The 41,616-nt window shown below is 30.4% G+C and carries 42 protein-coding genes and 2 tRNA genes (1 of these 44 cut by a window edge); 28 read left to right on the top strand and 16 right to left on the bottom strand.

Annotation, left to right across the window (positions count from 1 at the left end; all coding sequences use genetic code 11):
* The first annotated feature begins 365 nt into the window (after positions 1-365).
* The 6 genes from thrS to V8G69_RS14335 all read left to right on the top strand — a co-directional run bounded on the left by thrS (position 366) and on the right by V8G69_RS14335 (position 5,030).
* Positions 366-2,300, top strand: coding sequence for a threonine--tRNA ligase (gene thrS / locus V8G69_RS14360; RefSeq protein WP_394882764.1), 1,935 nt, complete (start codon positions 366-368; stop codon positions 2,298-2,300).
* A 28-nt stretch (positions 2,301-2,328) separates the two neighbouring features.
* Complete coding sequence (gene infC, locus V8G69_RS14355) at positions 2,329-2,877, top strand: translation initiation factor IF-3 (protein ID WP_394882771.1); 549 nt, start codon at positions 2,329-2,331, stop codon at positions 2,875-2,877.
* A 62-nt stretch (positions 2,878-2,939) separates the two neighbouring features.
* Entirely contained in the window at positions 2,940-3,137 is a 198-nt protein-coding gene (gene rpmI, locus V8G69_RS14350) for a 50S ribosomal protein L35 (RefSeq protein ID WP_394882762.1), read from the top strand.
* A gap of 93 nt (positions 3,138-3,230) precedes the next feature.
* Positions 3,231-3,575, top strand: coding sequence for a 50S ribosomal protein L20 (gene rplT, locus V8G69_RS14345; protein ID WP_394882761.1), 345 nt, complete (start codon positions 3,231-3,233; stop codon positions 3,573-3,575).
* A 140-nt stretch (positions 3,576-3,715) separates the two neighbouring features.
* A complete protein-coding gene (locus V8G69_RS14340) occupies positions 3,716-4,537 on the top strand; it encodes a Cof-type HAD-IIB family hydrolase (RefSeq protein WP_394882760.1) in 822 nt (273 codons plus the stop codon).
* A 67-nt stretch (positions 4,538-4,604) separates the two neighbouring features.
* Positions 4,605-5,030 carry a hypothetical protein gene (locus tag V8G69_RS14335; protein ID WP_394882759.1) on the top strand — a complete coding sequence of 142 codons (426 nt, stop codon included), beginning with the start codon at positions 4,605-4,607 and terminating at the stop codon, positions 5,028-5,030.
* A gap of 7 nt (positions 5,031-5,037) precedes the next feature.
* Here the strand turns inward: V8G69_RS14335 and V8G69_RS14330 are convergent, their stop codons facing one another.
* The 6 genes from V8G69_RS14330 to tgt form a co-directional block, all read right to left on the bottom strand.
* On the bottom strand, positions 5,038-6,222 hold the full coding sequence (locus V8G69_RS14330; RefSeq protein ID WP_394882769.1) for an asparagine synthetase B: 1,185 nt from the start codon (positions 6,220-6,222) through the stop codon (positions 5,038-5,040).
* 134 nt (positions 6,223-6,356) lie between these two features.
* The gene (gene dnaB / locus V8G69_RS14325; RefSeq protein ID WP_394882758.1) at positions 6,357-7,901 is read right to left on the bottom strand and encodes a replicative DNA helicase; all 1,545 of its coding nucleotides are present in this window, start codon (positions 7,899-7,901) and stop codon (positions 6,357-6,359) included.
* A gap of 169 nt (positions 7,902-8,070) precedes the next feature.
* Complete coding sequence (locus V8G69_RS14320; RefSeq protein ID WP_394882757.1) at positions 8,071-9,024, bottom strand: acetyl-CoA carboxylase carboxyltransferase subunit alpha; 954 nt, start codon at positions 9,022-9,024, stop codon at positions 8,071-8,073.
* A gap of 62 nt (positions 9,025-9,086) precedes the next feature.
* Entirely contained in the window at positions 9,087-9,983 is an 897-nt protein-coding gene (locus tag V8G69_RS14315) for a DMT family transporter (protein WP_394882756.1), read from the bottom strand.
* Positions 9,970-11,046, bottom strand: a complete 1,077-nt coding sequence (locus tag V8G69_RS14310) for an LptF/LptG family permease (protein ID WP_394882754.1) — start codon at positions 11,044-11,046, stop codon at positions 9,970-9,972. The genes V8G69_RS14315 and V8G69_RS14310 overlap by 14 nt, the downstream gene beginning before the upstream one ends.
* 2 nt (positions 11,047-11,048) lie before the next feature.
* Positions 11,049-12,179 (bottom strand): tRNA guanosine(34) transglycosylase Tgt, encoded by a 1,131-nt coding sequence (tgt, locus tag V8G69_RS14305; protein ID WP_394882752.1) that lies wholly within the window; start codon positions 12,177-12,179, stop codon positions 11,049-11,051.
* 330 nt (positions 12,180-12,509) lie between these two features.
* On the opposite strand from tgt, the gene V8G69_RS14300 reads away from it, so the two are divergent.
* A complete protein-coding gene (locus V8G69_RS14300) occupies positions 12,510-13,127 on the top strand; it encodes an outer membrane beta-barrel protein (RefSeq protein ID WP_394882750.1) in 618 nt (205 codons plus the stop codon).
* Positions 13,128-13,186: 59 nt separating this feature from the next.
* Here the strand turns inward: V8G69_RS14300 and V8G69_RS14295 are convergent, their stop codons facing one another.
* A complete protein-coding gene (locus V8G69_RS14295; RefSeq protein ID WP_394882749.1) occupies positions 13,187-14,188 on the bottom strand; it encodes an FKBP-type peptidyl-prolyl cis-trans isomerase in 1,002 nt (333 codons plus the stop codon).
* Positions 14,189-14,268: 80 nt separating this feature from the next.
* Here V8G69_RS14295 and V8G69_RS14290 point away from each other — a divergent pair, with 80 nt between their 5' ends.
* Positions 14,269-14,640, top strand: a complete 372-nt coding sequence (locus V8G69_RS14290; RefSeq protein WP_394882748.1) for an RNA-binding S4 domain-containing protein — start codon at positions 14,269-14,271, stop codon at positions 14,638-14,640.
* Between the two features lie 117 nt (positions 14,641-14,757).
* A complete protein-coding gene (locus V8G69_RS14285) occupies positions 14,758-15,261 on the top strand; it encodes a phosphoribosyltransferase domain-containing protein (RefSeq protein ID WP_394882747.1) in 504 nt (167 codons plus the stop codon).
* Here V8G69_RS14285 and V8G69_RS14280 read toward each other — a convergent pair.
* Complete coding sequence (locus tag V8G69_RS14280; protein ID WP_394882746.1) at positions 15,253-15,774, bottom strand: shikimate kinase; 522 nt, start codon at positions 15,772-15,774, stop codon at positions 15,253-15,255. The genes V8G69_RS14285 and V8G69_RS14280 overlap by 9 nt on opposite strands.
* A gap of 125 nt (positions 15,775-15,899) precedes the next feature.
* On the opposite strand from V8G69_RS14280, the gene V8G69_RS14275 reads away from it, so the two are divergent.
* The 7 genes from V8G69_RS14275 to V8G69_RS14245 all read left to right on the top strand — a co-directional run bounded on the left by V8G69_RS14275 (position 15,900) and on the right by V8G69_RS14245 (position 20,601).
* Positions 15,900-15,972 (top strand) — tRNA-Lys (locus V8G69_RS14275).
* Between the two features lie 56 nt (positions 15,973-16,028).
* Positions 16,029-16,113, top strand: a tRNA-Leu gene (locus V8G69_RS14270).
* 78 nt (positions 16,114-16,191) lie between these two features.
* Positions 16,192-17,094 carry a MerR family transcriptional regulator gene (locus V8G69_RS14265; protein ID WP_394882745.1) on the top strand — a complete coding sequence of 301 codons (903 nt, stop codon included), beginning with the start codon at positions 16,192-16,194 and terminating at the stop codon, positions 17,092-17,094.
* A gap of 55 nt (positions 17,095-17,149) precedes the next feature.
* Positions 17,150-18,610 (top strand): phytoene desaturase family protein, encoded by a 1,461-nt coding sequence (locus V8G69_RS14260; protein ID WP_394882744.1) that lies wholly within the window; start codon positions 17,150-17,152, stop codon positions 18,608-18,610.
* A 2-nt stretch (positions 18,611-18,612) separates the two neighbouring features.
* Positions 18,613-19,452, top strand: coding sequence for a phytoene/squalene synthase family protein (locus V8G69_RS14255; RefSeq protein WP_394882743.1), 840 nt, complete (start codon positions 18,613-18,615; stop codon positions 19,450-19,452).
* 9 nt (positions 19,453-19,461) lie between these two features.
* The gene (locus tag V8G69_RS14250) at positions 19,462-19,911 is read left to right on the top strand and encodes a sterol desaturase family protein (protein ID WP_394882742.1); all 450 of its coding nucleotides are present in this window, start codon (positions 19,462-19,464) and stop codon (positions 19,909-19,911) included.
* A gap of 3 nt (positions 19,912-19,914) precedes the next feature.
* On the top strand, positions 19,915-20,601 hold the full coding sequence (locus V8G69_RS14245) for a lycopene cyclase domain-containing protein (RefSeq protein WP_394882740.1): 687 nt from the start codon (positions 19,915-19,917) through the stop codon (positions 20,599-20,601).
* Between the two features lies 1 nt (position 20,602).
* Here the strand turns inward: V8G69_RS14245 and V8G69_RS14240 are convergent, their stop codons facing one another.
* The 6 genes from V8G69_RS14240 to V8G69_RS14215 all read right to left on the bottom strand — a co-directional run bounded on the left by V8G69_RS14240 (position 20,603) and on the right by V8G69_RS14215 (position 23,913).
* Positions 20,603-21,163 (bottom strand): TlpA family protein disulfide reductase, encoded by a 561-nt coding sequence (locus V8G69_RS14240; protein ID WP_394882739.1) that lies wholly within the window; start codon positions 21,161-21,163, stop codon positions 20,603-20,605.
* 100 nt (positions 21,164-21,263) lie between these two features.
* Entirely contained in the window at positions 21,264-21,689 is a 426-nt protein-coding gene (locus V8G69_RS14235) for a DUF5606 domain-containing protein (protein WP_394882738.1), read from the bottom strand.
* 53 nt (positions 21,690-21,742) lie between these two features.
* A complete protein-coding gene (gene def / locus V8G69_RS14230) occupies positions 21,743-22,333 on the bottom strand; it encodes a peptide deformylase (protein WP_394882736.1) in 591 nt (196 codons plus the stop codon).
* A 116-nt stretch (positions 22,334-22,449) separates the two neighbouring features.
* Positions 22,450-23,031, bottom strand: a complete 582-nt coding sequence (locus V8G69_RS14225) for a T9SS type A sorting domain-containing protein (protein ID WP_394882734.1) — start codon at positions 23,029-23,031, stop codon at positions 22,450-22,452.
* A 69-nt stretch (positions 23,032-23,100) separates the two neighbouring features.
* Positions 23,101-23,511, bottom strand: a complete 411-nt coding sequence (gene ruvX / locus V8G69_RS14220) for a Holliday junction resolvase RuvX (RefSeq protein ID WP_394882733.1) — start codon at positions 23,509-23,511, stop codon at positions 23,101-23,103.
* An 87-nt stretch (positions 23,512-23,598) separates the two neighbouring features.
* Positions 23,599-23,913, bottom strand: coding sequence for a hypothetical protein (locus tag V8G69_RS14215; protein ID WP_394882732.1), 315 nt, complete (start codon positions 23,911-23,913; stop codon positions 23,599-23,601).
* 327 nt (positions 23,914-24,240) lie between these two features.
* Between V8G69_RS14215 and V8G69_RS14210 the strand changes: the two genes are divergently transcribed.
* The 3 genes from V8G69_RS14210 to V8G69_RS14200 are packed head-to-tail and all read left to right on the top strand — an operon-like array spanning position 24,241 to position 26,947.
* Positions 24,241-25,056: a 2,3,4,5-tetrahydropyridine-2,6-dicarboxylate N-succinyltransferase gene (locus tag V8G69_RS14210; protein WP_394882731.1), complete on the top strand. Its 816-nt coding sequence runs from the start codon at positions 24,241-24,243 to the stop codon at positions 25,054-25,056.
* 41 nt (positions 25,057-25,097) lie between these two features.
* Entirely contained in the window at positions 25,098-26,192 is a 1,095-nt protein-coding gene (locus V8G69_RS14205; RefSeq protein ID WP_394882730.1) for a UDP-N-acetylglucosamine 2-epimerase, read from the top strand.
* Entirely contained in the window at positions 26,189-26,947 is a 759-nt protein-coding gene (locus V8G69_RS14200) for a glycosyltransferase family 2 protein (RefSeq protein WP_394882729.1), read from the top strand. The genes V8G69_RS14205 and V8G69_RS14200 overlap by 4 nt, the downstream gene beginning before the upstream one ends.
* 1 nt (position 26,948) lies before the next feature.
* Here V8G69_RS14200 and V8G69_RS14195 read toward each other — a convergent pair whose 3' ends face one another.
* Entirely contained in the window at positions 26,949-27,713 is a 765-nt protein-coding gene (locus V8G69_RS14195) for a lipopolysaccharide kinase InaA family protein (RefSeq protein WP_394882728.1), read from the bottom strand.
* A gap of 89 nt (positions 27,714-27,802) precedes the next feature.
* Here V8G69_RS14195 and V8G69_RS14190 point away from each other — a divergent pair, with 89 nt between their 5' ends.
* From V8G69_RS14190 to V8G69_RS14170, 5 genes are all read left to right on the top strand, one after another.
* Positions 27,803-28,363, top strand: coding sequence for an L-threonylcarbamoyladenylate synthase (locus V8G69_RS14190; protein WP_394882727.1), 561 nt, complete (start codon positions 27,803-27,805; stop codon positions 28,361-28,363).
* A 73-nt stretch (positions 28,364-28,436) separates the two neighbouring features.
* Positions 28,437-29,861 (top strand): CCA tRNA nucleotidyltransferase, encoded by a 1,425-nt coding sequence (locus V8G69_RS14185; protein WP_394882726.1) that lies wholly within the window; start codon positions 28,437-28,439, stop codon positions 29,859-29,861.
* Positions 29,858-30,310: a GNAT family N-acetyltransferase gene (locus tag V8G69_RS14180; RefSeq protein ID WP_394882725.1), complete on the top strand. Its 453-nt coding sequence runs from the start codon at positions 29,858-29,860 to the stop codon at positions 30,308-30,310. Before V8G69_RS14185 ends, V8G69_RS14180 begins: the two co-directional genes overlap by 4 nt.
* A 1-nt stretch (position 30,311) precedes the next feature.
* Positions 30,312-31,328, top strand: coding sequence for a COX15/CtaA family protein (locus V8G69_RS14175; RefSeq protein WP_394882724.1), 1,017 nt, complete (start codon positions 30,312-30,314; stop codon positions 31,326-31,328).
* A gap of 36 nt (positions 31,329-31,364) precedes the next feature.
* Positions 31,365-31,877 (top strand): hypothetical protein, encoded by a 513-nt coding sequence (locus tag V8G69_RS14170; protein WP_394882723.1) that lies wholly within the window; start codon positions 31,365-31,367, stop codon positions 31,875-31,877.
* Between the two features lie 9 nt (positions 31,878-31,886).
* On the opposite strand, the gene V8G69_RS14165 is transcribed toward V8G69_RS14170, so the two are convergent.
* Complete coding sequence (locus tag V8G69_RS14165) at positions 31,887-32,945, bottom strand: hypothetical protein (protein WP_394882722.1); 1,059 nt, start codon at positions 32,943-32,945, stop codon at positions 31,887-31,889.
* A gap of 121 nt (positions 32,946-33,066) precedes the next feature.
* Between V8G69_RS14165 and V8G69_RS14160 the strand changes: the two genes are divergently transcribed.
* The 4 genes from V8G69_RS14160 to V8G69_RS14145 all read left to right on the top strand — a co-directional run.
* On the top strand, positions 33,067-33,963 hold the full coding sequence (locus tag V8G69_RS14160) for an ABC transporter ATP-binding protein (RefSeq protein ID WP_394882721.1): 897 nt from the start codon (positions 33,067-33,069) through the stop codon (positions 33,961-33,963).
* 5 nt (positions 33,964-33,968) lie between these two features.
* Positions 33,969-34,799, top strand: a complete 831-nt coding sequence (locus V8G69_RS14155) for an ABC transporter permease (RefSeq protein ID WP_394882720.1) — start codon at positions 33,969-33,971, stop codon at positions 34,797-34,799.
* Positions 34,800-34,826: 27 nt separating this feature from the next.
* Complete coding sequence (locus V8G69_RS14150; RefSeq protein WP_394882719.1) at positions 34,827-37,532, top strand: T9SS type B sorting domain-containing protein; 2,706 nt, start codon at positions 34,827-34,829, stop codon at positions 37,530-37,532.
* Positions 37,533-37,693: 161 nt separating this feature from the next.
* On the top strand, positions 37,694-41,616 hold the 5' portion of the coding sequence (locus tag V8G69_RS14145; protein WP_394882718.1) for a choice-of-anchor L domain-containing protein. 904 nt of this gene lie beyond the right edge of the window; 3,923 of the gene's 4,827 nt are visible here — the first part of the coding sequence; its start codon is at positions 37,694-37,696; the stop codon falls past the right edge of the window.

Raw genomic sequence — 41,616 nt, 5'->3', positions numbered from 1 at the left:
CAATGGCTTTTTCCGTCTTTTTTTTGCCTTTTTTCTTAACACCTTTTTATCCACTGATTATGAATATTTTACGGAGAAAAAAATTAGAGAAAGTATGATTAAAAACTTTTCAATTGCTTTAATTCTAAAACTAAATATGCGTTAGGGATGGCAATGGCATCCTTTTGCATTGCAAAAGATATAATGAACAGCCCGACCTTGAGTAACAAGGTAACGCCCAAAAACATTTTTATCAACTTCTTTATTTTTTATAAATGCGTAATTAAATAAAAACTCAATTGTATAAAGAAAAAATTATACCTATATATATATTGTATGTCTATATATATACTATTATCTTTGCACCCTGAATTTAATTTATTTTAATGATACATATAACATTGCCCGATGGAAGTGTAAAGCAGTTTGAAAAAAACGTTACACCTATGGATGTTGCTAAAAGCATTAGCGAAGGATTTGCCAGAAACGTGATTTCGGCAAATTTTAATGGTATAACTATTGAGACTGTTACACCTTTGACTACGGATGGTTCATTGGTTTTATATACATGGAATAATGATGAAGGGAAAAAAGCATTCTGGCATTCATCGGCGCACGTATTAGCTCAAGCTTTAGAAGAATTATACCCTGGCATTAAGCTAACTATAGGACCAGCTATTGAAAATGGGTTTTATTACGACGTAGATTTTGGTGAAAAATCAATTTCAGAAAAAGATTTTAAAGCCATTGAGGATAAGATGATTGAAATTGCTCGGGGAAAACATGAGTTTAAAATGCGATCTGTTTCAAAAAAAGAAGCGTTAGCATTATATAAGGACAATGAGTTCAAAACAGAATTGATTGAAAATTTAGAAGACGGAACCATAACCTTTTGTGACCATTCTACTTTTACCGATTTATGCCGTGGAGGACATATACCAGATACTGGCATAATAAAAGCAGCCAAAATATTATCAGTTGCTGGAGCATACTGGAGAGGAAACGAAAAAAACCCTCAACTTACACGTGTTTATGCTATTTCATTTCCTAAACAAAAAGAGCTTACAGAATATTTAGAGCTATTAGAGGAAGCAAAAAAGCGTGACCATAGAAAATTAGGTAAAGAACTTGAGCTATTTACTTTTTCTAAAAAAGTGGGGCAAGGGTTACCACTATGGTTGCCTAAAGGTGCTGCTTTACGTGAACGCTTAGAAGATTTTTTAAAGAAAGCACAAAAAAAAGCTGGTTACGAAATGGTGGTGACACCACATATTGGTCAGAAAGAATTATATGTTACTTCTGGGCATTATGCAAAATATGGAGCTGATAGTTTTCAGCCAATAAAAACTCCAAAAGAAGATGAAGAGTTTTTATTAAAACCCATGAACTGTCCGCACCATTGCGAAATTTATAATAATAGCCAATGGTCTTATAAAGATTTACCAAAACGTTATGCTGAATTTGGAACTGTATATAGATATGAACAAAGTGGTGAATTACATGGTTTAACTCGTGTACGTGGATTTACTCAAGATGATGCTCATTTATTCTGTATGCCAGAACAACTTGATGAAGAATTTAAAAATGTTATTGATTTAGTTTTATACGTTTTTGGAGCATTAGGTTTTGAAAAATTCACAGCACAAGTATCAATTAGAGATCCTAAAAATCCAGATAAATATATAGGAAGCATAGAGAACTGGGAAAAAGCCGAGCAAGCCATTATTAATGCTGCAACAGACAAAGGACTGGATTTTGTAATAGAAGAAGGTGAAGCCGCTTTTTATGGTCCAAAATTAGATTTTATGGTGAAAGATGCTTTGGGAAGAAGATGGCAGCTTGGCACAATTCAAGTAGATTATAACCTTCCTGAACGATTCGATTTAACTTACAAAGGTAGTGATAACGAACTACACAGACCTGTTATGATTCATCGTGCACCTTTTGGAAGTATGGAGCGTTTTGTTGCTTTATTATTAGAACATACTGGTGGTAATTTTCCTTTATGGCTCATGCCAAAACAAGCTATTATATTGTCTATTAGTGAGAAATATGAAAAATACGCTGAAAAAGTTTTAAATTTGCTAGAAAATAACGAAATTCGCGCCCTCGTTGATAACAGAAATGAAACTATAGGTAAGAAAATTCGGGAAGCCGAAATGCAAAAATACCCTTTCATGATTATCATTGGAGAGAATGAAGAACATGAATACAAAATATCAGTTCGTCAACACGGTGGAGAAGATTTAGGAATGATTTCAATTGAAACCTTTTCAGAAATTATAAAAACAGAAATAAACAAAACGCTAAAATCGTTTTAAAAATAAGTTTAATTTAAAAAATAAAGCCATAGCAATTAGAAGAAGAAATGAACCCAACAAAAGGGTTTCGCAAGAGGATAAACATAAAATAAACTCTAGAATTACAGCACCTAACGTTCGTTTGGTAGGAGAAAATGTAGAAATAGGTGTATATAGTACTAGAGATGCTTTAAAAATAGCAGACGAGCTTGGATTAGATCTTGTAGAGATTTCTCCAAATGCTGATCCTCCTGTATGTAAGGTTATGGATTATAAGAAGTTTCTTTACGAACAAAAGAAACGTGATAAAGTAATTAAAGCCAAAGCTACTAAAGTCATTATTAAAGAAATTCGTTTTGGACCTCAAACAGATGATCATGATTACGAATTTAAAAAGAAACATGCTGAGAAGTTTTTAAAAGAAGGTGCAAAGTTAAAAGCCTTTGTGTTTTTTAAAGGACGATCCATCATATTTAAAGAGCAAGGACAAATATTATTATTAAAACTTGCCCAAGATTTAGAAGAGTTTGGAAAGGTTGAGCAAATGCCTAAATTAGAAGGTAAACGTATGACCATGTTCTTAGCTCCAAAAAAATAAAAAGCCCTGAATAGTTCAGGATTAAAGATAATTAAGCGAAATAATTAAAACTAGGAGAAAAGATGCCTAAAATGAAAACAAAATCTAGTGCCAAAAAACGCTTTAAGTTAACTGGTACTGGTAAGATTAAAAGAAAGCACGCCTTTAAAAGTCACATCTTAACAAAGAAGTCTAAAAAGCGTAAGCTAGCGTTAACACACAGTACTTTGGTTGACCAAAGTGATGTTAACAGCATTAAAGAACAATTACGTTTAAAGTAATAAGTTCTGGTTAAAACAAATTAATAACCCTGGAGTTAGGCTCAGTGAAAGAGGTTTTTTAAAGCCCGCCTACTACAAAAAAAATTAAAAATTATGCCAAGATCAGTAAATTCTGTTGCAAAAAGAGCCAGAAGAAAAAAGGTTCTTAAACAAGCAAAAGGCTTTTTCGGACGTCGTAAAAACGTTTGGACAGTAGCAAAAAATGCGGTTGATAAAGCGATGTTATATTCGTACAGAGACCGTAGAAACAAAAAAAGAACATTCCGTGCTTTATGGATTGCCCGTATTAACGCGGGAGCTAGACAATACGGATTGTCATATTCTCAATTTATGGGAAAATTAAAAGCTAATGATATTGAATTAAACCGTAAGGTTTTAGCAGATTTAGCTATGAATAACCCTGAGGCTTTTAAAGCCGTAATAGAGAAAGTAAAATAAGGCGTTTCGCCTATTGTAAAACATATTATTCGCTTAATAAAAATCCGGTTCTAAAGAATCGGATTTTTTTGTTATAAATAACTTTCACAAAACATCTATTAAAATAAGAAACATTATTTTTGCCTCTTAAAAAATTATCTATGGATTTATCCAAAATAAAATTAGTCATCACCGATATGGATGGCACATTACTCAATTCAAATCATGAAGTAAGTAGTTTATTTTTTGAATTATTTAAACAAATAAAAAAGCATAATATTCGATTTGTAGCTGCTAGCGGAAGGCCTTATTATAGCATCATAGATAAATTAAGTACCATTAAAGATGATATTATTATTGTAGCTGAAAATGGTGGTATAGTGGCAGAAAAAGAAACTATCCTATTAAAAATACCAATCAATAAGAATAATCTTTATAAGATTGAAAAATTAATTATTACCAATTCACATATTCACCCAATTTATTGTACAAAATCAAAAGCCTATTTTAAAAGTGCTTCAAATGGACACATAAAACTGTTATCTGAATATTATCCAAATTTTGTTGTGATTAATTCCATAGAAGAAATCAAAGAAGACATTATTAAAATAGCATTGTATCATCATGAAGATTCTGAAAAATATATATTTCCTCTTTTTAACGAACTGGTCTCAGAATATAAAATTATAGTTTCTGGAAAACATTGGGTAGATATTTCTGATGATTCTGCAAACAAAGGAAATGCTTTAAAACTTTTGCAAAATTATTATAACATTACAGAAGATGAAACTATTGCTTTTGGAGATTATAATAATGATATCGAAATGTTAAAACTTGCTTCTTTTAGTTTTGCCATGGAAAATGCCGTGCAGCATGTAAAAGATATTGCTAGTTATAAAACTAAAAGTAATGACGATAATGGTGTAGAATACATTTTAGAAAAAATTATACAAGCAAAAGAAACACTAACATTAAAAAATTAAATTTTTAATCTGTAAACGCAACCATTGGTATAATTTCGTATCTAATTATAAAAAAGCTAATATGACTATGAAATTTTTAACCGCTACTATTTTTATTTTTTTATTAACCAGTTGCTCACTAAGCAGTGATAATAATGTGCCTCAGTTTGTTAGGGCTGAATGGCATTTAAAAAATGTAAGTGGAGGAATTGATGGTGTTAATAATAATTTTGATTTGAGCACCATAATTTGGGCGTTCAATGACTCATTAGGGACACTTAATATTACAAATAACAATACAGATACAACAAAAGAAGATGGATTTGATACTGGTAACTATACATTTTCACTTATAAATAATAGTAATGATTCCTTTATTGTAATAAACCAAAATGAATTTGGAAGCTTAACCATTTCAAATAATCTGTTGGTTATAAATCAAAATGAAAAAAGTACAGGAGCTGGTGCTGATGGATATATTTACACATTTCAACTTGTAGAAATTACTGAATAGTATTTCTTTAAGTTTTCTGTTTCTTTTTTCTTGCCGCTGGAAACAATACATTATTTAATATAAGTCTGTAACCCGGAGAAGTAGGGTGCAATTCTAATTCTGTTTTAGAATCTCCTACTCTATGCTGATAATCCTCAGGGTCATGTCCACCATAAAAAGTAAAGAACCCTTTTCCCTTAATTCCATGAATGTATTTAGCCTCTCCATTGGTTTTATTTTCGCCCATAATCAAAACATTGGGCTTTATTTCATCACTATTAAAAGCCGTAGTTTGTCCCATAAAACCTTTAATTAATGCCGTGTGATTTTGACATAACATGGTTGGAATAGGATCCCATTTTGCAGAAAATTCCATTAGCGAAAAATAATCAATGGTTCTTGAAATCATCCGGTGCTGGGTCATATCAATTGATGAAAACTCATAAACATTTGGATTTTTTTCTAATTTAAAATTTGTAAATGCGAAGGTTTTACTATAATCTATCTTACTTTGATAATTGGCTTCACTCCCATCGCCGTCAAACATGGGCTCACAAATATCAACTCCTTCAGCCGATAAAGCAATGTCAAAACTATCTGCAGCACTACACATAGCAAACATAAATCCTCCTCCAATAACATAATCCCTAATTTTTAATGCCACATCAAGTTTTTCTTGAGATACCTTGCTATAACCTAATTTTTCAGCTAAAGCTTCTGCATCTTTTTTCTCTTGAATATACCAAGCCGCTGCCTTGTAAGCTCCGTAAAATTTTCCATATTGACCTGTGAAATCTTCGTGATGCAAGTGTAACCAGTCAAAAGCCAACAAACCATCATTTAAAACTTCTTCATCATAAACCGTTTCATAAGGAATTTCTGCATAAGTTAAAACCATAGTAACGGCATCGTCCCAAGGTTGTTTACCATGAGGTGTATAAACTGCAATTTTAGGTGCTTTTTCTAAAACAACAGCTTCCATGTTTTGACTTGGGCTATTAATTTCCTCTAAAATACTTTCTGTTTTCGAATCTGAAATAATCTCAAATGAAACACCTCTAATTTGACATTCACGTTCAACTCCTTCAACATCTGGCAATAAAAAAGAACCACCTCTATAATTTAAAAGCCATTTAACTTTAAGTTGTTTTTCTAATGCCCAATAAGTAATACCATAAGCTTTTAAATGATTTATTTGGCTTTCAGCATCCATTGGAATAAGAATATAAGATGCGAAGGAATTAATCGAAAAAAAAAATAGTAATATAAAAACAATGGTCTTTCTCATAGACCGAAAGATACTTAAAAATTAATGTTGAACGAAATGGTTTAAGGAAATATTAAGTATTAAAAAGGCACATCATTATCTTCATCCTCATTAAATGAACTACCAAATGCTTCATTTGGACTGGCTTTAAAATTATCTGATTTAAAGGTATCATCATTTGCAGCAGCATTCATTTTACTATGGAATTCAAAAGGAGAATCAAAATCATCCAAATTATCAAACTTACCTAAATGACCAACAAATTTTAACCTAATGTTGTCAAGTCCACCATTTCTATGTTTAGCAACAATAAATTCTGCTTGTCCTTCGGTTGGTGAACGCTCATCATCATCCCACTCTTCAATTTTATAATACTCTGGACGGTAAATAAACGATACAATATCGGCATCTTGCTCAATTGCTCCAGATTCACGAAGGTCACTTAATAAAGGTCGCTTACTGCCTCCACGAGTTTCAACGGCCCTTGATAACTGGGATAAAGCAATAACTGGCACACTTAATTCTTTTGCTAAAGCTTTCAGGTTTCTGGAAATAGTTGAGATTTCTTGTTCTCTATTTCCTCCTTTTTGACTTCCACCAGCAGTCATTAACTGCAAATAATCAATAATAATTAATTTAATACCGTGTTGCGAAGATAAACGACGTGCTTTGGCTCTTAAATCAAATATTGAAAGCGAAGGTGTGTCATCAATATATAATGGTGCTTTTTCAAGTCCTTTAACTTTAACATTTAATTGTTCCCATTCATGTTTTTCGAGACGACCTGTACGCAATTTTTCAGAAGAAAGCCCTGTTTCACTAGAAATTAAACGAGTTATTAATTGAACTGATGCCATCTCTAATGAAAAGAAAGCTACGGGAATATTATGATTTACTGCAATATTTCTTGCCATAGAAAGCGTTAAAGCCGTTTTTCCCATACCTGGTCTTGCAGCCACAATAATTAAATCACTTTCCTGCCAACCAGATGTCAACTTATCCAGCTTATCAAACCCTGATGGAATACCACTTAATCCTTCTTTATTAGAAATTTCTTCAATTTTCTTTTTTGCTTGGATTACTAAGCTTTGAGCTGTTTCACTGGATTTTTTTATATTTCCTTGTGTTACTTCATATAGTTTTGCTTCGGCTTCGTCTAATAAATCAAAAACATCTTTTGTTTCATCATAGGAGTTTTCAATAATTTCACTTGATATTTTAATCAAACTACGTTGAATATATTTCTGCAAAATAATACGTGCATGGAACTCAATATGTGCTGAAGAGGATACTTTTTGCGTTAAAGAAATGAGGTAAAAATCACCTCCCGCCAACTCCAATTTTGAATTTTTCTTTAATTGTGTTGAAACGGTTAATAAGTCAACTGGCTCACTACTTTCAAATAGCTGAAAAATAGCTTCAAAAATATGCTGATGTGCTTCTTTATAGAACGCTTCTGGACTTAAAATGTCAATAACTTCATCAACACCTTTTTTATCAATCATCATTGCTCCTAACACAACTTCTTCTAAATCAAGTGCTTGAGGTGGTATTTTCCCTTTCTCAAGACTTATTAATGTGCTTCTATCTACTTTATATCCTTTTATTTGATTAGGTTGTTCCATAACTGCTAAAGTAATTAAAATGATGATGGTTTTAAAGTGAAAACAATGTATGATTATGAACTGTTCGTTAACATTCTAACTGTTAATAACTTAAAAAAATTGTCAATAACCATAAAAAAAATCTGAAGTTATAAGCTTCAGATTTTACTATGTTATGATTTTAAAAGGATTAGCCTTTAAATACTCCCATATTTAAATATTTATCCATTCTTTTTTCCACTAATTCTTTTGGTGATAAGTTTTTAAGTAACTCATAAGACTTAGATATTGCATCACTTACAATCGTAAAAGTTTGTTCTCTGTCTCTATGTGCACCACCAAGAGGTTCTTTGACAATTTCGTCAACCATCTTAAGTTTTTTCATGTCTTTTGCAGTAAGCTTTAAAGCTTCAGCTGCTTGTTCCTTAAATTCCCAGCTGCGCCAAAGAATAGATGAACATGATTCAGGAGAGATAACGCTGTACCATGTGTTTTCCAACATTAAAACAATATCTCCAACACCAATTCCTAATGCACCTCCAGAAGCACCTTCACCAATGATTACAGTAATAATCGGCACTTTTAAACGGGTCATTTCAAGAATGTTTCTCGCAATAGCTTCTCCTTGTCCTCTTTCTTCAGCTTCTAACCCAGGATATGCTCCAGGTGTATCTAATATAGTAACTACAGGAATACCAAATTTTTCAGCAGATTTCATTAGCCTAAGTGCTTTTCTATATCCTTCTGGATTAGCCATACCAAAATTTCGGTATTGTCTTGTTTTGGTATTGTAACCTTTTTGTTGGCCAATAAACATATAACTTTGGTCGCCAATTTTACCCAATCCACCAATCATGGCTTTGTCATCTTTAAAGCCTCTATCTCCATGAAGTTCTAAAAATGTTTCCCCGCAAATCGCTCTTATATAATCTAATGTATAAGGACGATTTGGGTGACGAGACAATTGTACTCGTTGCCAAGGAGTTAAATTTTTATAAATATCGGTTTGGGTCTGAATTAATTTTTTTTCAATTTGCGAGCAGGTTTGAGTAACATCTACTTCACTTTCTTCTCCAATTATTCTACATTTTTGTAACTGGTCTTCAAGCTCTTTTATAGGCAATTCAAATTCTAAATATTCCATAAGAATTTCTAGTTATATTTTTGTTAGCATACAAATATAAAAACTTTAATCATGATAAACCTCTAAGAACGCTTCCTTTTTAATAGTCTTTTCTTTTTCAATAATCCGTTTAGCATAACTGTCGTAATAATAATAAATGCCCCATAATAAAAGTTTATACTCATTCTTTCTTTTTCAGGAAATAAAATTATAGCTAATATAATGCCATAAACAGGCTCTAAATTATAGCTTAAAACAACAGTATAAGGGCTAATCACTTTCATAACATGAACAGCTGCAATAAAAGCATAGGCTGAACACACAGAAGCCAATATGAATAGATACCCAAAATCGGCAACACTTAATTTAAAGAATTCAATAGAAAAACCTCCTCGAAATAAAATTATAAAAAGTGATATAAATGCAACTCCGCTTATAAATTCATAAAACGAAATGACAGTTGCTGAATGTCTTTGTAAAAACTTACCATTAAGAACAGCAAATAGAGAAGAAAAAAAAGCAGAGGAAATACCCAGAATGATGCCTTTTATATAATGGATTTCACTTTGAGTAATTAAAAATATTCCTATTACAACCAGTATTCCAAAAATAATTTCATACCAAATCACTTTACGTTTAAAAACAATAGGTTCTATAATAGAAGCAAAAAAAGCACCTGTTGAAAACATAGCTAAGGCAATGGAAACATTGGCAACTTCAATGGCTCCAAAAAATGTGATCCAATGTATTGCTATTATAACTCCGGCTATGAAAAGTTTAATTACAGATTTTGGTGAAATACGAATATCGACTTTAGCTACTTTTATATAAATAAAAATTAAAATAGAAGCCATAAACATTCTAAACCAAACTAGTGGAATGGCTGAAATAGAAATCAATTCACCTAAAATAGCAGTAAATCCAGCAATAAAAACTAAAAAATGAAGATGTAGATAGTTTTTAAGTTTAGCGTTTTGCATTTTGTAACAAGTATACTGCTAAAATACCAAAAATGACATTTGGGAACCACACAGCAATAACTGGTGGGAAATTGGATTGTTCTGCCATAACCCCAAAAATTTTATCGAAAAACACAAAAATCATAGCAATACAAATTCCTACGGCAAGATTTACTCCCATTCCTCCTCTTCGTTTAATGGAAGAAACTGCCACAGCAATAATTGTTAATATAAATACTGAAACTGGTAAACTCCATTTTCTGTATAAAACCAATTGGTATCGACCAATGTTTGAAGATCCTCTCATTTCTTCCTTTTCAATGAATTTTGACAATTCATTGTAAGGCAATATTTCTGCGATATAAATTACAGGCGTTAAATCTTCAACATCAAAAGCAAAAAGTGTGTCCTTTCTCTTTTCGAATTCTAACTCATCATTAATTGGCCCAACGGTTCTTTTTACATAATCTACCAATCTATAAATGGTGTCTTCCTCTATATACTTAATGCTTTTGGCACTAATTTTATAGGTTAATTTATTGTTTTCTATATGTTCTAAAGTAAAATTGATTCCTTGTTTCTGATTTAAATCAAAGCTACTTACATAAATAAATTCTTTATCATTAATCTGTCTGAATACATTTCTATCCTGAGTGGTTTTTCTGTCTGGATGCAAATATTTATAGTCAAATTCATTAAACCCCTTACTAGCAATTGGTGCAAGGTACATACCTAAAAACAATGCTAAACCACCAATAATAGCAGCACCAATCATATAAGGTCTCAAAAATCTTGAAAAAGAAACTCCTGAACTTAAAAAAGCTATAACCTCTGTATTGTTAGCTAGTTTTGAGGTAAACCATATTACGGATAAGAATAAGAATAACGGGAATAATAAATGAGCAAAGTAAACCGTAAAGTCCAAATAATAAATAACTATTTCTTTAAATGGCACTTCATTTTCAAGAAGTTTTCCAATTTTTTCAGCAAGATTTACTGTAATCCCTATAGGAATAAACAGCAATAACATCATGAAAAATGTAAACAGATAACGCTTTAATATGTACCAATCTAAAATTTTCAAATCTATAAACGATTATTCATTTGGTTAACCATTGTATTTTTCCAAGTATTGAAATCTCCTGCTAATATATGTTTTCTTGCTTCTCTAACCAACCATAAATAGAAACCTAAATTATGAATTGTTGCAATTTGCATTCCTAATAATTCATTTACAGAAAATAGATGACGTAAATATGCTTTTGTATATTCTGTATCAACAAAAGTTATTCCCATTTCATCAACTGGAGAAAAATCATCTTTCCACTTCTGGTTTTTTATATTCAATGTACCATTTACCGTAAACAACATGCCATTTCTTGCATTTCTTGTTGGCATCACACAATCAAACATATCTATACCTAACGCAATGTTCTCTAAAATATTAATTGGTGTACCAACACCCATTAAATATCTCGGTTTATCTTCTGGCAAAATATTACACACAATATCTGTCATAGCATACATTTCTTCAGCTGGTTCCCCTACTGATAAACCTCCAATTGCATTTCCTAATGCACCTGCATTTGCAATATATTCAGCAGATTGAACACGTAAATCTTTATATGTACTTCCTTGAACTATAGGAAAAAACGCTTGGTCATGACTATACTTTAAAGGTGTTTTTTCTAAATGACTGATGCATCTATCCAACCATCTATGTGTCATATGCATCGATCTTTTAGCATAATTATAATCACAAGGATATGGCGTGCATTCATCAAAAGCCATAATAATATCTGCTCCTATACTACGTTGAATTTCCATCACATTTTCTGGAGTAAACGTATGGTAGCTTCCATCTATATGAGATTTAAACTTAACACCTTCTTCCTTTATTTTTCTATTAGCAGAAAGTGAATATACTTGATAACCTCCAGAATCGGTTAAAATATTTCTATCCCAATTCATGAATTTATGAAGTCCGCCAGCCTTTTCTAATATATCTGTTTGGGGTCTTAAGTATAAATGGTATGTGTTGCCTAGAATAATATCTGGATTAATATCGTTTTTAAGCTCACGCTGATGAACTCCTTTTACAGATGCTACCGTACCAACAGGCATAAAAATTGGTGTTTCAATTACACCATGATCTGTTGTTATTTTTCCAGCTCTTGCTTTACTTTGACTGTCTTTGCCTTTTAATTCAAATTCCATATTCATAAAATCATCAGGCGGCAAAGATAATTAACTAAAAATTATATCGATTGCTATTGGCAAAAAATAAAATTACCACAAGGATTAAATTATAAATCAATAATTTCAAAAGCCGAATTTAATATAAAAAGAAAATAATATTTGTTTGGCAACGTTTTTGATTAAGTATAAATCAAATTCAATCACTATATAATTGTATACATTTTTATGTGCAAAAATTCATAGTTATCAAATTATATAATAAATAAAAAAAATCATATAACAGATAAACATTGAATACTATATATTTTTGAATGAGAAAAACTCAAATCTAATTTAAAAACAAATATTATGAGAAATTTAAAAAATGGATTTAGTGCGAATAAAAAAATATTTTTTCTCGCATTATTTTTTGTAACTATTTCTGCTGCAACTTTTGCACAATCAGCTAGTGGTTTTGGTATTAAAGCTGGTTTAAATTATAATGCTAACGGAGATTATTTTGAGTCTATTGGTTCAAATGCAAAACATCCTGACAGAAATGTTGGTTACCATTTTGGTCTTTTTGGGAAAATTGGTAACCAAATATATTTTAAACCTGAACTTATCTACACAAGAACTAAAAGTGATTATGATTCTGACACCTTTAATATGCAAAAGCTTGATGCGCCAATGTTAGTCGGCATTAAAGTATTGGGACCTGTTAGTGTTTTTGCTGGTCCAGCATTTCAGTATATTTTAGATACTGAGTTTGATGGCATTTCTATAAATGATGTTGAAAACGATTTTACTGTTGGCTTTAATTTCGGAATAGGCTTAAACCTTAAAAAAATTGGGGTTGATTTAAGGTATGAAAGAGGTTTTAGTAAAAATGAAGCAACCTTTGTTGGTAGTATTGGTTCTGGCGTACCAAGTAGAATAGATACTAGACCAGATCAATTAATATTGGGCTTATCGCTTATACTCTAGTATAAAACGTTTGGAATAAAAAAAATCCCGCAATTGCGGGATTTTTTTATCTTATTTTTTTATTCTTTATCTAAATAATCTGGTATTCCATCACCATCTGTATCTGTAAATGTTATTGTTGTTCCTGTGTAAGTACCATCAGACTCCTTTTTAATTTTGATTAAAACTTCATTGTCTGCTAAAGGCAAATTTTCTACATCTTCTTTGGTTGCATTATCTTTATAAGTTTTAATGACAATCTCATCGGCAGTTAAAATACCATCGCCGTCATCATCAATATCTACATAATTAGGAATATTATCAGAATCTGTATTATCATCTTCTAATGTAAATCCTCCATCATTATTTAAATCTTCCATAAACGAAGGAATTCCATCACTGTCGTCATCATTTTGAGACATCTGAAACAATTCAATTTTAAATATTAAAGGAGAATATGAATTGATATTAATTGTTGCTGAAGAGAAATAACCTAATCCTGATGGTAAAAACATGACTCCTAAACCATAATTATAAAAATCAATGGTGCCATCTCCAACATCATTGAACCCTTCGGCTGTGCTAAAGTAAGGTAATGCTTTACTCCAACCTGGAACTAACGATAATAAATCAAAAGTCACAGGATTAGCAGTATTGTCAAATATAGTTTCATTAAGCAATCTTCCTTCGTAATTAACTCTAACTTTATCAGAAAATTTTGGCGAATCTCCTCCTCCTTGATTTAATTTCAAAATATAAAATTCATAATCTGTTTCAGCAAAAACAACAGATTTAGTTTCTACAGCGTCTTTTAACAACGTATGTCCATCTGGAACTGTTTCACCTTCAGAAAGTTCAGATATTACCAAATCATTTAAACTAGGGTTTGGATTAGACGCTCCAAAATCACTTGAATTATAATAGTGCGTCTCTAAATAACCGACTATTGAATCATTATCTATAATTTGTTGTTCAGCTCTATCTCTCACCTCAATAGTTGGGGTGGAGTTACTGTCTTTTTTACAAGACAAGAATCCAATTGTTAAACACAAAATAAATAGAGCTATTTTTCTTATTCTCATTATTGCTTATTTTTGAGGCGCAAGATACAATTTTAATATAATTTTGCACAACAACATTAACGTAGTTTTACGAAAATAATATGCGTATAGATAAGTATTTATGGTGCATTAGATATTACAAAACAAGAACTTTAGCAACAACTGCTTGCAGAAAGGGACATGTAAGAGTAAATAAAGAAATTGCAAAGCCTAGTAGAGATGTTTATCCACAAGATGAAATTGAATTAAGAAAGGACCAGATTAACTATCAACTTATAGTTAATGCCATACCAGAAAATAGAATTGGTGCTAAACTTGTAGATATTTATAGAATAGATAAAACTCCAAAAGAACAATTTGAAGCTCAAGAGCTTTTAAAATTATCGAAGGATTATTATAGAAAAAAAGGTGTTGGCAGACCAACTAAAAAAGATAGAAGAGATATCGATAATTTTACCGATGAAACATCCTAGATTTATATTTAGTCGCGCAAAAAAATATTTATAAGGATGTTCTATCTGGCCTTTGAAAAAAATAAGATATACAGATAAAAATGAGTAATTTTATACTTTAATTAAACAAACTTAGTTATGACCGTTGAAAAAAATATTATACTGACTCATAATCAAATCAACCATAAAATAAGACGTATTGCTTTTCAGATTTACGAAAACAATGTAAATGAAAAAGAAATTATTTTGGCTGGTATAGACAAAAACGGATTCATATTTGCCAAGAAACTTAAAACGGTGCTCCAAAAAATTTCAGATATCAATCCTATTCTTTGTAAAGTAAGCATCAATAAAAAAAATCCATTAGAGGAAATAAAAACATCAATTCCTGCAAATGAATATGAAAACAAATCGTTGATACTAGTTGATGATGTTCTAAATTCCGGAACCACTTTAATTTATGGGGTTAAGCACTTTTTAAACGTGCCCTTAAAGCAATTTAAAACTGCTGTTTTAGTGAATAGAAACCATAAAAAATATCCTGTAAAAGCAGATTTCAAAGGTATTTCATTGTCGACCTCATTACATGAGCATGTTCAAATTATATTAGAAGGAAAGACTTTTGAAGCTTATTTAGATTAGTGTTGCATATAATTCATCAACAATTTCATTTTTAGTTTTGTTATCTGTTGAAATTTTATATTGTGCTTGATCATAAAATACTGATCGTTCAAATAAATGCTTTCCTATAAATTCCGCTAATTCTTCATTATTTTTAAGATGTGAAATTAATGGTCGCTTATTTTTTTCATTCTTCAGCCTTTCAATAAGAGAAGAAATAGATGCTTTCAAATAAATGCTTTTCACATTATTTGATTTTAAAATAGTCTCCATATTATTTCCATAACATGGAGTACCTCCACCTAATGATAATATAGTATTATTTTTCTGTGCAATTATTTCATCTAAATATAAAGATTCAACCTTTCTAAAATAAATTTCACCTTTACTTTCAAATATGCTTTTAACAGGCATTTTTTCTTTAAATTCTATAAATTCATCCAAATCAATGAAATCATAGCCTATTTTTTTAGCTAAAAGTCTACCCAAACTAGACTTTCCAGAAGCCATATAACCTATTAAAATTACAATCATAAATTCGCTATAAATTGATTATTAAAAACATACACAAAAGCTTCGCAAAAAAACAAAAAATTCTTCAAAAAAAGTATGGTTTTATAAATTAAACATTTTATATTTGCACCCTCAATAGAGAAAAAGACCTGGTAGCTCAGTTGGTAGAGCATCTCCCTTTTAAGGAGAGGGTCCTGGGTTCGAGCCCCAGCCCGGTCACAGAAAAAAAGTTAAGCATAAATGCTTAACTTTTTTTATTTTTATTTAATTCATTTGCGCACGTGGCGGAATTGGTAGACGCGCTAGCTTGAGGGGCTAGTATTCGCTTAGAATGTGGAAGTTCGAGTCTTCTCGTGCGCACAATTTTATATTTTTTTTCATTTCTCTTTTTATACTTAAATATTTCATATAGTTTTGTTTAAACTTTTTTAATTAAAAATGAACAATATTAAAGTAGAGTTTAGTATTAAAGATTTAGAAAATCTAAGTGGAATAAAAGCACACACTATAAGAATTTGGGAAAAACGCTATAATCTATTTCAGCCCAAAAGAACAGAAACTAATATAAGATATTATACAACAGAGAGCCTTCAAAAGATATTGAATGTAGCTTTTTTAAATAATAACGGATATAAAATTTCTAAGATTTCTTCTTTAACAAATGAAGAAATTTCTAAACTCGTTAATGAAATCACTTCAAAAGAATTGCAAGTTGAGAATCATGCAATAAATTCATTAAAACTTTCAATGCTAACTTTTAATGAGCATTTATTTCATAAGACTTACAATGAGTTAATAGAATTGAAAACGTTTAAAGAAATATTTTACAACACTTTTTTACCACTTCTGCATCACATTGGTATCCTTTGGCAAACAGAAACCATCACACCTGCTCATGAGCATTTCGTTTCTACTCTTATAAAACAAAAATTATTATTAAACATAGAGAAAAACAATGTAGTTGAACAAAACAAACGCGAAAAAATCTTTGTGCTTTTCCTTCCAGAAAACGAAATTCACGAAATAGGTTTAATGCTCATAAATTATGAGCTTAAAAGCAAAGGTTATCAAACTATTTTTTTAGGGCAAAGCATACCCACAGAAAGCTTAAAAGACCCTTTAAGTCTTTATGATGATATTACATTCATTTCATACTTTACAATTAAACCTGAAAGAGAGGACATTGATAATTATTTACAAGTTTTTAAACAAACTATTTTACACAATAACACCAATGAATTATGGATTCTTGGAAACATGGCAAAAAGCCTAGAATTAAACAAATTACCTAAAGGTATTTCTGCTTTCAATACAATTAAAGATTTAGTTAAAAATTTGTAAATCTTTATTAGAATTGTTTTTTTGTTTAACTTTTTTATATATTTGTTAAACAAAAATGAAAATAACAATTATAGGTTCCGGATTTTCATCATTAGCTGCTTCGTGTTATTTAGCTAAAGCAGGCTATGATGTTACAGTTTTTGAAAAGAATAAAACAATTGGCGGTCGTGCAAGACAACTAATAAAAAATGGTTTTACATTTGATATTGGTCCAACATGGTATTGGATGCCAGATGTTTTTGAACGTTTCTTTTCAGATTTTGGAAAATCTCCTTCTGACTATTACACTTTAGAAAAATTGAATCCTGCTTACAGTGTGTATTTTGATGTTGAAGACTACATCACTATTGAAGATACTTTGGGTAAAATTATTCTGGCATTTGAAAAAGAAGAAAAAGGCTCTTCTATAAAGCTTAAAAAATTTATTGATTCAGCAAAAAGTAATTATGACATTGCTATTAAAGACTTAGTATACAATCCTGGAGTATCACCATTAGAATTAGTTACCCCGAAAACCATTAAAAAGTTAAAACAATTTTTTAGTACCATAAAAAAGGATGTTAGAAAAGAGTTTAAAAATGAAAGACTAGTTAAAATTCTAGAATTTCCCGTACTGTTTTTAGGCGCAAAACCTAGTAATACGCCCTCATTTTATAGCTTTATGAATTTTGCCGATTTTGGTTTAGGAACATTCCATCCAAAAAAAGGCATGTATCAAGTTATTCTTGCATTAGAATCCTTAGCTAAAGAACTTGGGGTAAAAATTAAAACTGAATGCCCTATTGAAAAAATAATTATTGAAAATGGTCACGCAAAAGGTATTATTTCTAACAAAAAAACTTACTTAAGCGACATTGTTTTAAGTGGCGCTGATTATCATCATACAGAAACATTATTAGATAAATCTTACAGACAGTATTCTGAAACGTATTGGAATAAAAAAACATTTGCACCTTCTTCTCTACTCTTTTATGTTGGGTTTGACAAAAAAGTTTCAAACGTAAATCATCACACCCTTTTCTTTGATGTAGATTTTGATATTCATGCTGAAGCCATTTATGACAACCCAAAATGGCCAGAAAATCCGCTATTTTATGCAAGCTTTCCAAGTAAAACTGATAAAAATTGTGCTCCAGAAGGACAAGAAGCTGGTATTTTTTTAATTCCCCTTGCTCCAGATTTAGAAGACACCAACGAATTAAGAGAAACATATTTTGATAAAATAATGACTCGCTTTGAAATATTAACATCTCAAAAAGTAAAAAATAACATTATTTTCAAAGAATCATTTTGTGTGAATGATTTTATAAAAGATTACAATTCTTATAAAGGCAATGCCTATGGAATGGCAAATACCTTGTTGCAAACAGCTTTTTTGAGACCAAAATTAAAAAGTAAAAAGGTTAAGAATCTGTTTTTTACTGGTCAGTTAACAGTGCCAGGTCCTGGAGTGCCACCATCTTTAATATCAGGAAAATTAGTTTCAGAATTAATAATTAAACACCACCGTTTGTAATTATGAAAGCTCTATTTGATACCGTTTCATACCAATGCAGTAAGATTGTCACAAAATCATACAGTACGTCTTTTTCATTAGCAACTAAAATGCTTGCTAAATCAATAAGAGATGATATATATAATATTTATGGTTTTGTTAGACTAGCTGATGAAATTGTGGATTCATTCCATGATTATGATAAAGAAACACTTTTCAATGATTTCGCGAAAGATTTAGAAAATGCTTTAAACAGCAAAATTAGCTTAAATCCTATTTTAAATTCTTTCCAATATAAGTATCATAAATATGGGATTGACAAAGAGTTTGTTGATGCTTTTATGGCAAGTATGCGATTAGATTTATACAAATCAACATATATTACAGAAGAAGAATTTAAAACCTACATTTATGGCTCTGCAGATGTTGTTGGATTAATGTGTTTAAAAGTTTTTGTAAAGGGTAATACATTAAAATTCAACAAACTAAAAGACTCTGCAATGTCTTTGGGTTCTGCGTTTCAAAAAGTAAATTTTTTAAGAGATTTAAAAGCAGATCATGAAGGCTTAAATAGGAGTTATTTTCCAAATATTGATTTAAACAATCTTGACGAAAATTCAAAACAAGAAATCATAAATGATATTGAACAAGATTTTGCAAAAGGACTTCAAGGCATTAAAATGCTTCCTATTGAAGCTAAATTTGGCGTTTTTATGGCTTACCGGTATTACCATCAATTATTAAAAAAATTAAAAAAAACACCCGCTTTAAAGTTAAAAAATACTAGAATACGAGTGGCAAATCACAAAAAAATAGAGCTTTTAATGCGTAGTTACGTAAAATACCAACTAAATTTAATATAAGTTTATCATATGAAAATAGTGTTTTGGATACTTATTTATGTTGCTGTGTTTTGCTTTATGGAATTTATGGCTTGGTTTACACATAAATACATTATGCATGGACTTCTATGGAATTTACACAAAGATCATCATAAAAAAGACCATAATAGTTGGTTTGAACGCAACGATGCTTTTTTTATCTTTTATGCTATAGTTAGCATAATTTGTTTTTATTTGTGGAGTTATGAAGATGTGTGGTTTTGTTTACCAATTGGTTTAGGAATCATGACTTACGGAGCTGCTTATTTTCTTGTTCATGACATATTTATTCACCAACGTTTTAAACTATTTAGAAATGCCAATGGTTGGTATGCTAAAGGTGTAAGAAGAGCTCATAAAATTCATCATAAACACTTAGGAAAAGAAGATGGTGAATGTTTTGGAATGTTATTGGTTCCTTTTAAATACTTCAAATCTTAATAGATGAAATATTTATATCTATTACTAGACATAGGATCATTATCCATTCCTTTATTATTTAATTTCCATCCAAAATTAAAGTTCTATAAGTATTGGAAGAGTTTACTTATAGGAATCATAATAAGCACTCTTATTTTTATTCCCTGGGATATCTTTTTTACTTTAAATGAAATCTGGGGCTTTAATTCGGATTATTATCTAGGGATAAAAATATTAAGCTTACCTATTGAGGAATGGCTATTTTTTGTGTGCATTCCATATGCATGTGTTTTTACACATTATTCGCTGTTATTTTACTTTCCTAATTTAACGTTATCTGAAAGAATTTCAAAAACAACTAGCCATATACTTTTAATATCATTTTTTTTGCTTTCAGTTTTTAATTATAACAAATGGTACACTTTGGTAAATTTTGCGTTAGCATTCTTTATACTTGCTTTAGTTATAAACAAAACACCAAAATTATTAAAAACATACTTTTTAACTTTTTTAGTTATGCTTATTCCGTTTTTTATTGTGAACGGAATATTAACTGGTAGCTTTATTAAAGATGAAGTTGTTTGGTATAATAATTTAGAGAATTTAAATATTAGATTTTTTACTATTCCTATTGAAGATATAGCTTATGCATTTACATTAATCCTTCTAAATTTATTTATTATGAAGCATTTAGAGATTAAAAAGAAATAATCTATTTCAACAGTTCATCAATAGCTTTTTGTACTTTTTCACTATTCCAGTTTGCAGCACCACTTTCATCAATTATAATATTACCTTTCTTATCAATTAAAAAAGTTCTTGGAATTGATGGCACTTCAAATAAATTTGAATCTCTATTTATTGGTCTATACACTTTAAAGGTATACTTGTTTTTATCTAGAAACTTATTAATTTCACTGTACGGATCTGAAGTAACAAATAAAAAAACAACCTTATCTTCATAATCATTGTACAATTTTTGGATACTTGGCATTTCTGCAATACAAGGCGGACACCATGTTGCCCAAAAATTTATAAAGACTACTTTTCCTTTAACGGTTTCAAAATCAAAAACCTGTCCTTGTTCGTCTTTTAATTTCCAATCATAACTTGATAGCTTAGTTAACTTTTCTTTGTTCTCAATAGATGGACTAATTAATGCGAAACCCTTATTTAAAAAAACCTGGATAGGTTTTCTAGTTTGAAGGATAACAAGAATGGCTATGACAAATAAAAAAATTAGGTTACTAATTTGAGATTTTAAAAACTTCATGAAGTTAATAGTAAAACATATTTATAGTAATGTAAATCTAATAAGAAAACATAAAAAAACCTCCTGCTTAAGGAGGTTTCTTTTATTATAATATATGTATTTATTCTTCTTCGTCAGATTTATTTTCAATATCAGTTTCTAATAAATCTAATAATTTATGTGATTGGAGAAGATTATACCATTGAATTACCTTCTTAATATCACTCGCGTAAACTCTATCTTCATCATAATCTGGTAAAATATCAAAGAAATATTCTTCAAGTTTATCCTTACTATCTTTGGTGCTTACACTGGTTTGCTGACCATTTTCCTTCTGCTTTATATTCAAAAAGACTTGTTTTAAAGGAACCTCCTCTGTTAAAGTATAAATGGCAATTTCACTTAACACACTTACATTTTGTTGCACATTAACCGATAAACGTTTCCCATCAATTAACGATTCTGCAATAAAGCCTGCACGTGTTTGTGCAACAAGTTTAAATAGTCCTGGTTTTCCAGCAATCGCTATTATTTTTTCTAAGCTCATAAATTATTTTTAAAAACGGCAAATATCAATGCTTTGAACATGTTTTACAAGTATTATCGCTTCTTTTTTTGATCTGGGAAACGCATTCTGTAATCCACACTTATTTTACCTTTTGAAATATTACTTAATCTGGCTTTTAACAATCGCCTTTTTAAAGCTGATAGTTTATCCGTAAATAAAATTCCATCAATATGATCATACTCATGTTGAATAACTCGAGCTATTAACCCATCAAACTCTTCAATATGTGCAATAAAGTTTTCATCAACATATTCAATAGTTAGCTTTGGTTGTCTAAAAACATCTTCTCTTATGTCTGGAATACTTAAACATCCTTCATTAAAAGGCCATTCATCACCTTCTTCTTTAATGATTTTTGCATTTATAAAAACTCGCTTAAAACCATCTAAAGTTTTCTTTTCTTCGGCAGTTAAATCATCATCTTCCGAAAAAGGAGTTGTATCTATTACAAACAAACGAATAGGAAGTCCTATTTGAGGTGCTGCTAAACCAACGCCATAAGCATTGTACATAGTCTCAAACATGTCTTCAATAAGTTTATCAAGATTTGGATAATCTTTTGTAATTGATGCTCCCATTTTTTTTAAAACTGGGTCACCATAAGCTACTATTGGTAAAATCATTCTTCTTTTTTGATATTTTTATGCAAAAATACAATACTTAGCATTTATTGCTATTAATTATGCATAAAAAAAACTCCTTTAAAAAAAGGAGTTTTTTTATAATCTAATATAAGTTATTATTTCAGCACAACTATTTTTCTGGTAGTAGAACCACTTTCGTTAGAAATCTTTAGCATATAAATACCATTAGCTAAATTAGCTGAAGCAATTTCAGTTTTATCTTGATTAGCTACAACGCTATGATATACTTGTTTTCCTGTTACACTATAAATATTAATATCTGCCTTAATTGGTAAACCAAAAGATAGTTTAAAATTAGCTCCCGCTGTTAAAGGATTTGGATAAACCTTTAAAGATTCATTTAAAAATGCAAACTCGTCAACCGGTAAAGTACCTCCAGAGTAAGAACATGATGAATCAAAACCACTAGTAACAGTAAAATCTTGACCAACTATTGCAGGCCCACTTGTAAGATCATATCGTGAAACTGTTTCAGAACAAAACACTCGAGTAAATGTAGTACTAGTATTAACTACAATATTCATAGGCCTATCACTACAGAATGATGTGGATGGTGGATAAGAAAAATATATCTGTGTTCCACCAGCAGATGTGGTTCCTGCTTCGGGGCAAGCTTCAGCATTCATTTTGCTAAAACTAAAGATTGAAAAAATAATTAATAAGTAAATTTGTTTCATATTTAAAATAGTTTGGATTTAACGCATTAAAAATAATCATTTTTTCACACAATTAAAGCATTTCATCGATTATTTTGAGTATAAATAACTTTGTAGGATAAGCGTTGCACTAATTTCATCAATAAGAGCTTTATTTTTTCGTTGTTTTTTATTCAATCCACTATCAATCATTGTCTTAAATGCCATTTTAGAAGTAAAGCGTTCGTCTACACGTTTAATCTCAATGTCTGGAAAAAGTTTTTCGAGTTTTTTTATAAATGGAGAAATAAAAGCTTCACTTTCTGAAGGAGTATTATCCATTTGCTTTGGCTCTCCTATCAAAAATAATTCTACTTTTTCTTTTGTTGTATAGTCTTTTAAAAAAGGAATGAGTTCGCTTGTAGCAACAGTTGTTAAACCAGACGCAATTATTTGCAATTCGTCGGTCACTGCTATTCCAGTTCTTTTTAAACCATAGTCAATTGCTAATAAACGTGCCATAAATAAATTTTAAACAAAAATAGACAATAAAAAAAAAGGCTGTCTTTTTTGACAACCTTTTTAACCTAATAGATATGAGCTTAAAAATTAAGCTACTGTTTCTTTATATATTTTTGGGAATAGCAAGTTTATATTTTGAACGTTTCTTAAGCGGTTAAAATAAATTCTAATATCACTAGCGCTTTTAGCAATAACTTCATTTGTAGTATTTGATTCTTTATTTTCGATTACTGAAGTTTCAGTTTTTTGAATGTTATTAGAAAATTTCAAAGTGATTTCAGAAGAAATTGTATTTACATTTAATTCATTAACAGTTACAACTTTTACCTCTCTATTTTGTGATTGAGCATTAGCTACTGAGAAAGTAAGTAATAAAATTAATAATGTGTAAATTGTTTTCATTTGATTTGGGTTATTTTGATGAGTCAAATATATATACACATAAACCCTGACACACAATAAATTAGTTGTAACCGTCTAGATTTTCGATGATTAGAGATAGCACATATTTTCATCGATGAATAGATTAAATGCTTTGTTTTTCTGCTTAAATACGCATGAAATGCATTTTATCGATAAAAATTTTTATTTGAAAGGATAAAGCGAGTGAAATATTTCAAAAAAAGCATTCACTTTTATGCATTTCAACAGAAATTCAATTTATAATATGCAGTTAAACTTTTTATTTAAAACATAGATGTTATCTTTGCTAAAAATTGAATTTAACGAATGACACAATTACAACAAATCATAGAAAAAGCTTGGGACAATAGAGAGCTTATAAAAGAAAATGAAACAATTTCAGCCATTAGAGAAGTTATATCTTTATTAGATTCTGGTAAACTTAGAGTTGCAGAACCAATACCCAATGGTTGGCAGGTGAACGAATGGGTGAAAAAAGCTGTTGTTTTATATTTCCCAATACAAACGATGGAAACCATAGAAGTTGGTCCATTTGAGTTTCATGATAAAATTCCATTAAAGAGAGGATATGCTGAAAAAGGCATTCGTGTTGTACCACATGCAGTTGCTCGTCATGGCGCATATATTTCAAAAGGAACCATTTTAATGCCAAGTTATGTAAACATTGGTGCTTATGTTGATGAAGGCACTATGGTAGATACTTGGGCAACTGTTGGTAGTTGTGCGCAGATTGGTAAAAATGTACATTTATCTGGTGGTGTTGGTATTGGTGGAGTTTTAGAACCCTTGCAAGCTGCACCAGTTATTATTGAAGACAATGCTTTTATTGGTTCACGTTGTATTGTTGTTGAAGGTGTACGCGTTGAAACAGAAGCAGTTTTAGGTGCTAATGTAGTTTTAACCATGAGTACTAAAATAATTGATGTTACTGGCGAAACTCCTATTGAATATAAAGGTAGAGTACCTGCACGTTCTGTTGTAATTCCAGGAAGTTATACTAAAAAATTCCCTGCTGGAGAATATCAAGTACCTTGTGCTTTAATCATTGGAAAAAGAAAAGAAAGTACCGATAAGAAAACATCTTTAAACAATGCGCTTAGAAAAAATGATGTAGCAGTTTAATTTTATTTAATAATAAAACTGTAGATATATTTGATGTATTGATGCACTATAAATTTTTAATTTACATATCATACAGTTATGCGCTTCCAATTGGTAATCCTTTGGAAAAAGAGATTAACAAGCGGGGATATTCTGTTTATTGGTTTAGCGATTTAGAAGAAGGCGCTAAAGCCCTTAAAAATAAAGAGAATGTTTTTTATAATATTAGAGATGTTATAGATTATAATCCAGATATTATTCTAACTGCTACTGATAGTGTTCCTGATTTTTTCAGAGGATTAAAAGTGCAAGTGTTTCATGGCTTTAATGCTGAGAAAAGACCTGAAGGCAAACATGGCTTTGCACATTTCAGGATAAGGGGTTTCTTTGATTTATATTGTACCCAAGGTCCCAACACCACGAAAGGGTTTTTGGAGCAACAAAAAAAACATCCTCATTTTGGAGTTATTGAAACGGGTTGGAGTAAAGTAGACCCATTATTCCCGGTAGAAAATAAAGCTAAAAAAAATGATAAACCTACTATATTCATAGCATCAACATTTACCCAAAGGTTGAGTTTGGCTTATAATGAAGACGTTTATAATGAAATTAAGCGTCTTTCAGAAACTGGAGAATTCAAGTTCTTAATGGTTTTGCATCCTAAATTACCTATAGAAATTATTGAAAAATGGAAGGCATTGAATAATGATAATTTTACTTTTTATAATACAACGGATTTAATTCCATTGTTTAAAAAGGCTGACATTATGTTTTCTGATACTACTTCTGCAATACAAGAATTCTTGCTTCAAAAAAAGCCTGTCGTAACATTCGGTCACACTTTCAATCACAATTATTTAATTAACATAACAAAAGCTTCATTAATAGAAGAATCCTTAAATAATGCTTTAACATATCCTGAAGACTTAATAAATAATATCTCTTCATATATTAATGAATTAAACCCCTATTTTGACGGTAAATCTAGTGAGCGTATTATAACGGCTACAATAGATTTTCTACATAAAGACAAAAGTTATTTAAAAAACAAACCTCTCAATTTTATCAGAAAATATAAAATAAGAAAACGATTAAATTATTTCACCCTTAGAAGTTTTAATAGCCCCTATACTATAAACTTAAAAAATAATACATGATTAAACTTTCTGCCGTTATTATAACCTACAACGAAGAAGAACATCTGGAAAAATGCTTGAGTTCTTTAGTTGATGTAGCTGACGAAATTATTGTTGTTGATTCTTTTTCAACAGATAAGACTCGTGAAATTTGCGAATCTTTTAACGTAACATTTCACCAGCATGCTTTTGAAGGCTATATTGAACAAAAAAATTATGCATTCTCTTTAGCAAACTATGATTATATTTTATCGCTTGATGGAGACGAGGCACTTTCAGATACTTTAAAATCAAGTATCATAAAAGTTAAAGCTAATTGGGAATTTGATGGCTATTACTGCAACAGGCTAAATAATTATTGCGGGCAATGGATAAAACATTCCGATTGGTATCCTGATAGAAAATTAAGGCTCATTAAAAAAGGAAGCGGCGAATGGAAAGGTATAAATCCACACGATACCTATACTTTAAAAAAAGGAATTAAATTAGGAAAACTAAAAGGAGATTTATTACACTGGATTTACAGGGATTATTCAGACCATAATTTAAAAGTGGAACAATTTTCTACAATTGCATCTGAAGCTTATTATAAGCTGGGGAAAAAATCATCTATCTGGAAAATAATTTTCAGACCTGCTTGGGCTTTCTTTAAAGCTTATTTTTTAAGATTAGGGTTTTTAGATGGTTTAAATGGTTTAATTATTTGTACACAAACCTACAATGTAACTTTTTTAAAATATGTTAAGCTTTACAGGCTTTGGAAAATAAAAAATTAGTTTATTGTTTTCCTAAAACCTTTTCCTTTAATCTTTTTTTTCGATGAAATTTCTCTTGAAAAGCTTCAGTTTCTTTCCACATTAAATCGAATATTTTATTATAATTTTCTCCAGAACATTTAGCATATTCGTCACTCATAACTTCAACCATAGATTTATGGATAGTAAGTTTTGAAAAGTTTTTAATTCTTGTTTCAAAATCCAATGGTTTAAAACACATTCTATTTAAATCAACTAAATAAAAATTGTAGCTATCGCCATTCTTTTTTATTAAAGTATTTCCTGGAGAATGGTCCAAAAAAAGAATGTTTTTTTTGTGCAAACTATATGTAAACCTTGTAAAAGCTCTTAAAATATTATCATAATCAGGAATATTAAAATCCTTTGTTAGCTCTCTGTATGTAAAATCACAATCTAAATTTTCACTAACATAAAAGCTTTTTTTAAAGAAAAATGCCGTTGTATATTCAAAATAAGCAATAGGTTCTGGTGTACCTACTCCTAACTCTGTTAACATATTTGCATATTCAAAGGATCTTTGCGCTTTGCTTTTCCTAAAAAACTTATAGACTATTTGATTTGCAAAATGGGGCACTTTAAAAGATTTAATATTTAGCTCCCTGTCATTAACCTTAATAATTTTAATTTTATTTCTCTTTCCAATTCCTCCTTCATAGCTATCAAAATTGTTAATAACCTTAGTTAGTGAATTTTTAAGATCACTAGTAAGATTACCATTAAATACTTTAACCTCTTTTTCCTTCATAAATCATCAAAATCTTAATATATTAACTCAAATCAATTTTAAAATTTTCTATCTTATATTTGTGCACTTGCAAATATAAGCTTCAAAAAATGAATGAAGAAATAAATAAAGCACTACAAACCTTAAAAGAAGGTGGACTTATCCTTTATCCAACCGATACTGTTTGGGGAATTGGTTGTGATGCAACAAATAGTGAGGCCGTCGAAAAAGTTTTTAAGTTAAAACAGCGAAACGATAGTAAAGCATTAATTTGCTTAGTTGCTGATGATAGGATGCTTAAAAAATATGTAAAAAAAATACCTGATGTAGCTTTTGATATTTTTGACGTTTCCGAAGATCCTATAACCATCATTTATGATGATGCACAAAATTTAGCCAAAAACCTTATCGCTGAAGATAAAAGCATTGCCATAAGAATTCCTAATGACGATTTCTGTTTTCAATTGCTTCGACGTTTTAACAGTGCGATAGTTTCTACTTCTGCCAATATTAGCGGAATGCCTACACCAAAATCATTTAAAGAAATATCTCAAGAGGTTTTAAAAGGTGTAGACTATGTTGTAAATTTGCACCACGAAAAAATTTGTAGCAAGCCATCATCTATTATAAAATTAAGTAATGATGGCGTTGTTAAAATTATAAGAGCTTAAAATCTCAAATAACAGGCAGCAAATTCAATACAAAGTAATAGGTATTTTGAATTTGATCATTTGAAATTAATTAATGAACTACAAAAACGCTTTACAACACAATATCTTTAAGATAATATCCCAATCTGCTAAAGAGTTAAATTTAGACAGCTATGTTATTGGTGGTTTTGTTCGCGATTATTTATTGCAGCGTGGACTTACAAAAGATATTGATATTGTTGCCATTGGAGATGGAATTCAACTTGCCTTACAAGTTGCAAGAAACCTTCCAAGTAAACCTAAAGTACAGGTTTTCAAAACCTATGGCACAGCAATGTTGATTTATGATGACATTGAAATTGAATTTGTCGGAGCCAGAAAAGAATCTTATACCGAAAACAGCCGAAATCCAATCGTTGAGAATGGCTCTTTAGAAGACGACCAAAAAAGAAGGGATTTCACAATAAATGCTTTGGCATTAAATTTAAGAGAAGAATGTTTTGGTGATTTGCTAGACCCCTTTAATGGTATTCAAGACTTAAAGGACAAAATTATACGAACACCTTTAAATCCAGATATTACGTATAGCGACGATCCGTTACGTATGATGCGTGCCATTCGCTTTTCAACACAACTTGATTTTAAAATTGAACAAGCTTCATTAAAAGCCATTTCAAAAAATAAGCACCGCATTCAAATAATAACAAACGAACGTATTGTTGTTGAACTCAATAAAATTTTAGAAAGTAAAAAACCATCCTTTGGTTTTACTTTACTAGAAGAGACAGGTTTGTTAGACTATATTTTACCAGAACTAACCGCTTTAAAAGGTATTGATGAAGTTGAAGGTCAGCGGCACAAAGATAATTTTTATCATACGCTTGAGGTAGTAGACAATATTTCAGAAAAAACCAATAATTTATGGTTGCGTTGGGCAGCTTTATTACACGATATTGGGAAAGCGCCAACTAAAAAATTCAGTAAAAAAGTTGGTTGGACGTTTCATGGACATGAGTTTGAAGGTTCGAAAATGGTGTATCATTTATTCAAACGGTTAAAAATGCCATTAAATGACAAAATGAAGTTTGTTCAAAAAATGGTACTCATGAGCTCAAGACCTATAGTTTTGGCCAATGATGAAGTTACAGATTCTGCTGTTCGTAGGTTGGTTTTTGATGCCGGCGAATTTGTTGATGATTTAATGACACTTTGTGAAGCTGATATTACAACCAAAAATCCTAAAAAATTCAATTTGTATCATAATAACTTCAAGATTGTTCGCGAGAAAATTGTTGAAGTTGAAGAGCGTGACCATATTCGTAATTTTCAGCCGCCAATTTCGGGTGAAGAAATTATGGAGACTTTCAATTTAAAACCATCAAAAGAGATTGGTATTATTAAAGAGGCTATTAAAGAAGCCATTCTTGAAGGAGATATTCCTAATGAATATGAGGCTGCACACCAGCTCATGTTAAATGAAGGCAAACGTTTAGGTTTAATAGTTGATAATCAGAAATGATACATTTAGTTAGAACAAATTCTGAAGATTCAGATTTTATAAATCTCGTTAAAGACTTAGATGCTTTTTTAAAAATTACTGACGGAGATGAACATGAATTTTACAATCAGTACAACAATATAGATGTTATAAAACATACTGTTGTGGCTTATTTTAATGGAGAACCAGCTGGTTGTGGCGCTTTTAAAATGTTTGAAAAAGATTGTGTAGAAATAAAACGCATGTTTACCAATGCCAACTTCAGAGGAAAAGGTGTTGCTTCAAAAATATTGAAGGAGCTGGAAGTTTGGGCTAAAGAGTTAAATTACAAATCCTGTATTTTAGAAACAGGAATCCGTCAAACTGAAGCTGTAGCTTTTTATAAAAAAAGCAACTACACATTAATTCCAAATTACGGTCAATACACAAACGTTTCAAACAGTTTATGCTTTAAAAAAATGCTTTCATAACATGAAAAAAGATAACAAAAAAGTCATTTATTGGTTATTAACAGGTTGCTTACTTATTTTCATAATGGTAGTTGTAGGTGGAATAACCAGACTAACACATTCTGGATTATCCATTTCAAATTACAAATTAATTTCTGGAGTTATCCCACCAATGAATGATATTGAATGGCAAGAAGCTTTTGATTTGTATAAGCAATATCCAGAATATCAAAAATTGAATAATCATTTTAATCTTCAGGATTTTAAAGATATTTATTTCTGGGAATGGTTGCACAGACTTATAGGTCGTTTTATTGGTTTGGTTTTCTTTTTTCCTTTTTTATACTTTTTAGCTACAAAACAACTCACAAAACCAACTATTAAAAAGGCTATTATACTACTTGGTCTTGGTGCTTTCCAAGGGTTTATGGGTTGGTATATGGTAAAAAGCGGTTTGGTTGATAATCCAGACGTAAGTCATTACAGGTTAGCTGCTCATTTAATAACAGCCTTTGTAACTTTTGCATATACTTTTTGGGTAGCATTAGATTTAATGTTTCCTAATAAAAAAGAAATTAATATTGCTTTTAGGAATTTTATAAGATTTGCTCTAGTCGTTTTACTACTTCAAATAATCTATGGTGCTTTTGTTGCCGGTTTAGATGCTGGATTTATACATAATCATTGGCCAATGATGAGTGAAGGTAAATTTATGCATGAAACCGTATTTATTGAGCAACATCCTTGGTATAAAAACTTTTTAGAAGGAAAAAGTGGGGTGCAGTTTGCGCACAGAATGTTGGCTTATTTAGTAGTTATTGTGATTGTTGCAATTTGGCAAAAGTCAAAAAAATTACATTTAACAAGTATGCAATCAAAAGGGATAAATGCCTTGTTGATTATGGTTGCTGTTCAATTCTTATTAGGGGTTTTTACCATTTTATTACAGGTTCCTGTTTGGCTTGGTGTAGCTCATCAAGTTGGTGCATTTGTTTTATTAAGCGGCATGATATTTACTTTACATCGCTTTAGTAAATAGTTGAAAACCGTTACCTTTGCAAAATAATTAATTACTATGATTTACAGGTTTAGAGTTATTCTTGACAATGATACAGACGAAGATGTGTTTCGTGATTTGGAAATTCAAGAAACAGATACTTTAGAAGATTTACACAATGCTATTACTCAATCATTCGGGTTTGATGGAACTGAAATGGCTTCATTTTATATAAGTGATGATATGTGGAACCAAGGTGAAGAAATTTCATTATTCGATTTAAGTGATGATAGTTCTGCTCAATTAATGAGCGATACATTAATAAATAGTATTGTTTATGAAATGCAACCTAAATTAATCTATGTATACGATTTCTTTAATTTATGGACTTTTTATGTGGAATTGGCTGAAATTATTGAGGAAATTGACGGAGCAACCTATCCTAATTTAATGTTTTCAAAAGGACAAATTCCCGATGTAGCCCCAGAAAAGTTTTTTGAATCAGAAGATATTGATGATTTTGACGAGTTTGAAAACGATTTAGATATTGATGATTATGATAATTTAGATTTTGACGAAAACTGGAATTAAAGTTTTCTTTTAAATTTCTGAAGGATTTACATTTTCATAATTTCTCAATACATAAGCTAACGCATTTTTTATAATATCTCCCATAGATTTACAACGCTTAAATTTAACATCAAGCGTATATTCATATATTTTTGACTTTAAAGAATCTACATTATCTTTAGGTGAAATGGTGTCATGCGTCATACATTTTAGCAAGTTTTCAATTCGTGTATGATAACTTTTGAAACGCTTCGCAATAATCGAGCGCTCTTCAATCTTATATTGGTCAATCGATAATTTTTGAAAACTATCGGTTACCAATTTAACCATTGTGAAATTTTCTTTAAAAAACTGAGGTCTATAAATATTTATTTTTCCTTCATACGATTGCTGATCAAAATCTATAGCTCTAATTTTATAAACAACTTGGTCAAAATCATGAGTTGGAACAATAACATAGTTATAAGAGCGCATATCTCCTAAAAGCCGAATCATACAACGTTCGTTAAACTTTACAAACTCTTTGGCTATTTGAGATTTTTCATATTTAGAACATTTAGGCAACATGTTTTTAATGAATTCATCACCCGGAATTCCAGAAATATGCTCTTCAATTAAGGTGTCTTTATAAACAAGAAAATTTAAATTATAAGGAGACAACATATGCTCTAGTTCTAACCCATAAACCCGTGAAGCATCGGCCTTTTTTATATAGAAATACGTGAAATTATCATTTAAAATATTTCTGACTTTTATACGAAATGGTTTAGAATTTCCAAAAGTACAGTAATCAATAGCATCTACATTGAGAAACGGAATAGAGCTTTCATTACCATCAGAATGCAAAATGGAATAGACTTTTTTCAAGCTTAAATCTATCTCTTCACGCTCGTATTCACTATAATAAACCCGAATCCAAAGTGTGTCATTTTCAAATTTATCATAAACAGTAATGGATCCTTGAAACCTCAGCAAATCGTCATAAAATATTGGAAGTTTTATATTTCGGTTATATTCAGAAAGATAATCATGCAACTCATCACTCACAGGATAAGATGGTTTCTTTTTCGAAATTTTTAAATCTTCCATTGTTAAACTATTGAAATTTAAAACTTAATTTTATAAAGTTTATGTAACAAATTTACACAACTATCGTCATATTTTTTAACTAACCTGTTGAATTTAGTTCAACGCCAAAAAATAAAATATCTTGGAGTCAATCCTTACAATTAACAATCTAACAAAAAAATTTGGTTATTTAACCGCTATTAAAGATTTATCCTTTACTATAAATAAAGGAAATGTTTACGGCATTTTAGGACCAAACGGAAGTGGAAAATCTACAACTTTAGGAGTTGTACTTAATGTAGTTAACAAAACATCTGGCGCTTTCCATTGGTTTGATGGCAATACCTCAACACATAATGCCCTAAAAAAAGTTGGTGCTATTATAGAGCGCCCTAACTTTTATCCGTATATGACTGCATACCAAAATTTAAAATTGGTTTGCAAGATTAAAGAAGTTGATTACAGTAAAATAGAGGAAAAGCTTAAACTGGTTGAGTTAATTGACAGAAAAGATAGTAAGTTCAGCACTTTTTCTTTAGGTATGAAACAACGTTTGGCCATTGCCTCTGCCCTACTAAACGATCCTGAAATTTTGATTTTAGATGAACCAACAAATGGTTTAGACCCTAAAGGAATTCATCAAATAAGAGAAATCATAAAAGAAATCGCCAGTACTGGAACAACCATTTTGTTAGCATCTCATTTATTAGATGAAGTTGAAAAAGTTTGTACCCATGTAGTAGTTTTAAGAAAAGGCGAAAAGCTATATTCTGGAAGAGTTGATGAAATGATTACCAGTTTTGGTTTCTTCGAATTAAAATGTGATAAACAAGATGAACTTGTTGAGTTTTTAAAATCCCATAGTTCTTTTGGAACAATAAAAGTTAAGGATAATTTAATTACTGCCTTTTTAAATGAACCTTTAGAATCTGCATCTTTTAACAAATTATTGTTTGAAAAGGGCTTTACATTATCACATTTAGTACAGCGCAAAGAAAGTTTAGAAGAACAATTCTTAACACTAACCAACAATCAATAAATAACATGTACAGATTATTAAATATAGAATTCCAAAAATTAATGCACAGTAGAGCAAGTAAGGTTTTAATAATAACTTATTTCGTTTTGCTAACTTCTATTGCTCTTATTGCAGCTATAAAATTTGATATTGGTCCCATTAAATTTCATTTAGCAGAAATGGGTATTTTTAATTTCCCATATATATGGCATTTCAACGCGTATATCGCAGCTATTTTCAAGCTGTTTTTAGCCATTGTTATTGTTTCTATGATGGCTAATGAATACAGCAATAAAACCTTAAAACAAAACCTAATTGACGGCTTAAGTAAAAAAGAGTTTATCTTATCGAAGTTTTATACAGTCATAGTTTTTTCATTGGTTTCAACAATATTTCTGTTTGTTGTTTCTTTAATTCTTGGATTAATATTTTCAAATTATACTGAATTAACTATTGTATTCTCAGATTTAGAATTCCTTTTGGCATTTTTCGTCAAATTAGTAGGATTCTTTTCTTTTTGTCTTTTCTTAGGGATTTTAGTAAAACGTTCTGCTTTTGCTTTAGGATTTCTTTTTGTTTGGCAATTTATTGAAGGTATTATTTTTGGCATTTTACGTTGGAAAACTGATGCTGAATTTGCAACAAGTATCATGCGCTATATGCCATTAAATTCCATGTCTAACTTAATAAAGCAACCTTTCTCACGACTAAGTGCCGTTCAATCAGTTGCAAATCAAGTTGGTGAAAAATTTGATTTTGATTATGCTGTTCACTGGTATGAAATTGTAATTGTTTTAGCATGGACTGCTATATTTATCTTTTTATCGTTCAGATTGTTAAAAATGCGTGATTTATAATATCTTTTGATAGCTTTGCTATCGAGGATGAATAAAATTGCACTAATAATATTTCTTTTTTTTGGCATAAATAGCTATAGCCAAAGTGAGGCAGCTAACTGGTATTTTGGTTATGGTGGTGGTATTCGCTTTAATCAGATTTCAAACACTGTTTCCTCTGTTAATGATGGCCAGTTATTTACCAATGAAGGTTGTGCTTCAATTTCTGACGATACTGGTAATTTGTTATTTTATACAGATGGAACTTCTGTTTGGAACAAAAACCATGTAATTATGCAAAATGGTTCTGGCTTATTTGGTGATTCCTCAAGTACGCAATCTGCTATTATTGTTCCAAAACCGAATGACATAAACATCTATTATATTTTCACTGTTGATAATTGGTTAGATGGTGTAAATCATGGTTTAAATTATTCCGTAGTGGATATGTCTCTTAACTCTGGCTTAGGAAGTATTACTAATAAAAATATTAATTTATTACTAGAAAGCTCTGAAAAAATAACAGCTGTTTTAAAAGATTGTATCACTAAGTCTATCTGGGTTGTTACATTCTCATCAGAAGATGGTAGTTCAAGTTCTTTTAACACATATCATGCTTTTGAAGTTAATGATTTAGGAGTTAATCCAGTTTCTGAAAAAACAACTTTTAATCTACTTGTAACAGATGCCAGAGGGTATTTAAAATTGTCTCCCGATGGCACAAAAATGGCTTCTGCTAATGTACAAGACGGATTGTTTTTATATGATTTTGATACATCAACAGGTAAAGTTAGTAATGAAATAAAATTAACAATTCAAGGCGCTAGTCGTTATCCATATGGATTGGAATTCTCTCCAAATAGTCAACTTTTATATGTGCATGCTTCAAATAATTTTTTCAGTCAAGGAAATAACGACGATCAAATTGCATCAAATCATACCTCATCATTAATACAATATAATTTGTTAGACCCAAATATTCAAAATTCTGCAGTTGTAATTGATAACAGAAATTTATATAGAGGCGGATTACAATTAGGCCCAAACGGTAAAATTTACAGAGCTTTAAGCTCTACTTACAATGTTGGGTTATCATATTTAGGTATTATTAATAATCCTGATAATTTAGGTTTAGGCTGTAATTATGTTCATAATGGCATTAATATTTCTCCAAATTTATCAGCTCAAGGTTTACCTCCTTTTATAGCTTCTTTTTTTAACACACAAATAGATATTATTAAAAATGGAGAGAGCAGCACTAACTTAGAACTTTGTGATGGGGATATTTATAATCTTACATCTGAATATATTTTAGGAGCAACCTATATATGGAAACGAGATGGAAACCCATTGGCTGAAACATCCTATAATTTAGAAGTTTCCAGTAGTGGTCATTATGAAGTTTACATAGATCCAAATAATGGAGATTGTGCTATTGAAGGACAAGCTTATGTTACTTTTAACGAAAACCCTCAAGCTTATGATTCTACTATGCTTCAATGTGATGAAGATGGAATAAAAGATGGATTTACTATTTTCAACTTAAATGAAGCCAATAATAGTTTAACTGGTGGCATTCAAAATTTATCTACAAAATTTTATACTGATAGTGCAAGATTAAATGAAATAACTATTTCAGATTCATATAATAATATTAATAATCCTCAAACTATTTATGTGGAAGTAATTAATGATAGAACTGGTTGTTCAACCGACACTGAACTTGTTTTGAGTGTTAGTGTAACAGATTCAAATGACGCGCAATTAATTGCCTGTGATGATGATGGTATTGAAGATGGATTTCATGAATTTAATCTTAGAAATGCAGATTCTGATATTGTTAATGGCCTTCCTTCAGGCTTAGTAATTAGCTATTATGAAACTTATGAAAATGCATTAATTGAACAAGGCAACTTAGGAACATCATTTACCAACACAACTCCTTACAACCAAACCATTTTTGCTCGTGTAGAAAATGCGAATAACTGTTATGGTATAAGTGAATTACTCCTAACAGTAAATAAATTACCAGATATTATAAATAATGACACTACTTATTATTGCCTAAATACATATCCACAGTCTATAACCATAAACGCAGGGATAATTAATGATTCACCAAATAATTACTTATATGCATGGTCAACCGGGGAAACAACTTTTTCCATTCAAGTAAATGAACCTAAAACATACTCGGTAATAGTCACCAATTCAAACAATTGTTCAAAAGAAAGAACAATTATTATAGAAGCCGCTAACATTGCAACTATTGAATCTATTGATGTTTTAGATGCTACCAAAAATAACATTGTTACAGTTATAGTTTCAGGCGAAGGTATTTATGAATTTTCTTTGGTTGATTCCAACAATTTGCCTTACAGACCTTATCAAACCAACAATGTTTTTGAAAATGTAGCTCCAGGTTTTTACAGTGTTTATGTTAAAGATATTGAAAACAATTGTGGAAGTGTTAATAGTTTATTTTCAGTAATTGGTTTCCCTAAATACTTCACCCCAAACAATGATGGTGTAAACGACACTTGGCAAGTATATGGCGTTTCAGATGTCTTTCAGCCAAATTCTAAAATATTTATTTTTGATCGCTTTGGAAAATTGTTAAAACAATTATTGCCTTCTGATATTGGTTGGGATGGCACATTCAATGGTAAAGTACTTCCAACAGATGATTATTGGTTTTCTGTCACCTTACAAGATGGAAGAGTTTTTAAAAGTCATTTTACCTTAAAAAGGTAAAATATAACGTTCAGAAAACAAGTAAAAAATGCATTTTGTCTGATTTATTTTGCATTTCATCTAAAATTTATCTATTTTTCACCCAAAAAAGAGTTCAGAACTTTAAGTTGTTTTAACCCAAATAAAACTAAGTGAAAAGATGCCTACATAATTTTAGCTTTTTGCTTCTACTTTTTTGTAGTTGTAGTGTTGTATACTCTCAAAAAATAACTGTTGATACTTCCGTTCCTTTAAACCAACTTATTCTAGATAACCTTTTTGATGGTTGTGTCGAAATTTCAAATATAAGCTCAACTGTAAACGGTAACTCTTATGGATTTCCCAGTTATGCATATTTTAATAAATCAAGCTCCAACTTTCCTTTCCAAGATGGTGTTATGCTATCTACCGGAAACGCTGCTTCTAGTGGAAACACCTCAATAACCACAACACTTAACGAAGGATCAAATTCTTGGGGTTCAGATACTGATTTGGAAGCTGCTTTAGGAATTACCAATACCCTTAATGCTACATCCATAGAATTTGATATTATATCAATATCTAACCAAATACAATTTAATTATCTATTTGCTTCTGAAGAATATTCTGGTATTTATCTCTGCGATTTCTCAGACAGTTTTGCTGTGTTGATAAAAGAAACTGCAAGTGCAGGTCCATATCAAAATATAGCATTGGTTCCAGGCACAGGAGAACCGGTTGCAGCTACTACCATACACGATGAAGTTATTGGTTCAAATAATTGTCCTGCCAAAAACGAGCAATATTTTGATGGTTATAGTTTGGGAGACACAAATTATGATGGAAGAACTGTTCCTTTAACTGCCACTGCTACTGTAATACCATATACTTCATATCATATTAAACTCGTCATTGCCGATCAAGGTGATTTTAAATCCGATTCTTCAGTTTTTATCAAAGGGATTAGTGTTAATGAAGTCGATTTGGGTGATGATATTAGTACATGTTTAAGTTCTGCAACCTTAAATGCCGATATACAAAATCCGCTAGCTAGCTACACGTGGTATTTGAATAATAATTTAATTCCTGATGAAAACAATCCTACTTTAAATGCTGTCCAAAATGGAACTTATAAAGTTGAAGTAAGTGTACCATTAAACACAAAAACTTGTATTCTTGAAGATGAAGTTGTTGTTACTTTAAATACCGAACCTGTTATTAATCCTATTTCAGATTTTGGTTTATGTGACGACTCAAGTAGTGATGGAACAGAAATTTTTGATTTACAAAATAAGGTTTCAGATATAATAAGTATTCTTCCTTCAGGCAATTACAATTTAAAATTCTATTATAATGAAATAGAAGCCAGAAGCAATACAAATGAAATAATAATACCAATTCCAAATAGCTCAAATCCTCAAGAAATTTATGTTTCTATTGAAAACACAGATACGGGTTGTTTTTCATACGCTCCATTTAATTTAGTTGTGAATTCTTTACCATCAATTATAACTCCATTACCACTTGATGTATGTGATAATGATGGCACACCAGATAACATTACAGATATTGATTTAACCATTAAAAATGATGAAATTACATCTGGTCAAGCTAATTTGAATGTAACGTATCATTTTACTCAAGCTGATGCTAATTCAGGGAACAATCCAATTGGCAATCCATATATTAATAGCTCAACGCCTTCTTCTTTTTCTGTCTTTGCAAGAGTTCAAAATACATTAACAGGCTGTATTTCAACCACAACTTTGGATGTTAATGTAAGAAACAGTCCTATCGTTAATACAGATATACAATATATTGATGCTTGCGATACTGACCATGATGGATTTGATAATTTTGACTTGACTCAAGTAATTAATGATGTTTTGCAAGGACTGGCTGGTGTAACAACATCTTTCCATTTAACGTATAATGAAGCAGAATCTGGAACTAACCCAATTTCAAACCCAAGTAGTTTTGATAATACAACAGAAAATGTCCAAGAAGTTTATTTAAGAGTAGAAGACAGTAGTTCAGGTTGTCCAACGATAGTTCCTGTTCAGGTTCATACCAATTTATTATTAACAGGAACGAATATTGAAGATTATGCCTTATGTGATGACGAAACAAATGATGGCATTGGAGATTTTTATCTCAACGTTGTTTCTGGATATATTACAAATGATATTCCCAATATTGACATTACTTTTTATGAGAGTCAAAACGATTTAGACAATAACTTAAATCCAATAGACGAAACAGTTCCTTACACTGCAACAAGTCCTAAGATTTTATATATAGATTTAGAAAACACATTAACTAACTGTCATGAAAAAAGTCAAATAAAATTACTCGTTAACCCCGTTTTGTTATTTAAACCTGCGGCACCAGTCCCTTATTGTGATACTGATCAAGATGGTGTAGTTGATGTTGATTTACATTCATTAGATGATACAGTTAATAATGGTAATACAGATTTTGAAGTTCATTATTTTTTAACACTACAAGAAGCTAAAGATAATAATGTTAATAATGAAATATATACTTACCCTGTTTCTGGTACTCAAACTTTTTATGCTAGAATTGTAAATATTGCTTCTGGTTGTCATACAGAAAATTCATTTGATATAATAATAAATCCTGCTCCTGCAGTTTCTCAACCTAGCGACATTATAATTTGTGACACCGATCAGGATGGTTTTTATGTAATAAATCTACAGAATAAAATTCCAGAAATTGTTAGTGATCCAACCGGTTTAAATATTGGTTTTTTTACATCTTTAAATGATGCTCAGTCAGGTTCAAATATAATTACTAATCCTTCTGCTTACAATTCAAATACTCAAACAATCTATGTGAGAGTTGAAAATACAAATACAGGTTGTTCCTCCATAACTAATTTTAATGTCATAGTCAGTACACAACCCATTTTCCCAAGTATTAGTAATTACGAAACTTGTGAAAGTGATGGTGATGAAAAAGCTGAATTTTTATTTTCAGATAAAGACAGTGAAATTTTAAATAGTCAAACTGGTAAAGAAGTTCTCTATTTTGAAGACTCAAATTATACAATTCCGATTGACAAAAACACTTTATATACAAATATATCAAGTCCTCAAACGATCTATGTAAGGGTTCAAAACACAGCAAACACAAATTGTTCTGGAGATTCTTCGTTTACAATATTAGTATCATCAAACCCAGTTTATAACACAAATTTTGAAGGTTATTTAGTTTGTGATGATAGCAGTAATGACGGTAAAAATGTATTTGATTTAAACGAAAAAATAGCCGAAATATCTCAAGGTTCTACAGGTAATTTAAATATCACATTTCATACAACTTTACAAAACGCGGAAAACAATACAGCTGCTTTACCTTTGCAATACACCAATGCAACCAATCCGCAAACTTTATATGTTAGAATTCAGGAAACAAATTCTTCATGTTACCTTATTGATGAGTTAGGAATAAATATTATTGCAGCGCCCGATGTAACAGATGCAGCTCCGTTTATTCAATGTGACAACGATTACGACGGTATATCAACCTTTAATTTGAATGATGCAGATGTTGAACTTTTAGACAGAGTTACAACAGATTTGGTAGTAACCTATTTTGAAAACGAAGCAGATGTTGAAGATGTTACAAAAGAAATTGCAAACCCAAGTGCGTATAACAATTTAACCAGTTCTCAAACTGTCTATATAAAAATTACAAATTCGCTTACCGGATGTTATACAGTTAAACCTTTAGATTTAATTGTCAATACGCCACCAACAACAAATCAAATTGGAACCGTTGAAATATGTGATAATAATACAAACACATATGACCTTTCACAAATAAATTCAATCATTACAAATGATGATATTAATACTCTGAACATTAGTTATCACAACTCTATGAATGATGCCCAAAATAATAATGCATCTGTTCCTTATGCTTTTAATTATACCAGTAATTTTTATACCTTTTTCACTAGAATTGAAAACATTAATACTGGCTGTATTTCTATAGTATCATTCAATTTACAAATAAATCCAAATCCTATTGCTGTTCAACCTTCAAACTTATTTGATTGTGACGATGATTATGATGGTTTTATGGGATTTGACTTATCATT

The organism is Gaetbulibacter sp. M235 (genome assembly GCF_043876835.1).
Taxonomy (GTDB): Bacteria; Bacteroidota; Bacteroidia; order Flavobacteriales; family Flavobacteriaceae; genus Yeosuana.
The sequence above is the reverse complement of the archived record's forward strand: the minus strand, read 5'-3'. Positions and strand labels throughout refer to the sequence as shown.

Excerpts from the sequence above, each read along its gene's own strand:
- V8G69_RS14280 (WP_394882746.1), bottom strand. The coding sequence starts at position 15,774 with ATGATTGTAATTTTAATAGGTTATATGGCTTCTGGAAAGTCTAGTTTG.
- V8G69_RS14340 (WP_394882760.1), top strand. The coding sequence starts at position 3,716 with ATGGATTTATCCAAAATAAAATTAGTCATCACCGATATGGATGGCACA.
- V8G69_RS14165 (WP_394882722.1), bottom strand. The coding sequence starts at position 32,945 with ATGGAAGATTTAAAAATTTCGAAAAAGAAACCATCTTATCCTGTGAGT.
- V8G69_RS14210 (WP_394882731.1), top strand. The coding sequence starts at position 24,241 with ATGACACAATTACAACAAATCATAGAAAAAGCTTGGGACAATAGAGAG.
- V8G69_RS14320 (WP_394882757.1), bottom strand. The coding sequence starts at position 9,024 with ATGGAATATTTAGAATTTGAATTGCCTATAAAAGAGCTTGAAGACCAG.
- V8G69_RS14300 (WP_394882750.1), top strand. The coding sequence starts at position 12,510 with ATGAGAAATTTAAAAAATGGATTTAGTGCGAATAAAAAAATATTTTTT.
- V8G69_RS14190 (WP_394882727.1), top strand. The coding sequence starts at position 27,803 with ATGAATGAAGAAATAAATAAAGCACTACAAACCTTAAAAGAAGGTGGA.
- V8G69_RS14295 (WP_394882749.1), bottom strand. The coding sequence starts at position 14,188 with ATGAGAATAAGAAAAATAGCTCTATTTATTTTGTGTTTAACAATTGGA.
- V8G69_RS14185 (WP_394882726.1), top strand. The coding sequence starts at position 28,437 with ATGAACTACAAAAACGCTTTACAACACAATATCTTTAAGATAATATCC.
- V8G69_RS14195 (WP_394882728.1), bottom strand. The coding sequence starts at position 27,713 with ATGAAGGAAAAAGAGGTTAAAGTATTTAATGGTAATCTTACTAGTGAT.
- V8G69_RS14335 (WP_394882759.1), top strand. The coding sequence starts at position 4,605 with ATGAAATTTTTAACCGCTACTATTTTTATTTTTTTATTAACCAGTTGC.
- V8G69_RS14250 (WP_394882742.1), top strand. The coding sequence starts at position 19,462 with ATGAAAATAGTGTTTTGGATACTTATTTATGTTGCTGTGTTTTGCTTT.
- V8G69_RS14170 (WP_394882723.1), top strand. The coding sequence starts at position 31,365 with ATGATTTACAGGTTTAGAGTTATTCTTGACAATGATACAGACGAAGAT.
- V8G69_RS14265 (WP_394882745.1), top strand. The coding sequence starts at position 16,192 with ATGAACAATATTAAAGTAGAGTTTAGTATTAAAGATTTAGAAAATCTA.
- V8G69_RS14225 (WP_394882734.1), bottom strand. The coding sequence starts at position 23,031 with ATGAAACAAATTTACTTATTAATTATTTTTTCAATCTTTAGTTTTAGC.
- V8G69_RS14260 (WP_394882744.1), top strand. The coding sequence starts at position 17,150 with ATGAAAATAACAATTATAGGTTCCGGATTTTCATCATTAGCTGCTTCG.
- def (WP_394882736.1), bottom strand. The coding sequence starts at position 22,333 with ATGATTTTACCAATAGTAGCTTATGGTGACCCAGTTTTAAAAAAAATG.
- ruvX (WP_394882733.1), bottom strand. The coding sequence starts at position 23,511 with ATGGCACGTTTATTAGCAATTGACTATGGTTTAAAAAGAACTGGAATA.
- V8G69_RS14290 (WP_394882748.1), top strand. The coding sequence starts at position 14,269 with ATGCGTATAGATAAGTATTTATGGTGCATTAGATATTACAAAACAAGA.
- V8G69_RS14235 (WP_394882738.1), bottom strand. The coding sequence starts at position 21,689 with ATGAGCTTAGAAAAAATAATAGCGATTGCTGGAAAACCAGGACTATTT.
- V8G69_RS14155 (WP_394882720.1), top strand. The coding sequence starts at position 33,969 with ATGTACAGATTATTAAATATAGAATTCCAAAAATTAATGCACAGTAGA.
- V8G69_RS14240 (WP_394882739.1), bottom strand. The coding sequence starts at position 21,163 with ATGAAGTTTTTAAAATCTCAAATTAGTAACCTAATTTTTTTATTTGTC.
- V8G69_RS14205 (WP_394882730.1), top strand. The coding sequence starts at position 25,098 with ATGCACTATAAATTTTTAATTTACATATCATACAGTTATGCGCTTCCA.
- V8G69_RS14150 (WP_394882719.1), top strand. The coding sequence starts at position 34,827 with ATGAATAAAATTGCACTAATAATATTTCTTTTTTTTGGCATAAATAGC.
- dnaB (WP_394882758.1), bottom strand. The coding sequence starts at position 7,901 with ATGGAACAACCTAATCAAATAAAAGGATATAAAGTAGATAGAAGCACA.
- rpmI (WP_394882762.1), top strand. The coding sequence starts at position 2,940 with ATGCCTAAAATGAAAACAAAATCTAGTGCCAAAAAACGCTTTAAGTTA.
- V8G69_RS14200 (WP_394882729.1), top strand. The coding sequence starts at position 26,189 with ATGATTAAACTTTCTGCCGTTATTATAACCTACAACGAAGAAGAACAT.
- V8G69_RS14245 (WP_394882740.1), top strand. The coding sequence starts at position 19,915 with ATGAAATATTTATATCTATTACTAGACATAGGATCATTATCCATTCCT.
- V8G69_RS14215 (WP_394882732.1), bottom strand. The coding sequence starts at position 23,913 with ATGAAAACAATTTACACATTATTAATTTTATTACTTACTTTCTCAGTA.
- thrS (WP_394882764.1), top strand. The coding sequence starts at position 366 with ATGATACATATAACATTGCCCGATGGAAGTGTAAAGCAGTTTGAAAAA.
- tgt (WP_394882752.1), bottom strand. The coding sequence starts at position 12,179 with ATGGAATTTGAATTAAAAGGCAAAGACAGTCAAAGTAAAGCAAGAGCT.
- rplT (WP_394882761.1), top strand. The coding sequence starts at position 3,231 with ATGCCAAGATCAGTAAATTCTGTTGCAAAAAGAGCCAGAAGAAAAAAG.
- V8G69_RS14255 (WP_394882743.1), top strand. The coding sequence starts at position 18,613 with ATGAAAGCTCTATTTGATACCGTTTCATACCAATGCAGTAAGATTGTC.
- V8G69_RS14285 (WP_394882747.1), top strand. The coding sequence starts at position 14,758 with ATGACCGTTGAAAAAAATATTATACTGACTCATAATCAAATCAACCAT.
- V8G69_RS14180 (WP_394882725.1), top strand. The coding sequence starts at position 29,858 with ATGATACATTTAGTTAGAACAAATTCTGAAGATTCAGATTTTATAAAT.
- V8G69_RS14330 (WP_394882769.1), bottom strand. The coding sequence starts at position 6,222 with ATGGATGCTGAAAGCCAAATAAATCATTTAAAAGCTTATGGTATTACT.
- V8G69_RS14175 (WP_394882724.1), top strand. The coding sequence starts at position 30,312 with ATGAAAAAAGATAACAAAAAAGTCATTTATTGGTTATTAACAGGTTGC.
- V8G69_RS14315 (WP_394882756.1), bottom strand. The coding sequence starts at position 9,983 with ATGCAAAACGCTAAACTTAAAAACTATCTACATCTTCATTTTTTAGTT.